General features: G+C 69.2%; 51 protein-coding genes and 1 pseudogene (1 of these 52 running past the window's edge). 27 read left to right on the top strand and 25 right to left on the bottom strand.

All coding sequences use genetic code 11. From position 1 onward, the window contains the following. Both VFA06_RS21130 and VFA06_RS21125 read right to left on the bottom strand, forming a co-directional pair. Positions 1-144: the 5' portion of a cyclopropane-fatty-acyl-phospholipid synthase family protein gene (locus tag VFA06_RS21130; protein ID WP_324842394.1), read on the bottom strand. Its footprint begins 1,149 nt before the window's first position; only the first 144 of its 1,293 coding nucleotides appear in the window; its start codon is at positions 142-144; the stop codon falls past the left edge of the window. A gap of 160 nt (positions 145-304) precedes the next feature. Then, entirely contained in the window at positions 305-1,735 is a 1,431-nt protein-coding gene (locus VFA06_RS21125; protein ID WP_349260279.1) for an NAD(P)/FAD-dependent oxidoreductase, read from the bottom strand. A 407-nt stretch (positions 1,736-2,142) separates the two neighbouring features. Here VFA06_RS21125 and VFA06_RS21120 point away from each other — a divergent pair, with 407 nt between their 5' ends. The 3 genes from VFA06_RS21120 to VFA06_RS21110 all read left to right on the top strand — a co-directional run bounded on the left by VFA06_RS21120 (position 2,143) and on the right by VFA06_RS21110 (position 5,166). Continuing rightward, positions 2,143-3,327, top strand: coding sequence for a winged helix-turn-helix domain-containing protein (locus tag VFA06_RS21120; RefSeq protein ID WP_324842392.1), 1,185 nt, complete (start codon positions 2,143-2,145; stop codon positions 3,325-3,327). A gap of 179 nt (positions 3,328-3,506) precedes the next feature. Further along, the gene (locus VFA06_RS21115; RefSeq protein ID WP_324842391.1) at positions 3,507-4,484 is read left to right on the top strand and encodes an acyl-CoA desaturase; all 978 of its coding nucleotides are present in this window, start codon (positions 3,507-3,509) and stop codon (positions 4,482-4,484) included. Continuing rightward, the gene (locus tag VFA06_RS21110; protein WP_414639940.1) at positions 4,435-5,166 is read left to right on the top strand and encodes a TetR family transcriptional regulator; all 732 of its coding nucleotides are present in this window, start codon (positions 4,435-4,437) and stop codon (positions 5,164-5,166) included. The genes VFA06_RS21115 and VFA06_RS21110 overlap by 50 nt, the downstream gene beginning before the upstream one ends. A 43-nt stretch (positions 5,167-5,209) precedes the next feature. Here the strand turns inward: VFA06_RS21110 and VFA06_RS21105 are convergent, their stop codons facing one another. Continuing rightward, the gene (locus tag VFA06_RS21105; protein WP_324842389.1) at positions 5,210-6,040 is read right to left on the bottom strand and encodes a methyltransferase domain-containing protein; all 831 of its coding nucleotides are present in this window, start codon (positions 6,038-6,040) and stop codon (positions 5,210-5,212) included. A gap of 151 nt (positions 6,041-6,191) precedes the next feature. Here VFA06_RS21105 and VFA06_RS21100 point away from each other — a divergent pair, with 151 nt between their 5' ends. Together VFA06_RS21100 and VFA06_RS21095 are read left to right on the top strand one after the other, a co-directional pair. Further along, on the top strand, positions 6,192-6,704 hold the full coding sequence (locus VFA06_RS21100) for a MarR family winged helix-turn-helix transcriptional regulator (RefSeq protein WP_324842388.1): 513 nt from the start codon (positions 6,192-6,194) through the stop codon (positions 6,702-6,704). A gap of 227 nt (positions 6,705-6,931) precedes the next feature. After that, entirely contained in the window at positions 6,932-8,116 is a 1,185-nt protein-coding gene (locus tag VFA06_RS21095) for an endo-1,4-beta-xylanase (RefSeq protein WP_324842387.1), read from the top strand. 171 nt (positions 8,117-8,287) lie between these two features. Here VFA06_RS21095 and VFA06_RS21090 read toward each other — a convergent pair whose 3' ends face one another. From VFA06_RS21090 to VFA06_RS21080, 3 genes are all read right to left on the bottom strand, one after another. Beyond that, positions 8,288-10,027 (bottom strand): sensor domain-containing diguanylate cyclase, encoded by a 1,740-nt coding sequence (locus VFA06_RS21090; RefSeq protein ID WP_324842386.1) that lies wholly within the window; start codon positions 10,025-10,027, stop codon positions 8,288-8,290. 316 nt (positions 10,028-10,343) lie between these two features. Further along, positions 10,344-10,865 (bottom strand): PH domain-containing protein, encoded by a 522-nt coding sequence (locus VFA06_RS21085; protein ID WP_324842385.1) that lies wholly within the window; start codon positions 10,863-10,865, stop codon positions 10,344-10,346. Positions 10,866-10,977: 112 nt separating this feature from the next. Further along, positions 10,978-11,916, bottom strand: a complete 939-nt coding sequence (locus tag VFA06_RS21080; protein WP_324842384.1) for a biotin--[acetyl-CoA-carboxylase] ligase — start codon at positions 11,914-11,916, stop codon at positions 10,978-10,980. 154 nt (positions 11,917-12,070) lie between these two features. On the opposite strand from VFA06_RS21080, the gene VFA06_RS21075 reads away from it, so the two are divergent. The 6 genes and pseudogenes from VFA06_RS21075 (at position 12,071) to VFA06_RS21055 (ending at position 16,944) form a co-directional block, all read left to right on the top strand. Beyond that, positions 12,071-13,648 (top strand): acyl-CoA carboxylase subunit beta, encoded by a 1,578-nt coding sequence (locus VFA06_RS21075; RefSeq protein WP_324842383.1) that lies wholly within the window; start codon positions 12,071-12,073, stop codon positions 13,646-13,648. Further along, entirely contained in the window at positions 13,645-13,920 is a 276-nt protein-coding gene (locus VFA06_RS21070; protein WP_324842382.1) for an acyl-CoA carboxylase subunit epsilon, read from the top strand. Before VFA06_RS21075 ends, VFA06_RS21070 begins: the two co-directional genes overlap by 4 nt. 104 nt (positions 13,921-14,024) lie before the next feature. Further along, positions 14,025-14,450: pseudogene (locus tag VFA06_RS26160) on the top strand (Maf family protein); the annotation flags it as partial. Between the two features lie 192 nt (positions 14,451-14,642). Further along, positions 14,643-14,807 carry a Maf family protein gene (locus VFA06_RS26155; protein WP_414639941.1) on the top strand — a complete coding sequence of 55 codons (165 nt, stop codon included), beginning with the start codon at positions 14,643-14,645 and terminating at the stop codon, positions 14,805-14,807. Positions 14,808-14,872: 65 nt separating this feature from the next. Further along, positions 14,873-15,712, top strand: coding sequence for a polysaccharide deacetylase family protein (locus VFA06_RS21060; protein WP_324842380.1), 840 nt, complete (start codon positions 14,873-14,875; stop codon positions 15,710-15,712). A gap of 221 nt (positions 15,713-15,933) precedes the next feature. Continuing rightward, positions 15,934-16,944 (top strand): YncE family protein, encoded by a 1,011-nt coding sequence (locus VFA06_RS21055; protein ID WP_324842379.1) that lies wholly within the window; start codon positions 15,934-15,936, stop codon positions 16,942-16,944. A 7-nt stretch (positions 16,945-16,951) separates the two neighbouring features. Here VFA06_RS21055 and VFA06_RS21050 read toward each other — a convergent pair whose 3' ends face one another. Continuing rightward, entirely contained in the window at positions 16,952-18,526 is a 1,575-nt protein-coding gene (locus VFA06_RS21050; RefSeq protein WP_324842378.1) for a hypothetical protein, read from the bottom strand. Positions 18,527-18,604: 78 nt separating this feature from the next. Then, entirely contained in the window at positions 18,605-19,279 is a 675-nt protein-coding gene (locus VFA06_RS21045) for a rhomboid family intramembrane serine protease (protein ID WP_324842377.1), read from the bottom strand. Positions 19,280-19,553: 274 nt separating this feature from the next. Between VFA06_RS21045 and VFA06_RS21040 the strand changes: the two genes are divergently transcribed. Next, a complete protein-coding gene (locus VFA06_RS21040) occupies positions 19,554-21,320 on the top strand; it encodes an acetyl/propionyl/methylcrotonyl-CoA carboxylase subunit alpha (protein ID WP_349260276.1) in 1,767 nt (588 codons plus the stop codon). A 139-nt stretch (positions 21,321-21,459) separates the two neighbouring features. On the opposite strand, the gene VFA06_RS21035 is transcribed toward VFA06_RS21040, so the two are convergent. Beyond that, a complete protein-coding gene (locus tag VFA06_RS21035; RefSeq protein ID WP_324842375.1) occupies positions 21,460-22,869 on the bottom strand; it encodes an NAD(P)H-quinone dehydrogenase in 1,410 nt (469 codons plus the stop codon). Positions 22,870-23,198: 329 nt separating this feature from the next. Here VFA06_RS21035 and VFA06_RS21030 point away from each other — a divergent pair, with 329 nt between their 5' ends. The 3 genes from VFA06_RS21030 to VFA06_RS21020 are packed head-to-tail and all read left to right on the top strand — an operon-like array spanning position 23,199 to position 27,085. Next, positions 23,199-24,548, top strand: coding sequence for an MFS transporter (locus VFA06_RS21030; protein WP_324842374.1), 1,350 nt, complete (start codon positions 23,199-23,201; stop codon positions 24,546-24,548). After that, complete coding sequence (locus VFA06_RS21025; RefSeq protein ID WP_324842373.1) at positions 24,545-25,369, top strand: purine-nucleoside phosphorylase; 825 nt, start codon at positions 24,545-24,547, stop codon at positions 25,367-25,369. Before VFA06_RS21030 ends, VFA06_RS21025 begins: the two co-directional genes overlap by 4 nt. Positions 25,370-25,423: 54 nt before the next feature. Then, positions 25,424-27,085 carry a phospho-sugar mutase gene (locus tag VFA06_RS21020; RefSeq protein WP_324842372.1) on the top strand — a complete coding sequence of 554 codons (1,662 nt, stop codon included), beginning with the start codon at positions 25,424-25,426 and terminating at the stop codon, positions 27,083-27,085. 32 nt (positions 27,086-27,117) lie between these two features. Here VFA06_RS21020 and VFA06_RS21015 read toward each other — a convergent pair whose 3' ends face one another. Further along, a complete protein-coding gene (locus VFA06_RS21015) occupies positions 27,118-27,927 on the bottom strand; it encodes a PH domain-containing protein (RefSeq protein WP_324842371.1) in 810 nt (269 codons plus the stop codon). A gap of 336 nt (positions 27,928-28,263) precedes the next feature. Here VFA06_RS21015 and deoC point away from each other — a divergent pair, with 336 nt between their 5' ends. The 3 genes from deoC to VFA06_RS21000 all read left to right on the top strand — a co-directional run bounded on the left by deoC (position 28,264) and on the right by VFA06_RS21000 (position 31,952). Then, complete coding sequence (gene deoC / locus VFA06_RS21010; protein ID WP_349260275.1) at positions 28,264-29,208, top strand: deoxyribose-phosphate aldolase; 945 nt, start codon at positions 28,264-28,266, stop codon at positions 29,206-29,208. An 85-nt stretch (positions 29,209-29,293) separates the two neighbouring features. Further along, positions 29,294-30,730, top strand: a complete 1,437-nt coding sequence (locus tag VFA06_RS21005) for an aldehyde dehydrogenase family protein (protein WP_349260274.1) — start codon at positions 29,294-29,296, stop codon at positions 30,728-30,730. A 367-nt stretch (positions 30,731-31,097) separates the two neighbouring features. After that, positions 31,098-31,952: an aldehyde dehydrogenase family protein gene (locus VFA06_RS21000; RefSeq protein ID WP_349260273.1), complete on the top strand. Its 855-nt coding sequence runs from the start codon at positions 31,098-31,100 to the stop codon at positions 31,950-31,952. Between the two features lie 288 nt (positions 31,953-32,240). Here VFA06_RS21000 and VFA06_RS20995 read toward each other — a convergent pair whose 3' ends face one another. From VFA06_RS20995 to VFA06_RS20985, 3 genes are all read right to left on the bottom strand, one after another. After that, positions 32,241-33,161, bottom strand: coding sequence for a hypothetical protein (locus tag VFA06_RS20995; RefSeq protein ID WP_324842367.1), 921 nt, complete (start codon positions 33,159-33,161; stop codon positions 32,241-32,243). A gap of 154 nt (positions 33,162-33,315) precedes the next feature. Then, the gene (locus VFA06_RS20990) at positions 33,316-34,431 is read right to left on the bottom strand and encodes a hypothetical protein (protein WP_324842366.1); all 1,116 of its coding nucleotides are present in this window, start codon (positions 34,429-34,431) and stop codon (positions 33,316-33,318) included. A 208-nt stretch (positions 34,432-34,639) separates the two neighbouring features. After that, complete coding sequence (locus tag VFA06_RS20985) at positions 34,640-35,278, bottom strand: SigE family RNA polymerase sigma factor (protein ID WP_324842365.1); 639 nt, start codon at positions 35,276-35,278, stop codon at positions 34,640-34,642. Positions 35,279-35,535: 257 nt separating this feature from the next. Between VFA06_RS20985 and VFA06_RS20980 the strand changes: the two genes are divergently transcribed. The 3 genes from VFA06_RS20980 to VFA06_RS20970 are packed head-to-tail and all read left to right on the top strand — an operon-like array spanning position 35,536 to position 38,445. After that, entirely contained in the window at positions 35,536-36,222 is a 687-nt protein-coding gene (locus tag VFA06_RS20980; RefSeq protein ID WP_324842364.1) for a response regulator transcription factor, read from the top strand. 7 nt (positions 36,223-36,229) lie between these two features. Continuing rightward, positions 36,230-37,822, top strand: coding sequence for a HAMP domain-containing sensor histidine kinase (locus VFA06_RS20975; protein ID WP_324842363.1), 1,593 nt, complete (start codon positions 36,230-36,232; stop codon positions 37,820-37,822). Continuing rightward, positions 37,819-38,445: a hypothetical protein gene (locus tag VFA06_RS20970; protein WP_324842362.1), complete on the top strand. Its 627-nt coding sequence runs from the start codon at positions 37,819-37,821 to the stop codon at positions 38,443-38,445. The genes VFA06_RS20975 and VFA06_RS20970 overlap by 4 nt, the downstream gene beginning before the upstream one ends. Before the next feature lie 149 nt (positions 38,446-38,594). Here VFA06_RS20970 and VFA06_RS20965 read toward each other — a convergent pair whose 3' ends face one another. The 7 genes from VFA06_RS20965 to VFA06_RS20935 form a co-directional block, all read right to left on the bottom strand. After that, positions 38,595-39,701: an adenosine deaminase gene (locus VFA06_RS20965; protein ID WP_324842361.1), complete on the bottom strand. Its 1,107-nt coding sequence runs from the start codon at positions 39,699-39,701 to the stop codon at positions 38,595-38,597. 10 nt (positions 39,702-39,711) lie between these two features. Beyond that, complete coding sequence (locus tag VFA06_RS20960) at positions 39,712-41,022, bottom strand: thymidine phosphorylase (protein WP_324842360.1); 1,311 nt, start codon at positions 41,020-41,022, stop codon at positions 39,712-39,714. Continuing rightward, a complete protein-coding gene (locus tag VFA06_RS20955; RefSeq protein WP_324842359.1) occupies positions 41,019-41,435 on the bottom strand; it encodes a cytidine deaminase in 417 nt (138 codons plus the stop codon). Before VFA06_RS20955 ends, VFA06_RS20960 begins: the two co-directional genes overlap by 4 nt. Positions 41,436-41,462: 27 nt before the next feature. Further along, positions 41,463-42,761, bottom strand: a complete 1,299-nt coding sequence (locus VFA06_RS20950; RefSeq protein WP_324842358.1) for an ABC transporter permease — start codon at positions 42,759-42,761, stop codon at positions 41,463-41,465. Next, a complete protein-coding gene (locus tag VFA06_RS20945) occupies positions 42,758-44,008 on the bottom strand; it encodes an ABC transporter permease (protein WP_324842357.1) in 1,251 nt (416 codons plus the stop codon). The genes VFA06_RS20950 and VFA06_RS20945 overlap by 4 nt, the downstream gene beginning before the upstream one ends. Further along, positions 44,005-45,693, bottom strand: a complete 1,689-nt coding sequence (locus tag VFA06_RS20940; protein ID WP_324842356.1) for an ABC transporter ATP-binding protein — start codon at positions 45,691-45,693, stop codon at positions 44,005-44,007. Before VFA06_RS20940 ends, VFA06_RS20945 begins: the two co-directional genes overlap by 4 nt. 176 nt (positions 45,694-45,869) lie before the next feature. Beyond that, positions 45,870-46,814: a BMP family ABC transporter substrate-binding protein gene (locus VFA06_RS20935; protein ID WP_324842355.1), complete on the bottom strand. Its 945-nt coding sequence runs from the start codon at positions 46,812-46,814 to the stop codon at positions 45,870-45,872. Positions 46,815-46,821: 7 nt separating this feature from the next. On the opposite strand from VFA06_RS20935, the gene VFA06_RS20930 reads away from it, so the two are divergent. Next, positions 46,822-46,974 carry a hypothetical protein gene (locus tag VFA06_RS20930; RefSeq protein WP_324842354.1) on the top strand — a complete coding sequence of 51 codons (153 nt, stop codon included), beginning with the start codon at positions 46,822-46,824 and terminating at the stop codon, positions 46,972-46,974. A gap of 280 nt (positions 46,975-47,254) precedes the next feature. On the opposite strand, the gene VFA06_RS20925 is transcribed toward VFA06_RS20930, so the two are convergent. Together VFA06_RS20925 and VFA06_RS20920 are read right to left on the bottom strand one after the other, a co-directional pair. Next, on the bottom strand, positions 47,255-48,568 hold the full coding sequence (locus VFA06_RS20925; RefSeq protein ID WP_324842353.1) for an amidohydrolase: 1,314 nt from the start codon (positions 48,566-48,568) through the stop codon (positions 47,255-47,257). Positions 48,569-48,765: 197 nt separating this feature from the next. Continuing rightward, positions 48,766-50,373 carry an acyl-CoA mutase large subunit family protein gene (locus VFA06_RS20920; protein WP_324842352.1) on the bottom strand — a complete coding sequence of 536 codons (1,608 nt, stop codon included), beginning with the start codon at positions 50,371-50,373 and terminating at the stop codon, positions 48,766-48,768. A gap of 285 nt (positions 50,374-50,658) precedes the next feature. On the opposite strand from VFA06_RS20920, the gene sdhC reads away from it, so the two are divergent. The 4 genes from sdhC to VFA06_RS20900 are packed head-to-tail and all read left to right on the top strand — an operon-like array spanning position 50,659 to position 54,224. Then, the gene (gene sdhC / locus VFA06_RS20915; protein ID WP_414639939.1) at positions 50,659-51,141 is read left to right on the top strand and encodes a succinate dehydrogenase, cytochrome b556 subunit; all 483 of its coding nucleotides are present in this window, start codon (positions 50,659-50,661) and stop codon (positions 51,139-51,141) included. Between the two features lie 11 nt (positions 51,142-51,152). Further along, positions 51,153-51,644, top strand: coding sequence for a succinate dehydrogenase hydrophobic membrane anchor subunit (locus tag VFA06_RS20910; protein WP_324842351.1), 492 nt, complete (start codon positions 51,153-51,155; stop codon positions 51,642-51,644). A gap of 19 nt (positions 51,645-51,663) precedes the next feature. Next, the gene (gene sdhA / locus VFA06_RS20905) at positions 51,664-53,424 is read left to right on the top strand and encodes a succinate dehydrogenase flavoprotein subunit (protein WP_349260272.1); all 1,761 of its coding nucleotides are present in this window, start codon (positions 51,664-51,666) and stop codon (positions 53,422-53,424) included. Continuing rightward, complete coding sequence (locus VFA06_RS20900; RefSeq protein WP_324842349.1) at positions 53,424-54,224, top strand: succinate dehydrogenase iron-sulfur subunit; 801 nt, start codon at positions 53,424-53,426, stop codon at positions 54,222-54,224. Before sdhA ends, VFA06_RS20900 begins: the two co-directional genes overlap by 1 nt. A 24-nt stretch (positions 54,225-54,248) precedes the next feature. Here the strand turns inward: VFA06_RS20900 and VFA06_RS20895 are convergent, their stop codons facing one another. Next, positions 54,249-54,548, bottom strand: coding sequence for an SCO4848 family membrane protein (locus tag VFA06_RS20895; protein WP_324842348.1), 300 nt, complete (start codon positions 54,546-54,548; stop codon positions 54,249-54,251). 162 nt (positions 54,549-54,710) lie between these two features. On the opposite strand from VFA06_RS20895, the gene VFA06_RS20890 reads away from it, so the two are divergent. Continuing rightward, positions 54,711-55,643, top strand: a complete 933-nt coding sequence (locus VFA06_RS20890) for a DMT family transporter (protein WP_324842347.1) — start codon at positions 54,711-54,713, stop codon at positions 55,641-55,643. Here VFA06_RS20890 and VFA06_RS20885 read toward each other — a convergent pair. Beyond that, entirely contained in the window at positions 55,627-56,763 is a 1,137-nt protein-coding gene (locus VFA06_RS20885; protein WP_324842346.1) for a PQQ-binding-like beta-propeller repeat protein, read from the bottom strand. The genes VFA06_RS20890 and VFA06_RS20885 overlap by 17 nt on opposite strands. A 117-nt stretch (positions 56,764-56,880) precedes the next feature. After that, positions 56,881-57,671: thaumatin family protein (locus VFA06_RS20880; RefSeq protein WP_324842345.1), on the bottom strand; the 791-nt coding region annotated here is incomplete at its 5' end.

The raw sequence follows: 57,671 nt of genomic DNA, 5'->3' as shown, positions 1-57,671 counted from the left end.
GACGCGCACGGGCAGGTGTGCCACGGCCTGGGCGAAGAACTTGCGTGCCAGCCTGGCCTTCACGCCGGTGGGCGGCACCTGGGCGAGGTCAGGCCAGCGCTGCGGGTCGACCGCGAACGCAGGCCCGGATTCCACAACAGTCACGTGACCATTCTGCGGCGCGAAGCGTTCAGTTGCAGCAAAATGCGCCCGAACATCCGGGTGTTGTTTAGCTGCCGAACACGACGCGGCCGGCGCGTGCGTTGGAACGCACGCGCCGGCCGCGTAGGCGTGGCTGTCAGATGCTCAGCCGCTATGCGTGAGCTCAGACTCCTGCGGTTTCGACCTGCTCGTCGTGCGCCTTGCCGTTCACGCTCTCGATCGCGGCGGGCTCAGCCTGCTTCGGCAACGCTGCCGGGACGGCGACCACGGCGAACTCCTCGCGCGGGTTCTCGAAGGAGGTCAGCGAGACGGCCTCGCGGCGGAAGAACCCGGCGAGCACCCAGTCCATGCACACCCGCACCTTGCGGTTGAAGGTGGGCACCCGGCTGACGTGGTACGCGCGGTGCATGAGCCAGGCGGGCCAGCCGCGCAGCTTCATGCCGTACACGTTCGCGACGCCCTTGCCGATGCCGAGGCCGGCTACCGAACCGACGTGCTTGTGTACGTAGTCCTGGACGGCCTTACCGCGCAGCGCCGAGACGATGTTGTCCGCGAGGCGCTTGGCCTGACGCACCGCGTGCTGCGCCGACGGGGAGCACCAGTTGCCCGGGCCCTTGGACAGGTCGGGCACCTGGGCGCAGTCACCGGCGGCCCAGACGTGGTCGTAACCGACGACGCGCAGGCTCGCCTGCGTGTCGACGTGGCCCTTGGGGCCGAGCGGGACGCCGAGCTGCTCGACGACCGGGTTCGGCTTGACTCCCGCGGTCCACACGATCGTGGAGGCGTCCATCTCGGTGCCGTCGGAGAGCACCACGTGGTTGTCCACGCAGGAGTTGAGGAAGGTCTTCATCTTGACCTGGATGCCGCGCTTGCGCAGTTCCTCGGCGGTCCACACGCCCAGCTCGGGACCGACCTCGGGCAGGATCCGGTCCGCGGCCTCGACCAGCAGCCAGCGCATGTCCTCGGGCTCGACGTTGGCGTACCACTTGGACACGTCGCGGGCCATGTCCTCCATCTCGGCGATCGCCTCGACGCCGGCGAAGCCGCCGCCGACGAAGACGAAGGTCAGGGCCTTGCGCCGGAGCGCCGGGTCCTTGATGGAGTCGGCCAGGTCGATCTGCCCGATCACGTGGTTGCGCAGGCTGACGGCCTCTTCGACCTGCTTGAAGCCGATGCCGTGCTCGGCCAGGCCGGGGATCGGCAGAGTGCGCGGTACCGAGCCGACCGCGACGACCAGCTCGTCGAAGGACAGCTCGTAGGCCTCGCCGGTGTTCGGGGCGATGGTGGCCGACTTGCGGGTGTGGTCGACCGAGACCACGCGACCGGTGATGACTTCGGCGTTGGGGCCCTTGAGCACCCGGCGCAGCGGAGCGACCAGGTTGCGCGGCGCGATCGAGCCGGCGGCCGCTTCGGGCAGGAAGGGCTGGTAGGTCATGTAGGGGCGGGGGTCGACCACGGTCACGGTCGCCTCGCCGCGCTTGAGGTGCTTAAGGATTCGCTGGGCCGTAAACATCCCCACGTATCCCCCGCCGATGACCAGGATTCGCGGCGGGATGTTGGAGGCTGTGGCGGCAGGAGTCAGCGCAGTAGTCATGGTGGGCTCGCTCACGGTTCCTTCGACGCGTCCTACTTGGCTCGTCCATCGCTCGCCATCGAGCGGAGGGTGGCATTAGCTGCGATCCTCGACGCATTGCCACGGCGATGGGGCTTCGGTCGCGGACGTGAGAAGCGTGTCTCAAGCTCCCCACGCGAAAATCTGTACCTCTTTACGTTTCGATTATATGACGCGAGGCACAGTGCTCGACACCGGGGGGCGTTTGCGCGATGTACCTGGCCGAACGTCAACAAACACACAGTGTCAAGCAGGTGTCGGGTGCGCGAGTCGGGCGCCGATCGAGGCCCGATTGAAAGCGGCGAGTCATTACACCTTGTGATCGCCTGATCACGATTCCGGTTAATGACGAACTCTGTTTTGTCGGAGCTGCCCGCTAGGGTCGCGGCATGGGAACGATGCTTACCGCCGACGAGGCTCGCCGCGCCGCACTGCGGGCACAGGGTCTGCTCGGCGCGATCGACCGGCGCGCTGGAGTACCCGGCGTGCTGCGGCTGCTCGGCGCGGTACAGCTCGACACGATCTCGGTGCTGGCGCGCTCACAGGAGCTGGTTCCCTTCGCCAGGCTCGGGCCGATCGGGCGCGAGGCGATCCACACCGCGTACTGGTCGCACGAGCCTGGGCAGGCGCGCACCTTCGAGTATTGGTCGCACGCGGCCTGCGTGCTGCCGGTGGAGGAGTGGCCGATGATGGCGCTGCGCCGCAGGCACTACCGGGACCGGGGCAGCGTATGGGGAAATGAGGTGATTTCCGAGGCCACGATGGCGGAGATCACCGGCCGGCTGGCCGCGGAGGGGCCGTTGACCACGACCGAGCTCGGCGGCGCGCGCAAGACCCCGGGCTGGTGGGACTGGTCGGAGGTGAAGGTCGCGGTGGAGCGGTTGCTGGCCACCGGCGAGGTGGTGTGCGTTGAGCGGCGCGGCTGGCGGCGCGTCTACGACCTGCCGGAGCGGGCCATACCGGCGCACCTGCTGCACGACGACCTTGACGACCACGCCTGCGTGGTGCGCATGATCGCGCTGGCTGGGCGGGCCATGGGAGTGGCCACACAGATCGACCTGCTCGACTACTACCGCCTCAAGCCGCAGCAGGACTTCGTCGCGCTGGCCGAGGAGGCGGGCCTGGTGCCGGTCGAGGTGGAGGGCTGGGGGCGCGACGCCTGGGCGGACCCGGCCGCGCTGGCCGCGCTGGAGTCCGGGGCGGCCGGGCGGCACCGCACCACGCTGCTCTCGCCGTTCGACTCGCTGATCTGGGAGCGGCGGCGCACCGAGCGGATCTTCGGCTTTTCGCATCGGCTGGAGGCCTACGTGCCCAAGCCGAAGCGGGTGCACGGCTACTACGCGATGCCGCTGCTGCACGGCGGGAAGCTGATCGGGCGAGCGGACCCGGCACGCGAAGGCGGAACGCTGATCGGGCGTCAGGTCTCGCTGGCTTCCGCGAAGGCCGCCGTGCCGATGGCGAAGGCGCTGCATGAGGCGGCGCAGTGGGTCGGTTGCGATGCGGTGCGCGCCGAGGTGGTCACGCCTCCTGAGCTGGCCCCGGTCCTGCACGCGGCGATCGCGGCGGAGGGGTGACGCCGGGGGCGCTGCCGACCGTCCCGCGAGGATCCGACGCCGCTCGCGCCGCGGCCGACACCTGATACCCCGTCAGTCACCCGCACTTGCCGGAAGACCTACGCGACCGTAACTTACGGAAGCGTAGGGGTCTTAACCGGCCCGCGAAACGTTGTGCCTGAAAGGGATCAGATACGCCGATGACTGCAACCACCACGGCCCGTGTCACCAGCCCCGCCCCAGTCTCCGCCGGTGTCGCCGAGGAAGGGGGGAGCGCCGGCACGATCAGCGGGCTGCGCCAGTCCACCAAGGAACGGGTGGCCATCGCCCTGTTCATCGGCATCCCGTTCCTGGCCGTGCTCGCCGCCATCCCGTTCGCCTGGGGCTGGGGCCTGGGTTGGCACGACGTGGTCATCGCGGCCGTCATGTACGCGATCTCCGGTCACGGCGTGACCGTCGGCTTCCACCGGTACTTCACGCACAGCTCGTTCAAGGCCGTCAGGGCGCTGCGGGTGGTGCTCGCGGTGGCCGGCTCGCTGGCCGTCGAGGGCCCGGTGATCCGCTGGGTGGCCGACCACCGCCGGCACCACCGCTTCTCCGACAAGGACGGCGACCCGCACTCGCCGTGGCGCTACGGCTCCACGATCCCGGCCCTGATGAAGGGTCTGGCGTTCGCGCACATCGGGTGGATGTTCGACGTAGAGCAGACCGACCAGAAGCAGTACGCCCCCGACCTGCTCAAGGATCGGGCGATCGTGAAGGTGTCCCGGGCGTTCCCGTGGCTCGTGGTCGCCTCGGTGCTCGCTCCCCCGCTGGCCGGCGGCCTGTGGTCGTGGTCGTGGCAGGGCGCGGTGACCGCGCTTTTCTGGGGCACCTTGGTGCGCATCGGCCTGCTGCACCACGTGACCTGGTCGATCAACTCGATCTGCCACGCGGTCGGCGAGCGGCCGTTCAAGTCCCGGGACAAGTCCGGCAACGTCTGGTGGCTGGCCGTGCTCTCGATGGGCGAGTCCTGGCACAACCTGCACCACGCCGACCCGACCGCGGCCCGGCACGGCGTGCTGCGCGGCCAGGTGGATTCCAGCGCCCGGATCATCTGGCTGTTCGAGAAGTTCGGCTGGGCGCGCGATGTCCGCTGGCCGAGCGCGGCCCGGGTGGCGGCACGTCGTACGGCATGATGACCGTGTGACGAGTCAAGGCCACGCTGCGCACCAGGCACAGGGGGCTCATCAAGGGCAGGGTGCGCACCGGGTCCGGATGAGCGGCAAGGAGCGGCGCGAGCAGCTGCTCGAGATCGGGCGGGCGCTGTTCGCCGAGCGCGGCTTCGACGCCACCAGCGTGGAGGAGATTGCGGCGAAGGCCGGGGTCTCCAAGCCGGTGGTCTACGAGCACTTCGGCGGCAAGGAGGGGCTCTACGCGGTCGTGGTCGACCGCGAGATGCGCACCCTGCTGGACATGGTGACCTCCGCGCTGACCGCCGGGCATCCGCGTGAGCTGCTCGAGCAGGCGGCCTTCGCGCTGCTGAACTACGTGGAGTCGCACAGCGACGGGTTCCGCATCCTGGTGCGCGACTCGCCGGTGGCCGCCTCGACGGGCAACTTCGCCTCGCTCATCAGCGACATCGCCACGCGCGTGGAGCACATCCTGGGCGTGGAGTTCTCCAACCGCGGCTACGACCCTGCCTTCGGCGCGATGTATTCGCAGATGCTGGTCGGGATGGTGGCGCTCACCGGCCAGTGGTGGCTGGACGAGCGCCACCCGACCAAGGACGAGGTGGTCGCGCATCTGGTGAACCTGTCCTGGAACGGGCTGTCCGGACTGGAGCACCATCCGCGCCTGTTGACGCGTCGGCGGGGCTGACCGCGAAGGCGCTGCGGCTGGCGCCGCGGCCGCGAACGGTGCGTTACGCCGGGACGTGGGCGATAGCGAACAGCCTGCGATACGGCAGCACCTGCACGGTACGACCACCGAGCATTTCGGGCGGGTAGGCGGTATGGAGCGCGTCCGCGTACGCCTCGGTGAATGCGTGAGCGGCCTCTGTACCCGGTCCACCGAGTTCGATAAGCACGGGGCGCAGCGCGGTGGAGGAGACGAAGTCGAGCACGCCGTTCACGCCCGGCAGCACGTAGTAGTACGTGGTCTCCCACACCTCGGCTTCCGCGCCGGCCTCGGTCAGGGCACGCAGATACTCGGCAGGCTCGTGAGAGGTAGGGCGGAACTGCTCACCGGTGATCTGGTTCGCCCAGCGGCTGTCGCGCTGGAGGTCGGCGAGCAGTGTGTGCGAGGGCGCGCCGAAGTTGCCGGGCACGCCCATGGCGAACCAGCCGCCGGGCGCGACGTGGCCGAGGAGCGTGGGCAGCAGGTCGAGGTGGCCGGGGACCCACTGGAGCGTGGCGTTGGTGATCAGGACGTCGACCTGCTCGGCGGGCTGCCACTCCCGCAAGTCTCCGCGTTCGAAGCTAAGGCGCCCGGAGGCGGTGAGCTCCTGTTCGGCGCCAGCCGTCGCCGCCTCGATCATCTCCGCGGAGCTGTCGACGCCGACGACAGCCGCTTGCGGCCAGCGCCGGCACAGCAGCGCGGTGACGTTGCCCGGTCCACAGCCCAGGTCGGCCACGCGGCGCGGCTGCTCGGCGGGCACCCGGCCGAGCAGGTCCTGGAAGGGCCTGCCGCGCTGGTCGGCGTAGCGCAGGTAGCGTGCGGGGTCCCAGGTGGTCGACTGGCTGCGGGTCGGCATGACGCCCCTCCGGTTATCTCGACATCAAGATACTCTGGAATCCTGACAGCGCATATATCTCGATGTCAAGATGCTTGGTGTCAAGTGTCTTGATAGACTGATCGCGAACCGGCGGGCGGCGGGGCCAGTGGGCAGAGGGTGGAGGCACAGCATGACGGAAGCGGCACGGGACGAGGTCGATCGACTGGTCGCTGCCTGGCGCCGGGAGCGCCCCGACCTGGACGTCCAGCCGCTTGAAGTGCTCAGCCGGATCACCAGGCTCGCCCGGCATCTGGACCGGGCCCGGCGCACCGCCTTCGCCGAGCACGGGCTCGAACCGTGGGAGTTCGACGTGCTCTCCGCGCTGCGCCGGGCCGGCGCCCCGTATCAGCTCTCCCCCGGCCAGTTGCTCACGCAGACCCTCGTCACCTCCGGCACCATGACGAACCGCATCGACCGGCTCGCGGCACGGGAGCTGGTCGTGCGCGGCCCCGATCCCGCGGACCGGCGCGGCGTGCTGGTGCGGCTGACGGCGGCGGGGCGGGAGATGGCGGACTCGGCGCTGGCCGGGCTGCTCAAGAACGAGCGGGAGCTGCTCGCCGCCTTGCCGGGCGACCGACTCGACGAGCTCGCCGACCTCCTGCGGACGCTGACGCTGCCGTTCGACGCCGCTCAAGGCGACTAGCGGACCTGGCGCCTTATCATTCAGAAATCGAAAGTTTCGATACGTTCTCTGGGCTGAGGCTCTCAGCCTTACCTGCGCCGTGCCCGCAACTCGGTGCGATGTCGAAGCGTTTCGACCGTTGACACGGAAATCCGGCACGCATACTTTTGCCTAGCCCTTACGTCCGCCACTCCGAAACTTTCGGATCGGGCGAAGCGGCTCTTTGGCCTTAAGAGGAGGCAATCGCAATGAGACGACGGAGTTTCCTCGCGATGGGTGCGGCCGGGGCGCTCGCGGTGCCCGGTCTTGCCACCCCCGCCGCCAGCGCCGCCACCGGGTCCGCCCGGCCCGGCGGCGCTTCGGACGGCTCATCCGACAACGAAGGATCACAGTCGCTTCGCGACCTGGCCGCGCGGATAGGTCTGCGCTTCGGCACCGCGGTCATCCCGTTCGACCTCGACACCCCGGACTATGCGGCCGTGCTGGCCGAGCAGTTCTCCGTGGTCACTCCGGGCAACGAGATGAAGTGGCAGGTGGTCGAACCGCAGCAGGGGGTCTACGACTGGTCGGGCGCGGACCGGCTGGTCAAATTCGCGGAACAACACGGCCAACTGGTGCGCGGGCACACCCTGCTGTGGCACAACCAGCTGCCCGACTGGCTGACCACCGGCGTGGCGAACGGCACGATCAGCAAGACCGAGCTGGCCTCGCTGCTCAAGCAGCACATCTTCACCGAGGTCACCCGCTACCGCGGCCGGATCTGGCAGTGGGACGTGGCCAACGAGTTCTTCACCGACTCGAACCCGTCCAAGCTTGACCCCACCAACTGGTGGATCGTGAACCTCGGGCCCGACATCATCCCGCAGGCCTTCCGCTGGGCCCATGAGGCCGACCCGCACGCGCTGCTGTTCTACAACGACTACAACATCGCGGGCGAGGACGGGACGAACGCCAAGAGCGACGCGGCGTACGCCTGGCTGAAGCAGATGCTGGCGCAGGGCGTGCCGATCCACGGCGTCGGCGACCAGGGCCACCTGGACACGCAGTACGGCTTCCCGACGAAGATGGCCGACAACCTCAAGCGCTTCGCCGGCCTGGGTTTGAAGGTGGCGATCACGGAGGCCGATGTGCGCACCTTCGTCGACAGCCCGGACACGCAGGTTCCGACCGACCACCTGGCCACCTTCGCGCACCCGTATGAGTACTCGCAGATGCTCAAGGCCGCGCTCTCCGTCCCCGAGTGCATCTCGTTCACCGTCTGGGGCTTCGGCGACAAGGACTCCTGGGTCCCCGGCTTCTTCACGGGCGAGGGCTTCGCCAACATCTACGACGTCAACCTCCAGCCGAAGCCGGCGTACTTCGACCTGCAGCAGGACCTCAAGCTGGCGGCATACGGCGCGCCGCGGCGCGTCCCGACGCGCATGAACCACTAGCACTACCCGCACCGCTAGCACGACGCGATAGCCGTATATCCGTACAGACGGATGGCCATCGCAGTCGCGTAACACTCCGGGTCCCGGTTCGCAGAAGTAGGTCGGTGTACTTCCGCGGACCGGGACCCGGGCCGTTCTTCCTTGGCGCTGCCTTAGGGCAGCGCCGTCTTGTTACCGCAGCAACGCGGCGGCCAGCAGCGCACGCAGTAGCGGTACTGCCGGAGCGGGCTGCTTGGAGATCGAGTCAAGCAGCACGGCGACCATCCACTGCGAGCGATCGGGCGCGGGCGAGCCGATGGTCACGGCCCCGGTGTATCCGGCGGCCGCGAGCTTGGCCGCGCCTGGCGGCGGCTCCGGGGCGTAGCCGTAACCGTTGCCCGGCTCGCTGTCGAAGGCGCCGTCGGTCAGCTCCAGGAATTCGCCTCCGCTGAGCAGCAGATCCTCGATGCCCATGAAGTGCTCCGGGCCGACTGGCTGCTGCGCTGCGGAGACGAGGCTCTCGTCTCCCAATCCCGGCTCGGCCGGCGTCCGGTACACCGAGTAGCGCACGACGGAGAGCGGTTCGACGGGCCCTGGCTTGCTGTAGATGTACCAGGACGCTGCGTCGAGCCCGCGCGCTACGACGTCTGCGACCACTTCGACGCGATCGACGATCGGTACCGCAGAGGTCGTACGACGCGCCTCTTCGTCCAACGCAGAGAACGCTTCGGTAAGCAGCGACTCGATCGCGATACCGCTGCGGCCGCGATACACGCGTCGGTCCGGTACCGGAGCACCCGGCGTGGGCGGGATGGCGCGCGGGGACGGCAGGGCGAAGACCGCAGCGTCCGGCGGCTGTCCGCGTCCTGCGACCACCGGGTGCAGGGAGCGGGAACGCTTCGCGCGGTACTGCGCCGCGTCCGCCAGACGGAAGAGACGGTCGCGCGTGATGACGTCGCCGATTCGGTCGCCGGTGGATGCCACGCCGCACGCAACGCCTTCACCGCCGCGCACGGTCAGCGCCAGAGTGCATAGCTCCTCCGCGACGCGTACCGCATCGTCGGCGCCATAACCCTCGATCAGCACGCAGAACTCGTCACCGCCGAGCCGCGCCGCGAGCGAGCCAGGCAGTAGCGCCGCCGCGGCGGACATGACGCCGGCGAGCTGCACGAGCAGGGCGTCGCCGTGGTCGTGGCCGTGGCCGTCGTTCATCCGCTTGAGGCCGTTGACGTCGCACACGATCAGGGAGACCACGGTGCCGTCGCTGGCGTGCCGGTCGATCGCCGCGTCGAGCCGCGCGTCGAACGAGCGCCGGTTGGCCAGGCCGGTGAGCTGGTCGGTGTAGGCGAGGCGTTCGATCTGGCGCACGTGGTCCGCCTTGGCCAGACCGGCGGCGATCTGCGCGGTCAGCGCCGCGGCGAAGTCGACGTCCTCGCGGTCGTAGATCGGTTGGTCGATGGTGCGGGCGGCGAACAGCTCGCCCCACGCGCGGCCGTTGTAGACGATCGGGGCGATCAGCGCGCAGTGCCGGCCGCGGCGGCGCAGCATCGAGACGCGCTTGGGGTCGCCGTACTCGTCGTCGGCGACCTGGATCCACGGACCGAGGTCGTCCTCGCTCAGCAGGATCTCGGGGAAGTCGGAGACCGGATAGGACTCGTCCTTCGGAAATGCGGACTCGCCGGTGGCGAGCTTGCCGTGGTTGGCCAGCACCCGCAGCCGGCCGGTCTGCCGTTCCCACATGGAGATGGAGGCGACCGCCGCGCGCAGATCGCGCTGGGCTTCGCGGGCGGCGATGCGGATGACGTCCTCGACCGAGTGCGCCGCGGCCATCGACTTCGCGAAACCGGTCAGGGCGCGCAACCGCGCGGCGGCATGGGCTTCCGAACCCGGCCGCGGCCTGGTGACGTCGTGCGCTCCGGTGACCTGACTCACCTACTCGCAATAGTGAGGGGATGGGGTTGGCGGGGTGGCCGATCGGGACGGAATCGTCCCGGTCGGTCCCGGTAGGCGTCTATTGAGCCGCCGGCCGCATCCGGAGGCGTACGGACTGCAACGATACCGCTCTAAGGTGATTTGGAGCGACCAAGGAGCCCGGCCCGGACCGCCGCACGCGATCGGGCCGTTCCCGGATTCGTCCGGCGGCGAGCGTCGCGAATCACCGGCGCGCCGCGCGCTTGCTCCGCGCCGCCGAGCGTGGGCCGTCTCGGACTAAGACGCGGGAAGGGGGCGCGCCGGTGCGGCGGATGCGTCAGCTCTGGTTCTGCCGGGCCTGGGGCGCCGGGTCGCCGGAGATGAGCGTGGCCATCTCCCGCTGGGTCTCCTCCACGTGCGGGATGTCGTCGAGCTCGACCTGACCGTGCTCGCCGGCCGACTCGACCACGAGCGTGCCGCAGCCGAGCATCCGGTCCAGCAGCGAGTCGTGCCGGAAGGAGACGTCGTTGATCTTCTCCAGCGGGATGTCCCGGCCGACCCGGTGGATCCAGCCGAGGCGGATGATCAGCCGGCGGTTGGTGATCACGTAGTTGCTGTTCAGCCAGACGACCCACGGGCGCAGGGCGAACCAGACGATGATCCCCAGCGCGACGACGCCGATGGCGATCCAGCTGGCCTGTGCCCCGGTGCCGTGCTTGGGCGCGATGGCCACGAGGAAGCCGCCGATGCCGAAGGTGAGGATGAGCGTGATCACCGGCAGCACGAGAGCTTTCCAGTGCGGGCGCAGCTGCAGGTCGATCCGCTCTCCCTCGGCGAGCAGCCGCTGTGGGTACCCCATGACCGTCCTTGTCCCCTCTTAGTTTGCGGCCGTCCGGATCGGCGCCGATCCCACCGCGCTTGTGTATGGGCGAATCCTGGCATGCGATCGGGACGGTGCGCTATTACTGCGCTTATCGCAAGTGCACAACATCTCCGGCGCCAATTGGCGTCGAAGCGCCAGTCGTGTCGCGGACGAGGAGCCTGCCGTCTTGGTCGAGGTCGATCGCCTGGCCGGAAATCACGCTGCCACCTGGCAATTCGGCACGCACCTCGCGGCCAAGCGTCGCGCAATCGGCCCGGTAGGCGGCTGTCAGACCACAGCGTTCGGCGTCTCCCCCGGATGCGGCCCAGTCGGTGTACCAGGACCCGAAGCTACGAAGTAACGCGCGCAGGATCGTGTCGCGGTCGGTGACCTTAGCGCCAGCGAGCAGGAGCGAGGTTGCGTGCGGTGCAGGCAGTTCGTCAGCGCGCAGTGTGACGTTGATGCCGATGCCGATGACCACGCACGGCTGCGCTGCGGTACCGCCCTGTTCGGCGAGGATGCCGCCGAGCTTTCGCCCGACGCCGTAACCGGAATCCGTGGCAGTGCTGTCTGATCCGGCGCTGTCTGATTCGGCGGTGTTTGATCCGGCGGTGTTTGATGAGCTGTCAGCCGGCTCGGCGAGGATGAGGTCGTTGGGCCACTTGAGCCGCACGTCGAGTTCCGCGGCCCGGGAGATCGCCGAGCGCGCGGCGACTCCGGCGAGCAGCGGCAGCCAACCCCAGTGCGCCGGGGGCACCTCGGGCCGCAGCAGGATGGACAGGAACAGGCCGGAGCGCGGCGGCGCGACCCAGGACCGGCCAAGGCGCCCCTTGCCAGCGGTCTGCGACTCCGCGATGACGACGGAGCCGTGCGGAGCGCCGTCCGCTGCGGCGGCGAGCAGCGCTGTGTTTGTGGAATCGACCTCCGGAAGCACGCGCAGCGCCGCGATGCTGTGCCCGCCGAACGCGATGCCGGGCACCATCAGGGCGCGTTGCAGGCTGCGCTCGTTCAACGGCGGACGATTGAGATCGCTGTAGACGGAGGCCATGGTCGCAGCCTAGAGCGCGGCATATACATTGTCGCTTCGAGCGTGCCGGAACGTGTTCGGTGCGTGCGCGAAGCGCTCATATAGATTGTCTCCAGCCCCCGGAGCGACCTGCTCGACCGGGAGGTACCGACCGTTCAGGGAGTGACGAGCGACGATGGCCGAAGAGATCGACATCCACACGACCGCGGGCAAGCTCGCCCTACTGCGTAGGCATCTCGACGAGGCGGTGAACGCCGGCTCCGAGAGTGCCGTGGAGAAGCAGCACGCCAAGGGCAAGCTGACCGCGCGTGAGCGCATCGAGCTGCTGCTCGACGAGGGCTCGTTTCAGGAGCTGGACGAGCTGGCCAGGCACCGGTCGACCAACTTCGGCATCGAGAAGAAGCGGCCGTACAGCGACGGCGTGGTCACCGGCTACGGCACCGTGGGCGGTCGCGCCGTGTGCGTGTTCTCTCAGGACTTCACCGTATTCGGCGGCTCGCTCGGCGAGGTGAACGGCGAGAAGATCGCCAAGGTGATGGACCTGGCGATGAAGATCGGCTGCCCGCTGGTCGGCTTCAACGACGGCGGCGGCGCGCGCATCCAGGAGGGTGTGGTCTCCCTCGGCGCCTTCGGCGAGATCTTCCGGCGCAACGTGCACGCCTCGGGCGTCGTCCCGCAGATCTCGCTGATCGTCGGCCCGGCGGCCGGCGGGGCGGTCTACTCCCCCGCGCTGACCGACTTTGTCGTGATGGTCGACAAGACCTCGAACATGTACATCACAGGCCCGGACGTGATCAAGACGGTGACCGGCGAGGACGTCGGCCACGAGGAGCTCGGTGGGGCGCACGCGCACAACACCAAGTCCGGGGTCGCGCACTACCAGGCCGCGGACGAGAAGGACGCGATCGAGTACGTCAAGGGTCTGCTCTCCTTCCTGCCCCAGAACAACCTGGAGGACCCGCCGGTCTTCGACGTGGACAACGACCTGTCTGAGAGCGAGCTCGACCTGGAGCTGAACACGCTGATCCCGGACTCGGCGAACCAGCCGTACGACATGCACCGGGTCATCGAGCACGTACTCGACGAGGGCGACTTCCTCGAGGTGCACCCTCTGTTCGCGCAGAACATCGTGGTCGGCTTCGGACGGGTCGAAGGCCACTCTGTCGGCATCGTGGCCAACCAGCCGATCATGAAGGCCGGCTGCCTCGACATCGACGCCTCGGAGAAGGCGGCCCGGTTCATCCGCACCTGTGACGCGTTCAACATCCCGATCCTGACCTTCGTGGACGTACCCGGCTTCGTGCCCGGTACCGACCAGGAGTGGGACGGCATCATCCGGCGCGGGGCGAAGCTGCTGTATGCGTACGCCGAGGCCACCGTGCCCATGATCACGGTCATCACGCGCAAGGCATACGGCGGTGCGTACGACGCGATGGGTTCCAAGCACCTCGGCGCGGATATCAACGTCGCGTGGCCGACAGCAGAGATCGCGGTGATGGGTGCGCCCGGCGCCGTAGACGTGCTTTACAAGCGCGACCTCGCGGCGGCCGAGGACCGGGCGACGATGCGCGCCGGTCTGATCACGGACTACGAAGACACGCTGATGAACCCGTACATCGCGGCGGAGCGCGGCTACGTGGACACCGTGATCGAGCCTTCGCAGACCCGCGCGTTCGTGACGCGGGCGCTGCGGACGCTGCGGACCAAGCGCGCGCAACTGCCGCCCAAGAAGCACGGAAACATCCCGCTGTGACGACGATCGGGGCCATGGTGACGAACGCGACTTCGGAAGCGAACGGCACGGAGAGCACGCAGGACGCGGCGCTGCTTAAGGTCGTGCGCGGCCAGCCGAGTCCGGAGGAGCTCGCGGCGCTGGTCGCGGTGATCGCGGGTCAGGCGGCCGGGGCGGTCGGCGAGCCGGCCGCGCCGCCGAAGCTCTCCGGCTGGACGGAGCGCTCGCGGAACATGCGCTGGCCCGGCAGGCCGTCCCCCGGCGGCTGGCGGGCCTCCGCACTCCCGCGCTGATTGCGCTGGCGCGTCGGGCGTTGAATCGTTGACGCGCCAGCCATGAGGACCTCGGCACGGCACGGCATCCGACCATCTGATCATCCGGCGACCGGAAAGCAGCGATCTTGAGACTCGTACTGGCCTCCCAGTCGCCCGCGCGACTGACCCTGTTACGCAACGCGGGCTTCGCGCCGGAGGCGATCGTCAGCGGCGTAGACGAGGACGCCTTCGACGCCACGAGCCCGGTCGAGTTGGCGCTGGTCCTGGCGCGGGCCAAGGCGCGCGCCGTGGCCAGGCGAGTGGAGCCGGGCGCGCTGGTGATCGGCTGTGACTCGGTGCTCGACCTGGACGGCAACGCGCTCGGGAAGCCGACCGATGCCGAGGACGCCATCAGGCGGTGGAAGACGATGCGGGGGCGGGAGGGCATTCTCGTCACGGGACACTGCCTGATCGACACCCGACCCACGGATGCTGACGCGGTCACTGACGCGGAGGCCACGCCTGAACAGGCTGCTTTGTCCACCGAGGATGCCAGTGCGGTCGAGAGCGACGGCGCAGGCGATGCCGGGGCCGGGGCTGACGGCAGTGGCGGCACCGGCAGCAGCAGCGGCGGTAGCGGTACGGGCGACCGAGGTGGTGACTGGCGCGAGGTCACCCGCGCTGGCGCGACACTGGTCCAGTTCGCCGACATCTCGGACGCCGAGATCGAGGCTTATGTCTCCACCGGCGAGCCGCTGAACGTGGCCGGAGCGTTCACGCTGGACGGGATCGGCGGATCGTTCGTCGAGTCGATCGGCGGCGATCCGTCGAACGTGATCGGTCTTTCGCTGCCGCTGCTGCGGCAGATGCTCGCCGAGTTCGGCATCTCGGTCGCCGATCTGTGGCCAGATCCCCTGAAGGGTTGATCGCTTCACTCTGTTAGCCGAAAGGGGCGATTACCTGCTGACTCCGCCTCACATAGGGTCGGTGCGTGAGTGTCCCGGAGGACGAGCCGTGGCGCATCCTGTCCTTGTCACGCAGGGACGCCTTGCGCGCAGCCTGGACGGCCTGTGCGGTCGCGGCTGCGACGGAAGGTTGCTCGTCGGCGGGCGGAGGGGGTCACGCAGCCAGCACCGGGCGGCCGGGGCCTTCCGCAACCTCCACGGCGTCGGGCACGGGTCCATCGGTCACCGTCTCCGCATCCGGGAGCGCGGTACCGCGTGCCGCCGTCGCTAACGGCGTCGCCCTTACGTTTCATGGCGACGGCACGCCGTCACTCGCTACCGCATTGCTCTCTGAGGCAGAGCGGGCCGGCGCGCGTGTCACGGTCCTAGCTGTCGGTCGGTGGCTTGGCACGTATCCACAGATGGCACGCCGAGTGCTTGACGGCGGCCATGAACTCGGCAATCACACCGAGCATCACATCAACATCGACGCGCTCAGCGCGGACGCCGCCTACGCAGAGATCGAGGACTGTGCGGCGCGGCTGCAGCAGTTGACCGGCTCGCGCGGCCGCTGGTTCCGCCCGTCGCAAGCCCAGCACGCGACGGCTACGGTCCGCGCGGCGGCAGTACGCGCCGGTTATCAGACGGTGCTCTCGTACGACCTCGACTCGCTCGACTACACCGATCCCGGCGCGGACGCGGTCGTGCACAACGTGCTGTCAGCGGTGCACGCCGGTGACGTGGTCTCCATGCACCTGGGCCACGCCGGGACCGTCACCGCGCTACCGGCGATCCTGGACGGCCTGCGCACGCGCGGCTTGCAGGCCGTCACGGCTTCCGAGCTCTTCCCGCAGCCCCTCTCGATCCCGGAGGTAGCACACCGGTGAACAGTCTCAGCCGACGCCAGGCTTTGTTGGGCGGCGCGGCCGTCGTGGCGGCAGGTGTGGTGGTCGGCGGCTGTGCGCTGTTCGGTTCGGGGACGAACGGCTCGGCGGCCAGCTCACACACGACGCAAGGCGCGGCGGCGGTCGGCACGCCGCGTCGGACCGGAAGCGGTGCCTCGCTGTCTCCGTCCCCGACGATTCAGCTTCGGTCGGGTCTCGCGGGCATGCCTGAATACAATCCCGAGGACCTTTACGCCGCCGATCGACCGAATCAGCTGTCCGACGCGGTGAAGGGCATGCCGTCGTACGTGTACGTACCGAACAGCAACTCGGACACGGTCTCAGTCATCGACCCGGCGACGTACAAGGTTGTGCGCACGGTACCGGTAGGGCATCAGCCTCAGCACGTCGTACCGAGCTGGGATCTGCAAACGCTGTGGGTGAACAACGACCTCGGTAACTCGCTCACGCCGATCAACCCGCGCACCGGTGCGTTCGGCAAGCCGGTGCCGGTGAATGACCCGTACAACCTCTACTTCACCCCGGATGGCAAGTCGGCCATGGTGATGGCGGAGGCGAACCGACAGATCGTGTTCCGTGACCCGCACACGATGGCGATCCAGGACATACTGCCGGTGCCGTGCGCAGGCGTGAACCACGCGGACTTCTCGCCGGATGGCACGTACTTCATCGCGTCATGCGAGTTCTCCGGCCAACTGCTCAAGGTGGACACGGCGGCGCACAAGCTGCTCGGGGTCGTCACGCTGAAGTCGGGCGCGATGCCGCAGGACGTGAAGATAGCTCCCGACGGCTCGGTCTGGTACGTCGCGGACATGGCGACGAATGGGCTGTGGACGCTCGACGGCGACAACTTCAAGGTGACCGGTTTCATCCACACCGGGCTCGGCGCGCATGGCTTGTATGTGAGCCGGGATTCCAAGTCGCTTTACGTGTCGAACCGTGGCGAGGGCTCGATCTCTGTGCTCGACTTCGCGACGCGCTCGGTGAAGGCGCTGTGGCGCATTCCGGGTAAGGCGAGCCCGGATATGGGCGGCGTGTCAGCGGACGGCACGGTGTTGTGGCTGACGGGGCGGTACAACGCGGAGGTGTACGCGATCTCGACGATCGACGGGCATCTCATCGCGCGTATCCCGGTGGGCAGCGGACCGCACGGTCTGTGCGTGTATCCGCAGCCCGGCCGGTACTCGCTCGGGCACACCGGGATCTTCCGGTAACGGCCGGTTAGCGAGCAGCGGCCGGTTCGTGATCGTCGCCCGGTACCGGTTCGGCTTCCGACTCGCTCGGCTCCGCTGAGGACTCCGACTCCGTTTCCGATTCCGGTTCCTCAGCCGACGCGGAGGCTTCGACCTCGGCTGGTTCCTCGGGCTCAGCCGGCTCCTCGGCCGCGGCTGGTTCCTCGGGCTCAGCCGGCTTCTCGGCTGCGGCTGGTTCTTCCGGTTCGGCCGATTCTTCCGGTTCGGCCGATTCTTCCGGCTCGGCGGGCTCTTCCGGCTCGGCGGGCTCCTGAGCCTCAACGGACTGCTGCGCCTTGACGGGCTCCTCCGGCTGATCCGCTGCGTCGGACTTGCCGTCTACGTCCTCGGTTGCGGGCTCGCTTTCGGCTTCCGGCTCGCTCTTCGCCCCGCCTGGTTCCGCGACCGCCACCGGTTCCGCTTCCGGTTCGGACTTCGACTCCAGTTCTTCGGCGAGCTCCGATTCCTCGACGACGGCCTCCCCAGCTTCGGCGACCTCGGCAGCCTCCACAACGTCCACGGCTTCGCCCGGCTGCGGCTCCCAGATCTCGGCTGACTCAGCCGGCTCGACCGGCTCGGTCGCCTGCATCGCGAACACCGGCGCCGCAGGCATCCCCTCGCGCTCTGCACGGATCGCCGCGCGTCGGTAGTAGCGCGCGCGGTACCGCGCCTTGTGGCGGCGCCTACCGATGATGTACAGCGCGATCAACCCAAGTGAGACGACGAGCGTCAGGCCAATCGTCCCCGCCGCTACCGCCTTCGAGTCCGTTACGAGCGAGGTGGTCGTCCGGTCAGGCTGCGCGTTGATCTCACCCGAGCCCTGGTGCACGGTCGTCGAGCCCGGCAGCGTGTAAGACCACAGGATCGTCGAGTACGTCCACGTCAGGGTCTCCGTCGAACCCGACCGATCGTCCGCGACCAGACCCGCGTTGACGAGCGCGTACTCGGCGTTCGCGAAGCCCTGCCCCGGGCCGACCTCGATGTGCACGCATGGGAACCGGTAGCCGGAACTGGCCACCATCGACAGGTTCGTCGAGGTCGCGTCTACGGGCCGAGTCACCTTGAGCTGCGCGAGATTCGCCGAGTCGATCTGCGGCGGCAGCATCGCCGTCGGGCCGAGCGTGTTGATCGGCAGCGCGCCGGTGTGGCCGGGGTCCTGCGACGTGCCGTTGATGCCCGGAAGGTCCAGGTCACCGCGCGGGCCCGGGACCGGCTGGCCGTTCGCGAGACAGCTCGCGCTCGCGGTGTTCGCGGGCGCGCTTGAGGCCGCCGGCTGTGGCGAGAACGTGGAGACGTAGCTGAACTGGGGCTGATCCGAGTGCTTCGGCGCGCTCGACTTCTTCACGCCCACCGGGACGATGGTCGAGCCGCCGGAGGTCGGGAACTGTGTGGTCGGCGGCGGTACCGGGAAGCTGAAACTCGGAAACGGATGCGACGGCCGGATAAGGAGGTCCGCCGAGCCGGACGCTGCCGAGGCCGCCGCCGGGAAGGCCAGCAGGGCGCAGGCGGCGACGGCGGCACCGCCCACCGCCAGCGCCGCCTTTGCGGGGGCGGTGCGGAACACGCGTGAGGGGTTTTTCGGGGGTATCGGCACGACTGGCGCCACTCCGGGTCGGGACTGAATCGGGACTAGGTAGGTGGGTCAGGCGGGTTCCGGCTCGTCGTCGAGTCGTCTACCGCGCCGCCACATCAGCACTGCGGCGAGAATCCCGGCAAGCAGGCCGCACAGATGCCCTTGCCAGGAGATGTGCATTGCAGTGACGGTCGCGGACGGGTACAGCAGAACGAGTGTCCACTGGTAGTAGACGAACACGGCGACACCCACCGCGATCTGCCAGACCCCCTGCCACAGCGAGCGGGCGAACAGGCCGCGCACCGCGACATAGCCGAGCAGTCCGAAGATCAGACCGCTCGCTCCGACAGTATCGCTGTTCGACGGCGAGACCAGCCACGTGCCGAGTCCGCCGACCACGATGATCATCGCGGCGGCGTACACGAACCGTTTGATGCCGCCAAGCGCGGCTAGGAAGGTCAGCAGCGCCAGTGGCGGCGTGTTGCTCTCGATGTGATCGAGGCCGAGGTGCAGGAACGGCGCGGTGATGATGTGCGGCAACGAGGGGATGCTGCGCGCGACGATGCCGTACTGAGCGTCAAGGCGGTATCCGTCGGCGGCGTTGAACGCCTGCACCACCCAGATCAGGGCGACGACGAAGACGGTGACCTCGGCCGCGACCCGCATTTCGGCCAGCATCGAGGCGCCCTGCGCCTTGAGCCGGTCCGTCCTGCTCGTCTCGAGCGAGCCGCCGGATATGGACACTCGCCGCCACCCTCCCCTAACGCGCCGATCGCGTCGTCTGCTTCGGTCTTCTCTTTCCGCACCGGGACGTCATTCGGCTTCGTACCTTACGTCCCCTGTGAGAAGAACCATAGCGCCCACCTCATTACAAGGAGACGCGTAATGCAGCAGGATTGGTTGTGGGCCGCATACAACAAGTGGCGGCACCTTCAGTAGTGATCCCTCCGGGCGGCGGCTTCTCACGCCTGCCTACACTCAAGGGGTCTTCTCGGAATTTGGGATGAGGGAGCCTGACGTGCGCAAGGTGCTGATCGCGAATCGTGGGGAGATCGCGGTACGGGTGGCGCGGGCGTGTCGGGATGTAGGCATCGGTTCGGTAGCGGTGTACGCGGCGCCGGATCGCGATGCGGTACACGTGCGGGTGGCGGATGAGGCGTTCGCGTTGGGGGGTGAGACCGCAGCGGAGTCGTATTTGTCGGTAGAAAAGGTGTTGGCGGCGGCGCGCGCCTCGGGGGCGGATGCGGTACACCCGGGGTACGGGTTTCTCTCCGAGAACGCGGCGTTCGCGCAGGCAGTGATCGACGCGGGGCTGGTGTGGATCGGTCCGCCGCCCGCGGCGATCGAGGCGTTGGGGGACAAGGTCTCGGCGCGGCACATCGCCGCACGGGTGGGGGCGCCGCTGGTGGCCGGCAGCAGCGAGCCGGTGTCCGGGGCCGACGAGGTGGTGGCGTTCGCGCGCGAGCACGGGCTGCCGGTGGCGATCAAGGCGGCATTCGGTGGCGGCGGGCGGGGGTTGAAGGTGGCCCGCACGCTTGAGGAGATCCCGGAGCTGTACGACTCCGCGGTACGCGAGGCGGTCGCGGCATTCGGGCGCGGTGAGTGTTTCGTGGAGCGGTACCTAGAGCGCCCGCGGCACGTGGAGACCCAGTGCCTGGCCGACACCCATGGCAACGTGGTGGTGGTCTCCACGCGGGACTGCTCGCTGCAGCGGCGGCACCAGAAGCTGGTGGAGGAGGCCCCGGCCCCGTTCCTGTCGGACGAGCAAGTCGAGCAGCTGTACTCGGCGTCGAAGGCGATCCTCAAAGAGGCCGGGTACGTGGGGGCGGGCACCTGCGAGTTCCTGGTGGGCCAGGACGGCACGATCTCGTTCCTGGAGGTCAACACCCGCCTGCAGGTCGAGCACCCGGTCAGTGAGCAGGTCACCGGGCTGGATCTGGTGGTCGAGCAGCTGCGCATCGCCGCCGGCGAGCCGCTGGGGTACGACGACCCGCAGGTGAGCGGGCACAGCATCGAGTTTCGGATCAATGGGGAGGATCCGGGCCGCTCCTTCCTGCCCGCCCCCGGCACGATCACCACGTGGCGCACCCCGCAGGGCCCGGGGGTGCGGGTGGACGCCGGGGTCGAGACCGGCAGCGTGGTGGGGCAGGCGTTCGACTCGCTGCTGGCCAAGCTGATCGTCACCGGCCGCGACCGCGCGCACGCCCTGGCCCGCGCCCGCCGCGCGCTGGCGGAGTTCGAGGTCGCGGGGCTGGCCACGGTGCTGCCCTTCCACCGCGCGGTGCTCGATGATCCGGCGTTCGCGCCAGCCGACCCCGCGCAGCCGTTCAGCGTGCACACCCGCTGGATCGAGACCGAGGCGCAGCTGGAGCTGCCCGCCTACGACGGGCCGATCGGCGAGGCGCCGGAGACGCAAGAGCGCCAGAGCGTGACGGTGGAGGTCGGCGGGCGGCGCCTGGAGGTGGTGCTGCCCGCTACGCTCGCCCCCGCACCAGGCGCGGGCGCCGGCGCCGTGCGGCGTGCAGCCCCGAAGCGCGCCGGCGGCGGCCGGGCGGCGGTCGCGGTGACCGGGGACGCGCTGACCTCCCCGATGCAGGGCACCATCGTCAAGGTCGCCGTGACCGAGGGCCAGCAGGTCGCCGCCGGGGACCTGGTCGTGGTGCTCGAGGCGATGAAGATGGAGCAGCCGCTGCTGGCACACAAGGCCGGCACCGTGGTCTCGCTGACCGCGCAGATCGGCACCGGCGTCACCGCCGGAGCGGTCCTGTGCGAGATCAAAGACTAAACCCACACAAAACAACCCGGCTCGGGCAGAACCGCACGTGAAATCCAGCCCGGAACCGGAATACCGATAGCGGCGCGGGCCGGGGCGAATTCCTATCGCCCCGGCCCGAAACTTTCACACGCCAAATCGCCGGTAACGGCTATTCCTCTTCCCTGTGCAGCCGGCGCGCCGCTTCCGCAATCGAACCGGACAGCGACGGATACACGGTGAACACCGAGGCGACCTGATCCACGGTCAGGTGCAGATCCACCGCCAGCGAAACCGGGTGAATCAGCTCGCTGGCGCGCGGAGAAACGATGACGCCGCCGAGGATGGTCCCGGAACCGGGGCGCGCGTAAAGCTTCACGAAGCCGTCGTGGAAGCCGAGCATCTTCGCCCGCGGGTTGGTGTCCAGCGGCAGCTTGACCACGTCGAACTTCGGATCGTCGCTCTCCGCATTGAACGTGGTGCGTCCGACCGTGGCGATCTCCGGCGCGGTGAAGATGTTCGAGGAGACCCGCTTGAGGTTGATCGGCCACACCGCCTCGCCGAGCGCGTGGTACACGGCGATGCGGCCCTGCATCGCGGCGACCGACGCGAGCGGGAGAACGCCTGTGCAGTCGCCGGCTGCGTAGACACCGGCCGCAGTGGTACGCGAGACACGGTCCACCAGGATGTGGCCGGAGGGCGTTCGCTCCACGCCGGCCGCGTCGAGGCCCAGGTCCTCGGTGTTAGGCAGCGAACCGACCGCCATAAGGCAGTGGGTGCCCTGTACCGTGCGGCCGTCTTCGAGCGTGACCGTGACGCGGTCACCTTCGCGTACCGCAGAGGCCGCGCGGGACCGGCTCAGTACCCTCATGCCGCGCCGCTGGAAGACCTCCTCGAGCACGCGCGCCGCGTCCTCGTCCTCGCCGGGCAGCACCCGGTCACGCGAGGAGACCAGCGTGACCTGTGAGCCCAGCGCCTGATAGGCGCCCGCGAACTCGGCCCCGGTCACGCCCGAGCCGACCACGATCAGGTCCTCGGGCAGTTCGTCGAGGTCGTAGAGCTGAGTCCACGTCAGGATCCGCTCACCGTCAGGCCGACCGGAGGGCAGTTCGCGAGGGCGCGCGCCGGTCGCGATGATGACCGCATCGGCGGCGACCTTCTCCACGATGCCCTTGCCGGCGCCATCGCCGGGCGTCACCACTTCGACCGTGGCGCCGCCGTCGGCCAACCGTCCGGCGCCGTGCACGACGGTCACGCCGGCCTTCGCCAGGCCCTCGGCGATGTCCTCGGACTGCTTCGCGGCTAGCGCCTTGACTCGCGCGTTGACCCGGGCCAGATCCACGCCCGTGACGCAGCGCGCCGCGTCGTCGCCGATCCGGACGCCGAGCTCCGGGGCGTCCTCGAAGGTGGTCATCACGTCGGCCGTCGCGATGAGGGTCTTGGACGGGACGCAGTCGGTGAGCACCGCCGCGCCTCCGATGCCGTCGCGGTCGACGATGGTCACCTCCGCGCCGAGCCGCGCGGCCACCAGCGCCGCCTCGTAACCGCCGGGTCCACCACCGATGATCGCAATTCGTGTCACAGGTTCAGTCTAATTGCCCCAGGTACCAGCGCTGTTGCCGTGTCCACAGGCTGCCTGGCCAGAGCCGTGAGCGGTCCGGATCCCCGAGAAATCCGATCGTGATCAGGCGAACCTGCGACCTACGGTGCGAACCGTGACGGACCCGACGCAGCCAGTGCCCTCGAGGACCTCACCCGACGGAATAACGCAGTCCACTTCGGCGCCAGAGGAAATACGTTGGCGCCCTGTCGGATGGCTTGGGTACCTTCAGAAGCAGTGTCTTACAAGGGCGCCGCAGTGTCTTAAGAGGCGCAGTCTTACAAGGGCGCGCGTCCGGGGAGCGGATAACCATGTCAACGTCAACGCCGAGTCGCTTTGGCGTGCTCCGCTACCGCAACTTCCGGTACTTACTCATCGACCGGTTCGTCGCGCCGTCGGCCTTCGCGTTCTCCGCGGTCGGCGTGTCCTTCGCCGTTCTCGCCAACACCGGATCAACCGCGGACCTCTCCTACGTGCTCGCCGCGCAGATCGCGCCGAACCTGGTGTTCGGGCCGCTCGGCGGAGTGATCGCCGACCGGATACCGCCGCAGTACGTCATCGCGTTCGCGAACCTGCTGGTCGCGCTGTGCGAGGGCACGCTCGGACTACTGGTGCTCACGCACTCGGCTCACCTTTGGCAGATGATCGCACTGGAAGCGGGCACCGGTACCGCGATCGCGATCTTCTACCCGGCCTCGCAGGGCTTGCTGCCCAAGTTGGTGCCGGAGTCCGAGCTCCAGCAGGCCAACGCCATCAGCCGACTGGTCATGAACGCGGCCATGATGGGCGGCGCCGCGATCGCCGGCTTCCTCGTCGCGGCCTCCGGTCCGGGCTGGGCCCTGGTCATCGACGCGATCGGCATGGCCGCGTCGGTCGCGCCGAACCTGCTGATCCGGGTCCGCGCCATCGAGCGCGCTCACAACCCGGGCATCTTCAGCGAGTTGCGCGAGGGCTGGGACGAGTTCCGGTCGCACACCTGGCTGTGGGGAATCGTCCTGCAGTACTCCGCGGTGCTGATGTGCTGGTACGGCTCGTTCAGCGTGCTCGGCCCCGCGGTGGCCAAGGCGCACTTGGGTGGCCCGGCCGCCTGGGGCACCATCATGGCCTTCGAATCGGTCGGCCTGATCGTCGGTGGATTCATCGCGCTGCGGTACACACCGCGGCGGCCGATGCTGTTCGTCGCGATGATCGGTGCGACGATCGCGCTGCCCTCGCTCGCCCTGGCGATGCTGTGGCCGGTGTGGCTGATCTGCGCGACCAGTTTCGGTGTGGGCATCGCGCTCGAGACGATGATGGTGCAGTGGTTCGTGGTGATGGCGCGTTACATCCCCGCGGACAAGCTGGCCCGGGTCTCGGCCTATGACGCGCTCGGCTCGGTCATGTCCATGCCGATCGGGGCGCTGCTGGCCGGTCCGATCGCAGCGGCGATTGGCGTGTCCAACACGCAGTACGCCGCGGCCGGCGTAATCGTCGCGGTGAGCCTGCTGACGCTGCTCTCGCGTGACATCCGTACACGGCGTAGCACCGACACACCGGTATCGGACGCACAAGTCGCCGAGCCGGCAGAGGTCGCCGTCGCCGTGAACATGGCCGACGTGCCCGCCGCGTCAACGACCGGACAGAGCGAGCTATCCGCAGCCGCTATATCGTCTGATGCGTGACGACACAGGCGATTGCAGAGTCGAACGCGGACCCGTACCAGGGCGCACAGGACGCCGCGAAGGCGCTGATCTCGAGGATCGGCGGCACGCCCGACGTGGCGCTGGTCCTCGGTTCAGGCTGGGTCCCGGCGGCTGACGCGCTCGGCGAGCCCGAGCACGAGTTCCCGGTCACCGAGCTGCCCGGGTTCACCATGGCCGAGGCCATCGGCCATGCCGGACGGATCCGGTCGGTCCGGCTGGCTTCCACGGGCAAGCTGGCGCTGGTTTTCCTCGGCCGCACGCACTTCTACGAGGGCCACGGCGTCGCGCGCGTCGTGCACGGGGTGCGTACGGCCGTGGCCGCCGGATGCTCGACGGTGGTCCTCACCAACGGCTGCGGCGGGGTGAATCCGGAGTACTCGGTGGGTCAGCCGGTGCTGATCAGCGATCACATCAACATGACCGCGACCTCGCCGATCGTCGGTGCCAACTTCGTCGACCTGACGGACCTCTACTCGTCGCGGTTGCGCGCGCTGTGCAAGGACGTCGATCCATCTCTCGCTGAGGGCGTGTACGTCCAGCTGACCGGCCCGCACTACGAGACACCTGCGGAGATCCGCATGGTGCGTACGCTCGGTGCTGATCTGGTGGGCATGTCGACGGCGCTTGAGGCGATCGCAGTGCGTGAGGCCGGGGCGGAGCTGTTGGGCATCTCGTTGGTGACCAACATGGCGGCGGGTATGACGGGGCAGCCGCTTAGCGCTCAGGAAGTCATCGAGACCGGTAACGCGTCGGCTGCGCGTATGGGCGTGCTGCTGCGCGACGTGCTCGGTCGCCTTTAGCTCCTAGAGCGCCCATAGCGACAAGCAAGACGGAAAGGCTCGAAAGGAGTCGCCGTGGAACGCCTGCTCTCACTCGCCCGCGCCTGGCTGGACGAGGATCCCGACCCGGAGACCCGCGAGGAGTTGCGCGCGCTGATCGAGGAGTGCGCCGACGCCGATGAGGGCGCCTGCGACACCTGCACCCAGCTCGCGGACCGCTTCTCCGGCACGCTCCAGTTCGGTACCGCCGGGCTGCGCGGCGAGCTGGGGGCCGGGCCGAATCGGATGAACCGCGTGGTGGTCAGCCGCGCTGCAGCGGGCCTCGCGCGCTATCTGCTGGACAACGGGCACGTGGAAGAGGCCGTCGTCATCGGCTATGACGCGCGGAAGAACTCTGATGTGTTCGCGCGCGACACGGCCGAGGTGCTTAGCGGTGTCGGGTTGCGACCGCTGGTGCTGCCGAGACCGCTGCCGACGCCGGTGCTCGCGTTCGCGATCCGGTACTTGGGCGCGTGTGCTGGCGTCATGGTGACCGCGAGTCACAATCCGCCGCGCGACAACGGGTACAAGGTCTACCTCGGCGACGGTTCGCAGATCACTCCCCCGGCCGATGAGCAGATCGCGGCGGCCATCGCGGCGGTCGGGCCGCTGGCCACGGTTCCGCGCGGCACGGAGTGGGAGACGCTGGACGACTCGATCGTCGATGCGTATCTCGATCGTGCGGTGCGTGTCCTGAGCCCGGTGGGCCCACGGGATCTGCGGGTTGTGTCGACCGCGCTGCACGGCGTCGGCGGTGCGGCACTCGCGGCTGCTTTCGAGCGCGCCGGGTTCGGTACGCCGATCGCCGTGCCTGAGCAGCAGGATCCGGATCCGACGTTCCACACGGTGGCCTTCCCGAATCCGGAAGAGCCTGGCGCGATCGACCTCGCGCTGGCGCTGGCACGGAAGTCCGGCGCCGATTTGGTGATCGCAAATGACCCGGATGCGGACCGTTGCGCTGTGGCGATTCCGCTCGGCACAGCTGACAGCGCGTCGGGTGCGGACGGCTGGCGGATGTTGCGCGGCGACGAGGTCGGGGCGCTGCTTGGCGCGTACCTCGCCGAACGCGGTGGCGCGCGCACATTCGCCACGACGATCGTTTCCTCCTCGCTGCTCGGAAAGATCGCGCAGCGGCACGGCATCGACTACCGCGAGACGCTCACCGGGTTCAAGTGGCTGACGAAGGTCGAGGACCTCTCGTACGCTTATGAGGAAGCACTCGGATACTGCGTCGATCCGGACGGCGTGCGCGACAAGGACGGCATCAGCGCGGCGCTGCTCATCGCCGAACTGGCGGCGACGCTGAAGGCGGACGGCCGCAGCTTCGAGAGCGAACTCGAGCGGCTGGCCACCGAGTACGGCCGGCATGCCACGGACCAGCTCTCGATCCGGGTCGACGAGTTGGACCAGATCGCGCGCATGATGGCCGCGCTGCGCTCTGCCCCGCCGAAGGAGCTGGCCGGCCTGGCGGTGACGCTGCTCGACGACCTGTCGCTCGGCTCGCCCGGCCTGCCGCCGACCGACGGACTGCGGCTTTCGCTCGACGGTGGCGCGCGCGTGGTAGTGCGTCCTTCAGGTACCGAACCGAAGCTCAAGTGCTACATCGAAGTCGTAACGCACGGTTCGGCGGCTGACGCGGCCGCACTGCTAGACGCGCTCAAGGGTGCACTGGCGGAACGGCTCAAGGCGACGGACTGAGGGCACTCAGGCGGCCGGAGTCCGTCCGCTTGTCAGCGGATGCTCAGCGCGACGATGAGGAACACGACGCTTGCGCTGAGCAGTGCGAACGACAGGACGGACCAGCGCACCGTGCCCGAGTCGGCCGGGGCGGTCTCGACGGCGGGTGCGGCCTTCGGCGCGGCTGCGGCGTCGCTCGAAGACTCGGCACTCGTCGACACATCTACGCTCGACGACGACGCGGTAGCGGACTGCGCCTCTGCCGCAGCGGCGGCCTGCTCAGCCTCCTTGGCCTTGAACCGCGCCTGGACCGCGTACGCCTCGCGCCGCGCGTTCATCTCCTCGATCGCCTGGTCGGCGAAGGAGAGCCGCTCGACCGGGTCATAGGAGCGGCGGCTGCGTGACTGCAGCATTTCAGCCGGGACTCCGCGCTTGGCCAAGCGCTGCGCCTGCGACAAATCCCTGAGACGGTGCCGCTCGGATCGGCGGCGCTCCCGCAGCGAGACCGGGATGGCCCAGACCGTGAAACGGCGGCTTTCCGTGTGCGCGATGAAGGAAAGCCGTGCGCTGAGATCGGTCACCGCGTCCCAGGGCAGCTCAATCGTGCGAAACGGATTGCGCACGACAAGCCGGTCATTCCACGCGAACGCCGCAGGATAGACGCCGTAGAGCCCCGCCAGGACGGCCACCAGCGTGAGGACGGCCGCGGCGACCAGGTCCTGCGTTCCGGACTCGATCAGCAGATCGATCGCACCGAATCCGCAGAACAGCACGACCAACGCACCGCCGATGAGCGCCGCGGGGCCGCGGTACGCGGTCGGTTTTTCTGCGGTCGAACGGGATTCGGTGGCGAGCGGAGTCATGACCCTGGATTCTGCCTCACGGGCTGGGTGCGGTCCATGTAGGGTGGCCGGATTCAAAGCATGTCACGGCGTCATAACGGGGTGATTCCGATCGAGGGGTGATGCCCGGTCGGCCGCCGGCACGCGGATCGCACAAGTTATCCACAACCTGGACGACGGGTCCGGCGGCGCTCGCCGCCGCCGTTTACGCTGGATCGTGTGACCAGCACGACCGAAGCGGCGCAACGGCCGCACACCGATCCGGCCCGCGAACCGGGCCTGAGACCAGACGACGGACCGAGCCGTGACATAGCCGCGGCCCGGGACACCGGCGTGGACCAGGCGGAGACGCACCACGTGCCCGACCGGCTCGATCTGCGCGCGGCCACCGGCAACGAGGCGGCACTGCGCGGCTTCCTGCACGGGCTGCCCGGGGTGGACAAGGTCGGCGCGGAGGCGCGGGTCGCCCGGCTCGGCACCCGGTCGATCAAGACCTCCGCCAAGGGCTTCGCACTCGACCTGGCGATCCGGATGATCGACCTGACCACGCTGGAGGGGGCGGACACTCCCGGGAAGGTGCGCTCGCTGGCGGCGAAGGCGCGCAGGCCTGATCCGTCGGATCCGACCTGTCCTTCGGTCGCCGCGGTGTGCGTGTACCCGGATCTGGTCGAGGTGGCCAAGCACGAGCTGCGCGGCACCGCTATCAAGGTCGCCTCGGTCGCCACCGCCTTCCCCTCCGGCCGCAGTTCCCTCGAGGTCAAGCTCGCCGATACCCGGATGGCCGTGGCGGCGGGCGCGGACGAGATCGACATGGTGATCGATCGCGGCGCCTTCCTCGCCGGGCACTACGGCGCGGTCTTCGAGCAGATCGCGGCGGTGAAGGGAGCCTGCGGCGACGCGCATCTGAAGGTCATCCTGGAGACCGGCGAGCTGGTCACCTATGACAACGTGCGGCGGGCTTCGTGGCTGGCGATGCTGGCCGGGGCGGATTTCATCAAGACCTCCACCGGCAAGGTCTCCCCCGCGGCGACGCTGCCGGTGTCGCTGGTCATGCTGGAGGCGGTGCGTGACTTCCGGGCGGCAAGCGGCCGGATGGTCGGGTTCAAGCCGGCCGGCGGCATCCGCACCGCGAAGGACGCGATCAAGCATCTGGTCGTGGTCAACGAGACCTGCGGCCCGGACTGGCTCGACCCGCAGTGGTTCAGGTTCGGCGCGTCCTCGCTGCTCAACGATCTGCTGATGCAGCGTCAGAAGCAGGCCGCCGGCTATTACTCCGGGCCCAACTACGTGACGGTGGACTGACCCGATGGCACAGCGGAAATCCTCACGGCTGCCCGAGAACACCGCGGCAGCGGATACGCCGAGCACGGCTCCGACCGCCTCGTCGGTGGCGAACCTGTTCGAGTACGCCCCAGCGCCCGAGTCGCGCGCCATCGTCAAGATCAACCCGAGCTACGACCTGTTCATCGGCGGCGAGTTCGTCCCGGCCACCGGCGGCGCGCTCAAGTCGGTGAATCCGGCGACCGAGGAGGTGCTCGCGGAGTTCGGTGTCGCGTCGGAGGCCGACGTGGACCGCGCGGTGGCCGCCGCGCGCACGGCTTACGACCGGATCTGGTCGCAGATGCCCGGCTCGGAGCGGGCCAAGTACCTGTTCCGCATCGCCCGGATCATCCAGGAGCGCTCGCGCGAACTCGCCGTGCTGGAGTCGATCGACAACGGCAAGCCGATCCGCGAGACCAGGGACGTGGACCTGCCGCTGGTCGCCGCGCACTTCTTCCACTACGCGGGCTGGGCCGACAAGCTCTCCTACGCCGGCTACGGACCCGATCCCAAGCCGCTGGGCGTCGCGGCGCAGGTCATCCCGTGGAACTTCCCGCTGCTGATGCTGGCCTGGAAGATCGCCCCGGCGCTGGCCTGCGGGAACACCGTGGTGCTCAAGCCCGCCGAGACCACGCCGCTGACCGCGCTGGCCTTCGCGGAGATCTGCCGGCAGGCGGACCTGGCGCCCGGCGTGGTCAACATCGTGACCGGCGCGGGAGAGACCGGGGCCGCGCTGGTCGGGCACCCGGACGTGGACAAGGTCGCGTTCACCGGCTCGACCGAGGTCGGCCGCGGCATCGCGCGCGCCGTCGCGGGCAGCCGGAAGAAAGTGACCCTGGAGCTGGGCGGCAAGGCGGCGAACATCGTGTTCGACGACGCGCCGATCGACCAGGCCGTCGAGGGCGTGATCGACTCGATCTTCTTCAACCAGGGGCAGGTCTGCTGCGCGGGTTCGCGGCTGCTGGTGCAGGAGTCGATCGAACCGGAACTGATGGACGCGCTGCGCCGCCGGATGGAGACGCTGCGGGTCGGCGATCCGCTGGACAAGAACACCGACGTCGGCGCGATCAACTCGGCGGCGCAGCTGGCGAAGATCACCGAGCTGACCGAGGCGGGCGAGGCGGAGGGCGCCGAGCGCTGGTCCCCGGCGTGCGAGCTGCCGTCCACCGGCTACTGGTTCGCGCCGACCGTGTTCACGAACGTCTCGGCCACGCACCGGATCGCCCGCGAGGAGATCTTCGGACCGGTGCTGTCGGTGCTGACTTTCCGCACTCCCGAGGAGGCGGTGGCGAAGGCGAACAACACACCGTACGGGCTGTCCGCGGGGATCTGGACTGAGAAGGGTTCGCGGATGCTGGCGATCGCGAAGAAACTGCGCGCCGGGGTGGTGTGGGCGAACACGTTCAACAAGTTCGACCCCTCCTCGCCGTTCGGCGGCTATCGCGAGTCGGGTTACGGCCGCGAGGGCGGCGCACACGGTCTGGAGGCGTACCTCGATGTCTGACAAGACCGGTGCCGACGGCACGGCGAAGACGACCGCGGCAAAGAAGACGCCTCCGAAAAGGGTGACTGCCAAGAAGACAGCCACGAAGAAGACGGCCGCTAAGAAGACCGCAGCGGCACAAGGCTCGCCGAGGGAGACCAGCGTCGCAGCCGCAGTGCCTGCCGTGAGCGGTGCGGCCGCAGGCAAGGGCACTGCCAAGCGTGCCGCCTCAGCATCCACCGAAGCGAGCGCGCCGAAAGCCGCCCCGCCGACTTCGGCTGACTCTGGTGCGCCCGAGGGCTCCAATACGGCCGCTAGCGTTCCCGCCGAATCGGGCGCGGCCGCCGTCGAGACGCCGACCGCCGAGCGGTACAGCACGCGAACCCGGCTGGCCGTGCGCAAGACCTACAAGCTCTACATCGGCGGGGCCTTCCCGCGCTCGGAGAGCGGACGGAGCTACGAGGTGACCTCTGCGCAAGGCGCGTTCCTGGCGAATGCCGCCCTGGCCTCCCGCAAGGATGCCCGCGACGCGGTGAGGGCGGCTCGGTCGGCGTTCAGCGGGTGGTCCGGCGCGACCGCGTACAACCGTGGCCAGATCCTCTACCGGATCGCCGAAATGCTCGAAGGGCGACGCGAACAGTTCGCCGACGAGGTAGCCGCCGCCGAGGGCGTCACCCGTGCTTCGGCGCTCGCGCAAACCGACGCCGCGATTGACCGCTGGGTCTGGTACGCGGGCTGGTCCGACAAGATCAGCCAGGTGCGCGGGACCGTGAACCCGGTGGCCGGACCGTACTGGAACGTCTCCTCCCCCGAGCCGACCGGCGTCGTGGCGGTGTTCGCACCGGAGCGACCGTCGTTGTTCGGGTTGGTCTCGGTACTCGCTCCGGTGATCGTCTCCGGAAACACGGCGGTCGTCGTCGCGCCCGGTGCGACGGCGCTGCCCGCGATCACCCTCGCGGAGGTGCTGGCGACCTCGGACCTGCCCGGCGGCGTGATCAACATCCTGACCGGACGGATCGCCGAGCTCGGCATGCCGCTCGCAAGCCACCTCGACGTGGACGCGCTGGACCTGTCCGGCGTGACGGACCCCGAGCTGGCGACCGAGTTGGAGCGGGCTGGCGCGCAAAACCTCAAGCGGCTGCGTCGGCCGGAACCCGAGCCGGACTGGACGGCCGATCCCGGGCTCGACCGGATCGTGTCCTTCATGGAGACCAAGACGGTCTGGCACCCGGTCGGAGTCTGACCGGCAGAGGGCAGGCCAGCGCGTGCGGGCGCAGCGCGTGCTGGCCCGGAATCCGACACGCACGAATCCGGCGCCGATCGGCAGGCTCTCGTGAAGCCGCCGACCGGCGCCGGACGTGTGTAGTGGACCAGAGGGCCACTCGCTATTGGCATGCGATCCGCGAAGTACACACGCACGCGATCCGCGAAGTGGTTAAGCACGCAATCCGCGAGGTGGCCAGGCACGCGATCCGCGAAGTGGTCTGGCCTGCGATCCGCAAGATGTGCACGCGCGCGAGCTGAGGACCGGTCAGTTGTGCGGTCCGCCAAGCAGCGTTCCGAGCAACGGCAGGTCGGAGACCGGGAGGCCGTCGGCGAAGGTGTCGCTTACCGGCTGAGTCGAGACGGGGATGCCGCCGAGGCTGGTGTCGACCACATTCGACAGCGGGTCGACGCCGGTGCCGGCAAGCGGGTAGAGCTTGAGCCGGCCGAGCCGCGACCAGTTGGGAGCCGGGGCCGCAGCGGGCACGGGCGCCAGCTCGGGAGCAAGGGCAGCCTCGGGCGCGAGCGCTGCGTTGGGGGCGGGGGCCGCATCGGGAGCGGGCGCTGCGTCAGGAGCGGGCGCCGCGTCAGGAGCGGGCGCTGCGTTCGGGGCGAGGGCAGCTTCCGGCGCGGAGACAGCAGCCGGAGCGGGGGCCGCGTCGGGCACGGATGCCGAGGCGGGAGCGAGTGCGGCTTCCGGCGCAGAGGCAGAGACCGGCGCGAGTGCTGCACTGGGAGCCGGGGCCGCATCGGGAGCGGGCGCTGTGTTCGGCGCGGGCGCTGCGTTCGGTGCGGGCGCTGCGTTCGGCGCGGGCGCCGCATCCGGTGCGGCAGCGGTCATCGGCGCGTCCTGCCACTGCGCCTGAGCTTGCGTTGGCTGCTGCCCCTGCACCTGAGCTTGCGTCTGCTGCTGGGCCTGCGCCTGCTGCCGCCCCTGCACTCGCACCTGCTGCGCCTGCTGCTGCGTCGCGGCTGAGGTCACTGGAATCGCGTCCGCGCTGGTCGTCGTGGAGCCGAGCGCCGCGGTGTCGGCGACGTCTCCCGAGACCGGTGACGCGGCCTCGGCCGCCGTTGTCGCGGCCGACGCCATCGGAGCCGCCGCCGCGACCGCCAAGCCCGCGCCGAGCGAGGTGAGCGCCAGGCGGCGCGCGCTGCCCGGGATTCGCCCGGCTGTCCTTGACTGACGCATCTTGAAACGTCCCTCACAGAGGTCAGAGATCCGCGCAAAACGGACTGGTACCCGAGGCAACTCGGATACCAGTCCGAAGTCACGCCGCCTCACCCTCCTGGCGGACAATAGGCCTTAAGTAGGGTTTTGCCCTAATAAGTCCTTGATCAAATCGCTACTCGGAGCGCCAGTCGCCGATTTGGAACGGTCCCTGGCGCGGCTCCGACTCGTCGGCGTGGGACGACGGGATCTGCTGGCCCTGACCTTGCCCCTGTGCCTGGCCGAGTCCCTGGCCGTGGGCCGGGTTCTGCGCCGCGGGCTGCGGAGTGGAGCCACCGACTCCGCTCGGAGACCAGGGGCTTTGCGCGGCCGCGTAATCCTGCATCGTCGGCGGGACCGGCGGCTGCGGCTGCGGCTGGTGCGAACCAGTGCCACTGGGGCTAGGCGGCTGTCCGAACGGCTGAGACTGCTGATGCTGCTCGTAGCCCCCGGACTGGCCCTGGCCCTGCGGCTGGCCGCCCTGAACCGGCGGAAGCAGCTGCGTGCGGTCCTGGCCGAACGGCTGCGGTGCTCCGGCCGCGCCAGCGCTCGGGCCCTGCCCGTGTCCTTGAGCTTGCTGACCGAACGCGGTCGGCCCCGACTGGCCGGGCTGCTGGCCGAAGCCGGCCTGTCCGGGCTGCTGGCCCGGCTGGCTGCCGGCGCCCTGCTGCGGGGTCCAGCCGAAGCCGCCGGGGGGCGGTCCGGGCTGCGCGTACTGCTGGCCGCCCTGGCCCGCACCGGTTCCCGCTCCCGGGCCGCCGGTCCAGCCGCCGCCGAACCGGCCGGGCTGACCGGACGGGCGCGCCGTCTGCGGGTTGAGGATCTGCCACGTCATCCACACGAACAGGGCCGCGACCGCGACGACGACGCCCTCGCCGATCGCCATCACGAAGGTGAGGAACTTGCCCTCGCCGCCGATGCCGTCCGCCCCGAACTGGGCCAGCGCGGTCACCAATCCGAACAGCAGCGCGACGCCCATCTCCACCAGCGCGGCGAGCGTGATCAGCCGCGCCTTGGCCAGCGCCGGGGTGACGTGGTTGGCCAAGTAGACCGCGAAGGCCGCGGCCGCCGCGACGACCACGTCGAGGAACGCGCCGACCTGGTCGTGCGCACGATTGGCGAAGGGCTCGGAGAACCCGTTCGAGGACGGGGGCGCGAGCAGATTGATCACTGCGACAAGGAGGGTGAGCCCCGCGAACACGACGGCGGCCAACGCCGCCGGCTCGCGTAGCTTTTTCAACGTCTCAGGCATGGCAGTGCAACGCTCCCGTGTCAGTCCGCTTGTCTTTCCGGCTGTCTTTCGGCGCAAGACTTCCACATTACCGAGCGTGATTGAAGTGGCGGATGTCGCCTCGTCCCGTCAGGCGCGATCGGCGCATGACATCAGGCCACGAACGGGCACCCCCGTGACCGGCCCGCAGCGGCCGCAACCCCGGCCGTACCCCCTTGTTTCTCTGCGGCTACGCGGCCTGCGACTCGACGAGCCATTCGCTGTTCTGCGACACGTACCCGGCCAGCGGGCGCAGCGCCGGGTCGTCGCGCAACTTACGCAGCGCGCGCCACAACGCCGACTTGACCGTGCCGACCGACACGCCCATCCGCTCGGCGATCTCAGTGTCCGTGTACGAGCCGTAGTACCGCAGCGACAGGGCCTCGCGGTCCCGCGCCGAAAGCCGCATCAGCGCCCGCGCCACCGCGACGCGCATCTCCACCTGCGACATCGACTCGCCGTCGTAGCCGTGCTCGGGCAGTTCGTCGGTGGGGTACTCCTCCACCCGGCGCTTGCGCCACTGCGAGATCTGGTGGTTCGTCATGGTGCGGCGCAGGTACGAGCCGACGACCGCCTTGTCCTCGATCCGGTGCCAGGCCTGATACGTCTTGAGCAGGCCCTCCTGCAGCAGGTCCTCGGCCTCGGTGCGGTCACCCGCGACCTGGTGCGCGGTACGCAGCAGCGAGGAGCGGCGTTCCGCGACGTACGCCGCGAAATCCGCAGGCGCGTCAGAGGTAGTGGCACCCGTGTGCTTGGAACCGGATGCGGACGAACCCGCGTCGAATCTCCTAGCGGGGGCCGGAAGTGTTGCCAGAGTCTGGAAGCTCATGGTGATTAGCCTGGCCCCCGCATTTCATCGTCGCGTACGCCTCGCGTCACAGAATTGCCACAGGCCTTCGTGACCCCTCCCACGCAGCCACTTCCAGCGGGAATCGACGAAATCTGACTACGCAGGGTTACCCGGTCACACGGGAGCGTCACAATTCGAACAGATATTCACCACGGCCGATGCGCGATTGTGTGAAGGACTGCTAAAGCCGCCGGTGGTATCGACCATGGACGTGTGAGTTAGGTAAGAATGGGTAGGTGCCGAGCCTTCTCCTCGTCGAAGACGATCCGTCCATCCGGATGGCCATCGAGATCGCGCTGACCCGTCAAGGGCACCAGGTCGCGACCGCGGCCACCGGCGAGGAGGCGCTGGAGATGTGGCAGAGCCAGCGGCCGGAGCTGGTGGTCCTCGACGTGATGCTGCCCGGTATCGACGGCTTCGAGATCTGCCGCCGCATCCGCCGCACCGACCAGGTTCCGATCATCCTGCTCACTGCGCGCAGCGATGACATCGATGTCGTGGTCGGGCTTGAGTCCGGCGCTGACGACTACGTGGTCAAGCCGGTGCAGCCGCGTGTGCTGGACGCGCGCATTCGCGCCGTGCTGCGGCGGCACGGCAACGGCGTCCCGGACGCCGGGGACACGGCCGTGTTCGGCGACCTGGTGGTCGATCGCGCGGCGATGACGGTGACCCGGGCCGGCGAGCCCATCTCGCTCACGCCGACGGAGCTCAAGCTGCTGGTCGAGCTATCCCGCCGCCCCGGCCAGGCCCTCTCCAGGCAGCAGTTGCTGCGCCTGGTCTGGGATCACGACTATCTCGGCGACTCGCGCCTCGTGGACGCCTGCGTGCAGCGGCTTCGCGCGAAGGTCGAGGTCGTGCCCTCCGAGCCGCAGCTGATACGAACCGTACGCGGCATCGGCTACCGCCTGGATCCGCCGAGGTGACCGCGCGGTGAGCCGAAAAACGCCGGGTCCGCCGCGCGGCGGACCCGCACCTTATCCGACCCCTCCGAACGCGGCGGAGGTCATCGGGCGCGAGCAGCGCCGCCGCCGGTCCGGGGCGCATCGGCGCAGGCTGCGGCTCTCCGGAATCCGCCCGCGGCTGTTCATGGGCTTCGTCGCGGTCGCCGCCATCACCGCGGCGATCATCACCGGCGCGTCGTACTTCCTCATCCGGGACGCGCTCGTCTCCCGAGTGGCCACCAACGCGCACTCGCAACTGCTCGCCGACGTGGACGCCAACGGCGCGCAGCTTCAGCAGTCCAACTCCGCGCAGACCGACACCACGATCGCGGACTTCATGGCGAAGAACGGCGGCGGGGTGATCCTGCTGATCACCACGCGCGGCCCGGTCGCCAGCGACTCGCAGTTCACCAACCAGGACATCACCAAGGCGTTCCAGACCGCGGCACGCGACCAGGTCGTGCAGGAGCGCAAGATCATAGACGGCACGCCGTACGTGGTGACGGGCACGCGGATCAAGCCGAACGGTCCCGAGGTCTACCTGTTCACCTCGCTGGAGTCGGAGCAGGCGATCCTCACCGAGCTGATGACGATCGGCCTGGTCTCCGGCGGTCTCGCGCTGCTCGGCGCGGGCGGCGTCGCGTTGCTGGCCACCCGCAACGTGCTGGTGCCCATCCGCCGGCTCGGGCACGCGGCGCGGATGCTCGGCCAGGGCGACCTGGACGTCCGCCTTGAGGTCAAGGGCACGGACGAGATCGCGGACGTCTCGCGCACCTTCAACGAGACCGCCGAGGCGCTGGCCCGTTCGATCGCCGAACTGCGCGCCATGGACGCCGCCTCCCGCCGTTTCGTCGCGGACGTCTCGCACGAGCTGCGCACCCCGCTGACCGCGATGACCGCGGTGACCGAGGTGCTGGAGGACGTCGAGGACGCCGATCCGACCACCGTCTCCGCCGCGCACCTGATCGCCAACGAGACCAAGCGGCTGGCCCGGCTGGTCGAGGACCTGATGGAGATCTCCCGGTTCGACGCGGGCACCGCGGCGATGCGGATCGAGGACATCAACCTGCCGGAGCTGATCGAGGCGACCCTGGCGACCCGCGGCTGGACGAGCAAGGTGACGGTCGACGCGCCACCGCTGCTGGCGACCCGGATCGACGCGCGGCGCATGGACGTGGTCATCGCGAACCTCGTCGGCAACGCGCTCAAGCACGGCGGCGAGCCGGTGGCGCTGAGCCTGTTCGACGACGGGCAGTACGTGATCGTTCAAGTCGCCGACTCCGGTCCCGGCATTCCAGCCGACGCGCTGCCGCACATCTTCGACCGGTTCTACAAGGCGGACAAGGCGCGCGGCCGCTCCGAAGGCAGCGGCCTGGGCCTGTCGATCGCCTTCGAGAACGCCCGCATGCACGGCGGACAGCTGTCGGCACGCAACCGCAGCGAAGGCGGAGCCGTCTTCACGCTCAGGTTCCCGAAAGAGCAACAGGTTGGCGTGCTCGCGGAATCGGACGGGGCCGGCGATCGCAGTCCTGGCCGGTCGGGATCGGGACCCTATGGCCGAACGCAGGGGGTGAGTGTGTGACCAGCGAGCAGGCGGGCGGCGCGGCGAGCGAAATCCGGCGGGACGAGACCCGGCGGCGAGCGATGCGGCGCAGAGCATTGAAGCTCGGCGGGCTGCTGGCCGCACTCGTGCTGCCCGTGGCCTCGGGTTGCGGCATCCAGCCCACTGGGATCACCAGCCTCGGCCCGGCTCCCGAAGTGTCGGGCGCCGCCGCGCAGCGGGCGCTGGCGCAGCAGGTCGGCTCCTCGCAGTACGTGCTGTTCTTCTACCAGGACGGTCGGCTGACCCCGACGTACCGTAACAGCGACAGCACGACCAACGAGGAGACCGTGCTCGGCGCGATGCTCCAGGGGCCGACCAAGGAGGAGGAGGCGCAAGGCCTGTCCACTGCGCTGCCGGCCGGCTTGATAGCGGTACCCCGCGCGAGCGGCCAGGCCGACGCGTACATGGTCACCCAACCGCTCAACACCAAGGCGAAGGCACAGTTCTTGTGCACGATGCAGTACTGGGACCAGTCGATCTCGGTGGGCATTCAGGTCAAGGGCGCGGAGAAGCCGACCTGGAACGCATGCGCCGACATGGTCGACTACTACGTCCCGATGCCCGGGGACGGTGCCGCGGTCGGGACGATGCCGGCGGGCTGACGAGCTAAGGCTCGGGTCGGCTAGAGCTAGGGCCACGGCTAGAGCTCGGGCTGCGGCTAGGCGCGCGGAGCGAGCCCGGTACCGAACAGGGGCCTGCGTCCGGTGACGTGACGCAGACCCCTGCCCGTGGCGCTTAGGCGCTTACGCGCTCAGTCGTCCTCGTCGCCGCGCAGATCCGCGTAGCCGTTGATGATCTGGTCCGCGATGGCGTCGCGCACGTCGTGCGCGAGGAACGCGGCGTCGATCGCGTTGAGCGCGACCAGCTCCAGGTCGGAGAGGTCCCAGCCGAAGTTCTCCGCGAGCAGCCCGAACTCGCGGCTCATCGACGTGCCGCTCATCAGCCGGTTGTCGCAGCTGACGGTCACGTTGAAGTCGAGCTCGTACAGCTTCTGGACCGGGTGCTGCGCGATCGTCTCGGCGATGCCGGTCTGCAGGTTGGAGGACGGGCACACCTCCAGCGCGATCCGCTTGTCCCGCACGTACGCGGCGATCCGGCCGAGCTTGGCGTCGTCCTCGGTGAACTCGATGTCCTCGATGACCCGCACGCCGTGGCCGAGCCGGTCCGCGCCGTTGAGCAGCGCCGCGGCGATGGAGGAGGGGCCGTCGGCCTCGCCGGCGTGGATGGTGAAGCGGAAGAACTGCTCACGCAGGTACTTGAACGCGTCGGCGTGCAGGTCCGGGCCGAAGCCGAGCTCGGGCCCCGCGATGTCGAAGCCGGCCACCCCGGAGTCGCGGTGCCGCACCGCCAGCTCGGCGATCTTCAGGCTGTGGCCGGGCTCGGTGTTCTGCCGCATCGCGGTCACCAGGGTGCCGACCTTGATGAAGTGGCCCGCGGCGGCGGCGCGCTCCTCGCCCTCGCGGCAGCCGGCGTTGACCGCCTCGACCACCTCGTCGAGGCTCAGCCCGTTGCGCAGGTGCTGCTCGGGGGCGTAGCGGGTCTCGGCGTAGACCACGCCGTCGGCGGCCAGGTCCTCGACGGTCTCGGCGGCGACCCGGCGCAGCGCGTCCGCGGTCTGCATGACCGCGATCGTGTGGTCGAAGGTCTCCAGGTAGCGCGGCAGCGAGCCGGAGTCGGCGGCGTCGCGGAACCAGGTACCGAGCTTGGCGGCGTCACGGCTCGGCAGGTCGGTGTAGCCACAGGCGTCGGCCAGTTCGATGACGGTCTGCGGCCGGAGGCCGCCGTCGAGGTGGTCGTGCAGGGCCACCTTGGGCGCCTGTCTGATCTCGTCCGCGGTGAGCGATGTCGTTTCAGTCACCCGCAGTACCCTACGCGCTTACTCGCTCAAGGATGAGCGGACGCGGGGCGAAGTCCGCACCGCGGCCCCCAAAGTCATCGACACCGGCGTCGTCGGCGCCGATGCTGAACGCGCCGGACAGATCGTCGAGCGCGGCCTCGAACCGCTCCGGCGTGTCGGTGTGCAGGGTCAGCAGCGGCGCGCCGGCGGTCACCGTGTCGCCGGGCTTCGCGTGCAGCTCGATGCCCGCTCCGGCCTGCACCGGATCCTCCTTGCGGGTGCGACCAGCGCCGAGCCGCCAGGCCGCGACGCCGACCGCGAGCGCGTCGAGCCTGGTCAGCGTTCCGGAGGCGGGCGCGGCCAGCACGTGCCGCTCCTTGGCCCACGGCAGCTCGGCCTCGGGATCGCCGCCCTGTGCGCGGATCATCCGCCGCCAGGCGTCCATCGCGGAGCCGTCGGCGAGCTTGTCGGCCGGGTCTACTCCGTCGATCCCGGCGGCGGCGAGCATCTCGCGGGCCAGCGCCAGGGTCAGCTCGACCACGTCGGCCGGCCCTCCCCCGGCCAGCACCTCGACGGATTCGCGCACCTCCAGGGCGTTTCCGGCGGTCAGCCCGAGCGGAACCTGCATGTCGGTGAGCAGCGCCACGGTCTTCACGCCGTGGTCGGTGCCGAGCGCGACCATCGTCTCGGCCAGCTGGCGGGCCTGCTGACGGTCCTTCATGAACGCGCCCGAGCCGACCTTGACGTCGAGCACCAGCGCGCCGGTGCCCTCCGCGATCTTCTTGGACATGATCGAGGAGGCGATCAGCGGGATCGACTCGACCGTCCCGGTCACATCGCGCAGCGCGTACAGCTTGCGGTCCGCCGGGGCCAGCTCGTCACTCGCCGCGCAGACCACGGCGCCGACCTCGCGCAGCACGTTCAGCATCTCCTCGGTGGAGAGCCTGGCCCGCCAGCCGGGGATCGATTCGAGCTTGTCCAGCGTGCCGCCGGTGTGGCCGAGCCCGCGCCCGGACAGCTGCGGGACCGCCGCGCCGCACGCGGCCACCAGCGGGGCCAGCGGCAGGGTGATCTTGTCACCGACGCCGCCGGTCGAGTGCTTGTCCGCGGTCGGCCGGTCCAGCGCGGAGAAGTCCATCCGGATCCCGGTGCCGATCATCGCGTCGGTCCACCGGTTGATCTCGCCCCGGTCCATGCCGTTGAGCAGGATCGCCATCGCCAGCGCGGACATCTGCTCGTCGGCGACGGTCCCGTCGGTGTAGGCCCGGATCACCCAGTCGATCTGCTGGTCCGTCAGCCGCGCGCCGTCGCGCTTGGCCCGGATGACGTCGATGACGTTCATGGCGCTCTCCGTGGTGAATCGGGCGCGGTGAGATGTTCGGGACCGAAGGCCTGGGGCAGCACGTCGGACATCGGCAGCACACCCTCGGGCGTGTCCACCAGCAAGTCCGGCCCGCCGTGCTCGTAGAGCAGCTGGCGGCAACGGCCGCATGGCATCAGCGTCCTGCCTTCACCGTCCACGCAGGCGAAGGCGACGAGACGTCCGCCGCCGGTCAGGTGCAGCGCGGAGACCAGGCCGCACTCGGCGCACAGGGTCAGGCCGTACGAGGCGTTCTCGACGTTGCAGCCGCTGATGATCCGGCCGTCGTCCACCAGCGCCGCCGCGCCGACCGGGTAGTGCGAGTACGGTGCGTACGCCTTGGTCATCGCGGCACGGGCCTGTTCGCGCAGGGCCTGCCAGTCGATGCCGGTCATGCGGTGCACAGCCTGGTCATGGACGGGTCACCCCTTGATGTACGGCTGGTTCTCGGCGGCCGGGGCGCGCACGATGCCGCCGAGCGACGCCACCACGAACACGGTCGCCAGGTACGGGGCCATGGAGAGGAACTGGCCGGGGATCGGCGTGCCGAGCGGCGCCAGCGCGTTGTTTAGGCCACCGGCGAAGCCGAACAGCAGCGCGGCTCCGAGCGCGCCGACCGGCGACCAGCGCCCGACGATGAGCGCGGCCAGCGCGATGAAGCCCTTGCCCGCGGACATGTTCGTGGTGAACGACCCGACCTGACCGATCGTCAGCCAGACCCCGCCGAGCCCGGAGATCAGCCCCGCCATGATCACGTTGCGGTACCGGGTGCCGAGCACCTTGATGCCGACCGTGTCCGCGGCCTTCGGGTGCTCGCCGACCGCGCGGGTGCGCAGGCCCCACCGGGTGCGGAACAGCGCCACCTGCACGACGGCGAGGATCACGAAGGTCAGGTAGAACAGGACGTTCTGGTCGAACAGCACGTCGCCGACCACCGGGATGGAGGCCAGGCCCGGGATGCGGATCGCCTGGAAGACGGGCGGCTGGTTGAACTCCGCGGCCTTTGGCGAGAGCAGCTTGTCGTAGAGGAACGTGGTCAGCCCGAGCGCGAACAGGTTCAGCACGACGCCGAGCACGACCTGCTCGATGTGGTACCGGTTCGCCAGCACCGCCAGCAGCGAGCCGAGCAGCGCCCCGGAGAGCGCGCCCACGATCAGGCCGATCCACACCGAGCCGGACATGGTCGCGGCCATCGCCGAGGAGAAGGCGCCGAACAGGAACTGGCCCTCGATCGCGACGTTCACCACGCCAGAGCGCTCGCAGATGATGCCGCACATGGCGCCGAGGATCAGCGGTACCGAGACGATCAGCGTGTTGTTGAGCACGCCGGGCAGGCTGACTCCGCCGAGCGCGCTGGTTCCGGCCGAGGCCCAGACCAGGAACGCGATGATGAACGAGGCGACGTAACCGACCGTCAGCCAGCGCCGGCCGGTCAGGCCGATCGGGACGAAGGCGCGCACCAGGCCGCACACGATGCACAGCGCGCTGAACACGATCGCGACCGGGGCGGCCGGGAAGTGCTGCATGCCCAGCGCCCCGGGGGCGTTCGGGTTCAGCGCCATGCCCACGGCGGCTTCGGCGCTGTGCTGGGTGCGCGTGCCGAGCCCGAAGGCCCAGAGCGCGTACGCGCCGACGGCGACCTGCGCCAGGCCGGGGATCAGCCGGGCGCGGTCCACGCCGGGCGCGGCCGGGACGGCGACTTGGGCGGTGGTGGCGGTCACGCCTGGCCTCCCGTAGCGACGGACGCGCGGCGGGCGCGCAGCCGGAAGATCTCCTGCACGAGTCGCGGAGCCGCGACGAAGATCACGATTACCGCCTTCACGACGTTCACGATGTCCACCGGCAGTCCCGCGCTCGCCTGCATCACCGAGGCGCCCGCGTTGAACGCGCCGAACAGCAGCGCGGCCGCGACGATGCCCCACGGCCGGTTGCGGCCGAGCAGGGCCACGGTGATCGCGTCGAAGCCGAGGCCGGCGTCGATGTTGGGGCTGAGCGAGTTGTTGTTCGGGTTCGTGGTGCCCAGCGTCTGGGTAACCCCGACCAGGCCGAACAGCAGGCCGGACAGCGCCATGGCGAGGATCTGGGTGCGCGCGACGTTGATGCCCGCGATCCGCGCGGCGCGCGGGTTGATGCCGAGCGCGCGCACCTCGAAGCCGAGCTTGGAGCGGCCGAGCAGCCAGGCCGTGGCCAGCGTGGCGGCCAGCGCGATCACCAGGCCGACGTCGGTGCCGACCGAGTCGCCGAACAGGTGCGGCAGCCGCGCGTTCGGGTCGGCCGGCTTGGAGACGGCCTGCCCGGCCTTGGTCGGGTCGTGGAAGCCGTGGGCGTTGAGCAGATAGCCGAGCAGGTAGAACGCCACGTAGTTGAGCATGATCGTGACGATGACCTCGTGCGCGCCGCGCCAGGACTTGAGCCAGCCGACCAGCGCTCCGTAGAGCATCCCGCCGAGCGCGCCGGCCAGCACGGCCACTACCACGTGCAGCCCGATTGGCAGGTGCCAGGCAAAGCTGGCGTAGGCGGCGAAGATCGCGCCGATGATCAGCTGGCCCTGGCCGCCGATGTTGAAAAGGCCGGCCCGGAAGGCCAGCGAGACCGCAAGGCCGCCGAAGATCAGCGGGGTGGCCAGCAGCAGCGTGTTGGTGATCGGGCCGAAGAACTGCGCCGGGGTGCCGCTGACGGTGGCCGGGTCGAAGATCGCGCCCTTGAACAGCGCGGAGTACCCGGAGGAGATGTCGTGCCAGGCGCCGGAGAAGAAGTCGCCGGGCGAGGCGAAGAAGTAGCCGGCCTTGTCCAGGGTGGTCGTGTCCGAGACGACCATCAGGACCGCCCCCGCGACCAGCGCGAGCGCGACCGCGAGGAAGGTCACCAGCAGCGTGTTCTCCGCGGTGAACACGTTGCGGGCGGCTTGCCCGAGTCCGCCGAACGGCTCGGGGGTGGGTGTCTCCTGCTCGGTGGTCTCGGTGGTCACGAGCCCGTCCCCTCCCGCTGCGCGTCCGGAGCGTCGGCCGACGGCGCGTCTGCCGACGAGGCACTGTCCGATGACGCACTGTCCGTTGACGCACTGTCCGATGAAGCGTCGTCAGATCGCGCCAGGTCCGGCGCGGCCGCGGCCGGCGTGCCGTCGCCGGCCGCCGTCGCGCCGTCCGTGATGCCGGCCATCAGCAGGCCGATCTCCTCCCGCGAGGTGTCCGGCGACACCACGCCGACGATCTTGCCCCGGTACATCACCGCGACCTTGTCGGCCAGCGCCAGTACCTCGTCCAGCTCGGTGGACACGATGACTACCGGCCGGCCCAGGTCCCGCTCGGCCACGATCCGCTTGTGGATGAACTCCTGCGCGCCGACGTCCACGCCGCGGGTCGGCTGCGAGGCGACCAGCAGACTCAGCGGCCGGGACAGCTCGCGCGCGACGACCACCTTCTGCTGGTTTCCGCCGGACAGGTTGCCGGCCGGGAGGAAGGGGTCGGTCGGCCGGATGTCGAACTCCTCGATCCGGGCCTTCGCGTTCTTCTCGATCTCATCCAGGTCCAGCGAGAAGGCGCCGGCGAAGGGCTTGGACTTGTACAGGTCCAGCACCAGGTTCTCGGCGACGGTGAAGCCCGCGACCAGCCCGTCGTGCAGCCGGTCCTCGGGAATGAAGCCGACCCCGGCGTTCAGGGTCTGCCGCGGCCCGGCCCCCACCAGCTCCGTGCCGTCCAGGGTGATCGAACCGGCGTGCACCGGGATCAGCCCGAGGATCGCCTGGGCCAGCTCGGACTGGCCGTTGCCGTCCACGCCGGCGACGCCGAGGATCTCCCCGCCGCGCACCGAGAACGAGATGTCGTCGACCGCGGGGTTGCCGTGCTGGTCCAGCACGGTCAGGCCGCTGACGTCGAAGGCCGCCGCCCCCGGCGCGGCCGGCTGCTTGTCCACCACCAGCTGCACCGCGCGGCCGACCATCATCGAGGCCAGTTCCTGCTCGGTCATCTGCGGGGTCGCGGTGCCGACCACCCGGCCGCGGCGGATCACGGTGATCCGGTCGGCGATCGCCCGGACCTCCTTGAGCTTGTGCGTGATGAAGACGATGGACTTGCCCGCCTCGCGCAGCGTGTTCATCACCGTGAACAGCTCTTCGATCTCCTGCGGGGTGAGCACCGCGGTCGGCTCGTCAAGGATCAGCACCTGGGCCTCGCGTACCAGCGCCTTGACGATCTCGACCCGCTGCTGCACGCCGACCGGGAGGTTCTCGATCCGGGCGTCCGGGTTGACCGGCAGGCCGTAGCGCTCGGAGACCTCGCGAACCTCTTTGCGGGCCTTGCGCCGGTCCAGCCAGCCCAGCGGCCCGCCGAAGCCCTTCGACACCGTTTCGTCGCCGAGCACCACGTTCTCCGCGACGGTGAACACCGGCACCAGCATGAAGTGCTGGTGCACCATGCCGATCCCGGCGGCGATCGCGTCGCGCGGCCCGTGGAACTCCTTCGCCTCGCCGTCCACCAGGATCTCGCCCTCGTCCGGGTGGTAGAGCCCGTAGAGCACGTTCATCAGGGTGGACTTGCCCGCGCCGTTCTCGCCGAGCAGGCAGTGGATCTCGCCCGGCTCGACGACCAGATCGATCCGGTCGTTGGCGACCAGCGATCCGAAGCGCTTGGTGATCCCGCGCAGTTCCAGGCGCACCCTCGGACCCTTCCGTACGTAGCAGTATGCAAACGATAAGTCCCGCGCGGCCTGCGCCGTACCCCGGCCGCACAGCAGCGGTGGCGCCTCGTGCGAAGAGCCGTTCCACTGCGCAAGCCGGGGCGCGTCCAGCCGTCGTTCCCGCCGGCCGGACGCGCCCCGCGCTCGCAGTCCGGTCAGCTGGTGGGCTGGTTCTTGGACTTGATGGTGATCGCGCCGCTGATGATGTCCTGCTTGACCGTGTTCAGCTCGGCGGTCAGCGCGGCCGGGATCTTGCCCTCGAAGTTGTGGTACGGCGCGAGGCCGGTGCCGCCGTTGGCGAGGGTGCCGACGTAGGCGGTCTCGCTGAAGTTGCCGCCGGCGGCGTCCTCGACGGCCTTGGTCACCGCGTCGGCGATGCCCTTGAGCACCGAGGTGATCAGTACGCTGGCATACTGCGGCGCGGCGGTGTAGCCGTCGGTGTCGACCCAGATGGCGTTGAGCCCGCCGTTGGACTGCTGCGCCTCGGCCAGCGCGCCGAGGCCGGTGCCGCCGGCGACCGGGAAGACGATGTCCGCGCCCTGGCTCATGAAGCCAGCCGCCAGCTGCTTACCGGCGTTCTGGTCGGTGAAGGACTGGGCGAAGGAGCCCTGCTGCGTGGTCTCGTTCCAGCCGAGCACCTGCACGTGGGTGCCGTGCTTGCTGTTGTAGTACTGCACGCCCTCCCAGAAGCCGTCCATGTAGACGGTGACCGGGGCGATGTTCAGGCCGCCGAAGGTGGCCACCTTGCCGGACTTGCTGTAGCCCGCCGCGAGGTAACCGCCGAGGAAGGCGCCCTGCGCGGTGTTGAACTCCAGGCCCTTGACGTTCGGGCTCACCGAGCTGGAGTCCACGATGGTGTAGTTCTGGCTGGGGTGCGCCTTGGCGGAGGCGGTGGTCGCGTCGGCCATCAGGCCGCCGACGGTGACCACGAGCTTGCAGCCCTTGCCGACCAGGGACTGGATGTTGGTCGTGTACTGGTTCTCGGTGGCGGACTGCACGTAGGAGACGGACGCCTTGCCGTCGGACTGCGCCTTCTGCATGCCCGCCCAGGCGGCGCTGTTGAACGAATGGTCGTCGATACCACCGGTGTCGGTCACCATGCACGCGGTGAAGCTGCTCGCGCCGGAACCGCCGCTCGCGCTCGCCCCGGCACTCGAACCCGAATTCGTGCTCACCGGCTTTGACCCACAAGCGGCGGCGGCCAGGCCGACCACCGCGAGCGCCGCCACCAACCTGCTTTGCTTCACCGAAACCTCCTGAGAGAAGAACTGCGGCGCCGTGTGGCCGATCAAGCGAGAATAATTCGCGGCGACCGGCCTTCCCGACGAGTTCTTTCCCGCTGCGCGGAACGCAACGGCTCCGGTTGGAACCCGAGATGAAACCGTGATACGGCGGTCGCAGCCACGCCGCCAGCATCGCCCAACGCCAGTGGTGTAGCACTCCCGGTGACTGTAAACGGGCGAACCTTGCGGCCGTCAGGGTCTTCCGGCCTACGCCAGTTCAGGGGCCGGCGCCGGCGCCGGCGAACCGGGGATGCGGCTCAGACCGCGGCCCGGTCGGCGGCGAGTGCGGCCTCGGCGAAGAAGCGCACGCCGACCGCGATGGCCGCCTCGTCCGCGTGGAAGGTCGGCTGGTGCAGGTCCCGGGGAGTCGGGTCGCCCGGGGTGCGCACGCCGAGCCGGGCCATCGCGCCGGGCACGTGCTGCAGGTACCAGGAGAAGTCCTCGCCGCCCATGGACTGCTCGACCGGCACGATGCCGTCGCTGCCCGCGCCGCCCGGAGCCGCCATCACCCGGTGCGCGGCCTCGCGCATCAGCTCGACCACGTGCTCGTCGTTGACCACCGGGGGCACGCCGCGCACGTATTCCAGCTCGGTCTTCGCGCCGTAGGTCGCGGCGATCGCGTCGACCAGTTCCAGGATCACGTCCGGGGCCTGGCTCCAGGCCCGCTGGTCCATCGCCCGCAGCGTGCCGCGCACCTCGCCGAACTGCGGGATCGCGTTCGGCGCGTTGCCGGCGGCGATCGCGCCCCACACCAGCGAGACCCCGGCGCGCGGGTCCATCCGCCGGGAGAGGGCCGCGGGCAGCTCGGTCACCAGCGCGGCCAGCGCGTAGACCAGGTCCACGGTCAGGTGCGGGCGGGCGGTGTGGCCGCCGGGTCCGGACAGCCGCAGGGTGAGCGTGTCGCAGGCGGCGGTCAGCGCGCCGGAGCGCAGGCCGATCCGGCCGGCGTCCACCTTCGGGTCGCAGTGCACGCCGATGATCGAGCCGACCCCGTCGAGCGCCCCGGCCTCGACCATGTCGACGGCGCCGCCGGGCAGCAGTTCCTCGGCGGGCTGGAAGATCAGCCGCACCGGGCGGGGCAGCCGGCCCGCCCTGGCCTCCTCGGCCAGGAACAGCCCCGCGCCGAGCACCGTCGTGGTGTGCACGTCGTGGCCGCAGGCGTGCGAAACGCCCTCGATCACCGAGCGAAAGGGAAGCTCGCTCGCCTCCTGGATGGGCAGCGCGTCGATGTCGGCGCGCAGGGCGAACCGGCTGCGGCCGCGCGGGCCCACGGGGGCGGAGGGCACCGGCGAGCCGTTTACCGTCCCCGCTTCACCGGACGCCGGGTCGATGTCGCAGATGACGCCGCTGCCCAGCGGCAGGATCTTCGGCGCGAGGCCGGCGGCCTCCAGCGCCTCGACGATCTTCCCGGTGGTGCGCACCTCGCGGCGGCCGAGCTCCGGGTGCGCGTGCATGTCGCGCCGAAACCGGATCAGATCGGGCTCCCGCCGGGCCAGGAACGCGGAGAGCCGCGACGACGCGACGTCATCGGCGGCTCGGTCCTGGATTTCCAGCGGAAGACTTAAGTTCATTCCCCTACGGTAGTCCGTCTAATCCTGGGAATCCCAGTAGTTCCGCCATATGGGAACTTGAAGTTGACCAAGATGACACTTAAGGGCTATGGCTCGCGGCACGTGCGGGCTAGGCCCAAGGGATGCAGTCGAATGGACGAGCGACCGGCACGGCGGAACGTTTACCGAACCGATGGACAAGCCCTTACGCCAGCGGGTTAGAACGCGTCCCGCGGCACGTACGTGCCCCAGACCTTCCGCAGCGCGTGTGAGACCTCGCCGACAGTGGCCCGCACGCGCAGGGCCTCGCGCATCGGATAGAGCACGTTGTCGTTGCCTGCTGCTGCGCGCTTGACCTCGTCGAGCGCGCGGTCGACGTCCGCCTGCGAGCGGTCCGCGCGCAGCTTGGCCAGGCGTTCGGCCTGCTGCATTTCGATGGTCGGGTCGACGCGCAGCGGCTCGTAGGGCTCCTCCGCGTCCAGGGTGAAGCGGTTGACGCCGACCACGACCCGCTGGCCGCCGTCGATCTCCTGGGCGATCTGGTAGGCGGAGCGCTCGATCTCGGCCTTCTGGAAACCCTGCTCGATCGCCGCGACCGCGCCGCCGAGCGACTCGACCCGCTCCATCAGCGTGCTGATCTCAGCCTCGAGGTCATCGGTCAGCTTCTCGACCACGTACGAGCCCGCGAACGGGTCCACGGTCTTGGTCACGTCCGTCTCGTACGCGATCACCTGCTGGGTGCGCAGCGCGAGCCGCGCGGCCTTCTCGGTGGGCAGCGCGATCGCCTCGTCGAAGGAGTTCGTGTGCAGCGACTGGGTGCCGCCGAGGACCGCGCCGAGGGCCTGGAGCGCGACCCGGATCATGTTGACCTCGGGCTGCTGGGCCGTCAGCTGCACGCCGGCGGTCTGCGTGTGGAAGCGCAGCATCTGCGACTTGGGGTCCTTGGCGCCGAACTCGTCGCGCATGACCCGCGCCCAGATCCGGCGGGCGGCGCGGAACTTGGCGATCTCCTCGAGCAGCGTGGTGCGCGCGACGAAGAAGAACGAGAGCCGCGGGGCGAACTTGTCCACGTCGAGCCCGGACTCGACCGCGGCGCGCACGTACGCGATGCCGTCGGCGAGGGTGAAGGCGATCTCCTGCGCGGGTGTCGCCCCGGCCTCGGCCATGTGGTAGCCGGAGATCGAGATGGTGTTCCACTTCGGGATCTCGCGGTTGCAGTAGGCGAACACGTCCGAGACGAGCCGCAGCGAGGGCGCGGGCGGGAAGATGTACGTCCCGCGGGCGATGTACTCCTTGAGGATGTCGTTCTGGATCGTGCCGGTCAGCGCGGCGGGCGCGACCCCCTGCTCCTCGCCGACCAGTTGGTAGAGCAGCAGCAGGATCGAGGCGGGGGCGTTGATGGTCATCGAGGTGGAGACCTTGTCCAGCGGGATACCGCCGAACAGCGTGCGCATGTCCTCGATCGAGTCGATCGCGACGCCCACCTTGCCGACCTCGCCGTGCGCGATCGGCTCGTCCGAGTCGTAGCCCATCTGGGTCGGCAGGTCGAAGGCCACGGACAGACCGGTGGACCCGGCCGCGATCAGCTGCTGGTAGCGCTTGTTCGACTCGGTGGCGGTGCCGAAGCCCGCGTACTGGCGCATCGTCCAGGGCCGACCGGTGTACATGGTCGGATAAACGCCGCGGGTGAAGGGGTAGCCGCCGGGCTCGCCCAGCCGTTCGGCCGGGTCCCAGTCGGCCAGGTCGGCCGGCCGGTACACCGGTCGGATCGGCAGGCCGGACTCGCTGGTCGCGGCCTGCTCGGACTGGGATCGCTCGGACGGCATGTGAATACCTCGCGCAGTCGGAAGTCGTGGGGTCGGCACCCGTTCGGGTTGCTGCCTCTGCACCGAGTATTGCGGATCGCTCAGCACCCGCACACCCCTGTTGTCGCGCGAATCACACCCCGGTCCCGTCCACGCCTGAGGTGGAATGTCCGTATTGTCGGATGCGAGATCGCTCACAGTGGCCCCTCTCGCGGCGATTTCACGGGTAGTCGCCTGCTTAACCTGTGGTGAGACAGGCAGGACCACTCCGCCTGAGCGACAACCGGAAAGGGCCGGGCAACGCCCATGGCTATAACCACGCCTAAGGTCGGCACCAGCGACGCCCAAGGCAGCGCGCCTGGGCGTGGCGCTCCCGTCTCCGGCGGCTCTGCGAGCGCCGGCCGTAAGAACAGGCGCGGCACGCTGTACCGCGGCCGTGAGGGAATGTGGAGCTGGGTGGCGCACCGGATCACCGGCGTGCTGATCTTCTTCTTCCTGTTCGCGCACGTGCTCGACACCGCGCTGGTCCGGGTCTCGAAGTCGTCGTACAACACGGTGATCGACAGCTACAAGAACCCGGTCACCAACTTCCTCGAGTACGGCCTGACCGCGGCGATCGTCTTCCACGCCTTCAACGGGCTGCGCATCATCGCGGTCGACTTCTGGGCGAAGGGACCGCGCTACCAGCGGCGGATGCTCTGGATCGTGGTCGGCGTCTGGATCGCCCTGATGGCCGGAATGCTCTATCCGATCACCGCCCACTCGTGGCACACCATCTTCGGGAAGTAGGCCCACGCACCATGTCCGCTTCCAACCCGTCCACTTCCGCCCCGTCCGCTTCCGCCGCCGCCTCCCCCGCGATCGAGGCGCCGCGCTCGCCGCGCACCACTCCTGGATCCCCCCGCCTGCGCAGCCGGCGCACCCCACGTGCCACACGCACCAACTTCGAGCTCTACAGCTGGCTGTTCATGCGGTTCTCCGGCCTGCTGCTGACATTCCTGGTGCTCGGCCACCTCTTCATCATGCTGGTGCTCGACGGCGGCGTGGAGAAGATCGACTTCGCCTTCGTGGCCGGCCGCTGGGCCTCGCCGTTCTGGCAGGTCTGGGATCTGCTCACGCTCTGGCTGGCCACCCTGCACGGCGTCAACGGCCTGCGCACGGTCATCAACGACTACGCCGAGCGCGACGGCACCCGGCTCGCCCTCAAGACGCTGCTGTACACCGCGGCGCTGCTGATGATCTTCCTCGGCAGCCTGGTCATCTTCACCTTCACCCCGAACATCAAGGCCTAAGGGCGCGCACACGATGGCGATCAACACACACACTTACGACACGGTCATCGTCGGCGCGGGTGGCGCAGGCATGCGTGCGGCCCTCGAAGCCGGTACTCGGTCGCGGACCGCGGTACTCACCAAGCTGTACCCGACCCGGTCACACACCGGCGCGGCGCAGGGCGGCATGTGCGCGGCCCTGGCCAACGTCGAGGACGACAACTGGGAGTGGCACACCTTCGACACGGTCAAGGGCGGCGACTACCTGACCGACCAGGACGCCGCCGAGATCATGTGCCGTGAGGCCATCGACGCGGTGCTCGACCTTGAGAAGATGGGCCTGCCCTTCTCGCGCACTCCGGAGGGCCGGATCGACCAGCGCCGTTTCGGCGGTCACACGCGTAACCACGGCGAGGCTGCGGTACGCCGCTCCTGCTACGCGGCCGACCGGACTGGCCACATGATCCTCCAGACGCTTTATCAGAACTGCGTCAAGGAGGGCATCGAGTTCTTCAACGAGTTCTACGTCCTCGACCTGCTGCTCACCGACCCGGACGAGGACGGCGTGCGCCGTACGGCCGGTGTCGTCGCGTACGAACTGGCGACCGGCGAGATCCACGTCTTCCGCGCCAAGGCCGTCATCTTCGCCACCGGCGGCTTCGGCAAGGTCTTCAAGACCACCTCGAACGCGCACACGCTCACCGGCGACGGCATGGGCATCATCTGGCGCAAGGGCCTGCCGCTTGAGGACATGGAGTTCTACCAGTTCCACCCGACCGGACTGGCCGGCCTCGGCATCCTGCTGACCGAAGGTGCCCGCGGCGAAGGCGGCATCCTGCGCAACGCGGACGGCGAGCGCTTCATGGAGCGTTACGCGCCGACCATCAAGGACCTGGCGCCGCGTGACATCGTCGCCCGCTCGATGGTCCTGGAGGTGCGCGAGGGTCGCGGCGCGGGTCCGAACAAGGATTACGTCTACCTCGACCTGACGCACCTTCCGGCCGAGCAGATTGAGGAGAAGCTGCCGGACATCACCGAGTTCGCACGCACGTACCTGGGCGTCGAGCCGACCACGGAACTGGTCCCGGTGTACCCGACCGCGCACTATGCGATGGGCGGCGTGCCGACGAACGTCGAGGCCGAGGTGCTCAGCGACAACAACACCGTCGTGCCGGGCCTGTACGCGGCGGGCGAAGTCGCATGCGTGTCCGTCCACGGCGCGAACCGCCTCGGCACCAACAGCCTGCTGGACATCAACGTGTTCGGCCGCCGCGCGGGCATCGCCGCGGCCAAGTTCGCCGAGACGGCCGAACTGCCGGAACTCCCGGAGAACCCGGCCGCCTACGTCGTCACGCTCATCGACAACCTGCGCAACTCGACCGGCACCGAGAAGGTCGCGCAGATCCGCAAGGAACTGCAAGACACGATGGACAACAACGCGGGCGTGTACCGCAACGACACGACGCTCAAGCAGGCCTACGAGGACGTCAAGGCACTCCAGGCCCGGTACAAGAACGTTGCGATCCAGGACAAGGGCAAGCGGTTCAACACCGACCTGCTCGAGGCGGTCGAACTCGGCTTCCTGCTCGACCTGGCCGAGGTCCTGGTCGTAGGCGCGCGCAACCGCAAGGAGTCGCGCGGGGGCCATGCCCGCGAGGACTACCAGAAGCGCGACGACGAGAACTTCATGCAGCACACGATGGCTTACCGGGAGGCCCGGGCGGACGGCTCGTACGAGATCCGCCTGGACTGGAAGCCCGTCGCCGTCACCCGGTACCAGCCGATGGAGCGTAAGTACTGATGGCCACCGCAACCCTCGATCAGCACCAGTCGGCCGGGAACGCCGAGCAGCAGTCCTCTGCCGCGGCGCCACAGTTCCTCACGATCACCGTGCAGGTCCGCCGCTACAACCCGGACACCGACGAGTCACGCTGGGACGAGTTCGAGGTACAGGCGCTGCCGACGTGGCGCATCCTCGATGCGCTACACGCGATCAAGTGGGAGCAGGACGGCTCGCTGACCTTCCGCCGCTCCTGCGCGCACGGGGTCTGCGGCTCGGACGCGATGCGCATCAACGGCCGCAACCGCCTCGCCTGCAAGTCGCTCGTCAAGGATCTGATGACGATCGACAAGAAGACCGGCCGCGCCAAGCCGATCACGGTCGAGCCGATCCAGGGCCTGCCGGTGATCAAGGACCTGGTCGTGGACATGGAGCCGTTCCTGCAGGCCTACCGCGACGTCAAGCCGTTCCTGATCGCGCACGGCAACTCGCCGACTCGCGAGCGGCTTCAGTCGCAGCAGGACCGGGAGCGCTTCGACGACACCACCAAGTGCATCCTGTGCGCGGCTTGCACGACGTCCTGCCCGGTGTTCTGGACGGACGGCCAATACTTCGGCCCGGCGGCGATCGTCAACGCGCACCGCTTCATCTTCGACTCGCGCGACGACGGGGCCGAGGAGCGCCTGGAGATCCTGAACGACCGCGAGGGCGTCTGGCGCTGCCGCACCACCTTCAACTGCACGGAGGCCTGCCCGCGCGGCATCCAGATCACCCAAGCCATCGCCGAGGTGAAGCGGGCGTTGATCACGCGACGGGTCTAGGGCGAGAAGGCCTGAACTGAGCGATTACTCCACTGAAGCCGGAGTCTTAGCGGCCGGGGCGACAGCAGTCGTCTCGGCCGCCGTCGCGTTGCCGCCCTTGGCCGCCGCACGTAGTCCCCGCCAGCCGAGCCAGCCGATGGCGGAACCGAACGCGATCGAGATGACTGCCAACGCCACGTGCACACCGAAGAACGCGGTCGGCGCGTGAGTCGGGCTCCAGGACCGCGAGTCCGCCGAGATGTTCTTGATCAAGGTCACCCAGATGAACCACGACCACGCAGCGAACGCGATCAAGAGCCAGGAAGCACGCCGAGAGAGTTGCATGTCAACCAGGCTACCTGCCCCGAATTGATCGAGATCGTCCCCCCTGCGCGTCCTGGGGTACCGGTCAGGCGGCTGGGGAATCATGGCTGTGCGAGAGCGGCTTGCGTGGTGGGGCGAGTATCGCGGCATGGCTGACTGCGGCGAGGAGGGGGACGGGTTGCCATGACCAGCCGCGGCCGGGGAACGCTGGCCCTGATCCTGCTGGCCGCCTCATTCGCGCTGATGACCGTATTGGCGCGCTACCTCAATACCAGCTTCACCATCGCGCAGCAGGTCTATCTGCGAGGGGCGGCGGCCCTTCTCGTCGCCGGTCTCGTGTTCAACTCGCGCATTCGCTGGCGAGTCGTGGCACGCGTCAGACCGCGAGAGTGGGGTGTCATCGCTATACGGGCACTGCTGCTGTACCCAATCGGCACGGAGCTTTTCTCCAAGGCCGCGACCCTGACACTCATCGGCGACGTCTCGTTTATCGCGGCACTTCCACTCGTCTCGATCTTGGCGCTGGCCCTTCGACAGACTCCGCTCACGCGTCGCCGGATCGGGAGTGTCGCCGGCTGCGTCGTCGGAGTCGCCGCTGTATCGCTGCACGATCCGGGCCGAGGGATACACCTGCCGGTCTGGGATCGCGGCGATCTCCTCGCGCTGTTGGGACTGCTTGGCATCGCGGTGAGCTATCTCGGCCGGTCACAGCACGACGGCGCCCTGAACAACGCTGAGATCACCGTCCTTCTCCTGGGCGCCGGCGTGCTGTGGGTGGCCCTCGGTTCCTTTGTGTCCGGCCAAGGCATGCCGCACCTCGCTCACGCGCCGGTGTGGGGTGCGGTCATGCTCGCCGGGGTCCTGAACGCGCTCAACGTCTTCTTGATCAATTACGGCTTCGAGCAGGTCGAGCCCGTTCGCGCTGGGAACCTGCTCACGTTAGAGGCGGTATGGGGCCTCGCCTTCGGACTCGCGTTCTACCGCCAGTGGCCGACTGTGCTCGAGCTTCTTGGAGGCGCTGCCATCGTCGGGTGCGCGCTCATCCTGAACTCGGCACGCGACCAAGCTTCGATACCTGATGCGCCGAGCCCGCAGCCGCCTAGTCGAAAGCGGTGACGGTGGAGCCGGTGGGGACGACGAGCAGGCCGTCGCCGACGTTGATGTCCGACGGGGGCGCGAAGTACTCGCCGCCACCGCCAGGGGTGCCGGGGAGGGGCAGCGTGACGACGATCTTGCCGGTCGACGTGCTGACTCCGTACAGCTTGTTGTCAGCGCTGCCCAGGTAGACGACGTTGCCCGCGATGACCGGGCCGGCAACGATCTGGCTGGGGAGGGTCGTGGTGAAGCGCAGCGCGAAGTTCGACAGGGCCTCGGACGACAGTTGCGTGCCGTCGGCGAAGAACGCGTTGCCGTGCGAGAACGCGGGCGTTCCGGTGAAGGTGCCGACGGCGGTGCCGGTGGTCTTCTTGAGAATGTGGTCGCCGGTGTCGGAGAAGAACAACGACGAGGTGAGGTACGAGGTGCCCCCGCCGCCACCGGTGCAGCCGTCGTTGTCGTTCCACAGCACGGCGCCGGTGAGCGAGATGTGGGTCTGCGAGCAGCCGCCGTTGGCGTAGACCCCGCTGCCGTCCACCGCGAGGGATCCGCCGTCACCGTCCACGCTGGCCTGCCAGTTCACGGCGCCGGTCGACTCGGAGAGGGCGACGACGTGACCGGATCCGTAGACGTAGACGACGCCGCCGGTCGCGACCGGCTCGCCGGAGAAGTACACCGTGGCGGTCGACCAGAGCTGGGCGCCGGTCGCGGGATCGAACGCCGTGACCGTGCCGTCGAAGTTGTTGGTGAACAGCTCGCCGCCGTCATAGGCGAGGGCGAAGAAGTAGTACGTGCCGCTGAGCGCAACCGGTCCCCAGACCACCTTGCCGGTTGCCGCGTCCAGTGCGTAGAGCTGGCCGCCGGAATTGCCGCCGGGGTTCGCCGTCGTCACGAAGACCTTGCCGGCCGCGATGATCGGGTACGACACCGACCCGTCCAGGGTGACCGACCACTTCTGGTGGGGCGTCGCCGAGAGCGTGGTGCACGACTTGCCGGTCCGGCTGGCGTCGACGTGATGCGCGACCGCCGGGCAGGTGGCGGTGGTCGCGGACTCGGTGGCGCTCGCCGGCACCGCCACCATGGCTAGGGCTGACGCGCACGTCAGGGTCGTGATGGACGCGAACAATGATCGTCCCCGCATGAAGCCTCCCCGGGAATGTGCCAGCCCCGCGCTGGCAGCGATATTCTATCGAAGGGCTCTGACAAAAGCCTTCGGATAAATCCGGGTTCTGCGCGTCGGATGCGATCAACGGGCACGCTAGGGGCTCAGACCGAAGGTGATGCGGTAGTCGCACTCACCCGAGCAGGTGAAGGTGCTGGTGGCGTCGTCGTCGACGTAGGAGTACGCGAACGGCTCGGCCTGCTTGAAGAGCGTCGCGTAGTCGACCGGCCACTTGGTCGGGTCGCAGGCTGAGCGCGGCGCCCATTGGCCGCGGCAGCAGTACTGGTCGGTGCCGAACACGCCGCAGGGTGATTCGCAGCCGACCACAGCGCCGCCCGCGTGGACCTGGAGCGCCGACGGGCAGGCCACCGGTCTCGTGCAGCCGGCCGCCGAACAGCCGGTCGGGCTGATCGGGTCCTTCGTCGCGCCCTTGACGATGTTGATGTACATCGGCAGGTTCGAGCCGTCGACCATGCTGACGTCGTAGAAGTCGAGGTTGCGCCAGGAGTTGAGGTTGAACTCGGCGAGTGTGGCCGGGATGGCTCCGTATTGCGCGCACTGGAAGCGCTCCGCGCAGTCGCCGGTCTGGCAGTGGCCGCTGCCCGCGGCGTTGAACTGGCAGCCGGTGCGTCCCCAGAAACGTCCGTTCCACTTGTCCGGGACCGTGATCGTCAGGCTTTGTCCGGCCGGGAGCATCCAGCCGGTCGTGGCGAGCGCGGGCTGCGGAGTCTGCTCGCCCGCGCCGACCCAGATCGTCTGCTGCACGTTGTTGACGAAGGTGACGGCGCGGAAGCCCGCGGGAGCACTCGCTGCTTTCGCGGAAGGCGGGCCGGCTTGGGGTGACGCGGGGCGTGTGGCGTCAGCACCGGCAGTCGCGCTCGTGCTCG

This window comes from Actinocrinis sp. (genome assembly GCF_035653575.1).
GTDB lineage: Bacteria > Actinomycetota > Actinomycetes > Streptomycetales > Catenulisporaceae > Actinocrinis.
The sequence above is the reverse complement of the archived record's forward strand: the minus strand, read 5'-3'. Positions and strand labels throughout refer to the sequence as shown.

What these genes read in the sequence shown, in the direction of transcription:
- VFA06_RS21125 (WP_349260279.1), bottom strand. Translation starts at nt 1,735, where the DNA reads ATGACTACTGCGCTGACTCCTGCCGCCACAGCCTCCAACATCCCGCCG.
- VFA06_RS21120 (WP_324842392.1), top strand. Translation starts at nt 2,143, where the DNA reads ATGGGAACGATGCTTACCGCCGACGAGGCTCGCCGCGCCGCACTGCGG.
- VFA06_RS21115 (WP_324842391.1), top strand. Translation starts at nt 3,507, where the DNA reads ATGACTGCAACCACCACGGCCCGTGTCACCAGCCCCGCCCCAGTCTCC.
- VFA06_RS21110 (WP_414639940.1), top strand. Translation starts at nt 4,435, where the DNA reads ATGTCCGCTGGCCGAGCGCGGCCCGGGTGGCGGCACGTCGTACGGCAT.
- VFA06_RS21105 (WP_324842389.1), bottom strand. Translation starts at nt 6,040, where the DNA reads ATGCCGACCCGCAGCCAGTCGACCACCTGGGACCCCGCACGCTACCTG.
- VFA06_RS21100 (WP_324842388.1), top strand. Translation starts at nt 6,192, where the DNA reads ATGACGGAAGCGGCACGGGACGAGGTCGATCGACTGGTCGCTGCCTGG.
- VFA06_RS21095 (WP_324842387.1), top strand. Translation starts at nt 6,932, where the DNA reads ATGAGACGACGGAGTTTCCTCGCGATGGGTGCGGCCGGGGCGCTCGCG.
- VFA06_RS21085 (WP_324842385.1), bottom strand. Translation starts at nt 10,865, where the DNA reads ATGGGGTACCCACAGCGGCTGCTCGCCGAGGGAGAGCGGATCGACCTG.
- VFA06_RS21080 (WP_324842384.1), bottom strand. Translation starts at nt 11,916, where the DNA reads ATGGCCTCCGTCTACAGCGATCTCAATCGTCCGCCGTTGAACGAGCGC.
- VFA06_RS21075 (WP_324842383.1), top strand. Translation starts at nt 12,071, where the DNA reads ATGGCCGAAGAGATCGACATCCACACGACCGCGGGCAAGCTCGCCCTA.
- VFA06_RS21055 (WP_324842379.1), top strand. Translation starts at nt 15,934, where the DNA reads ATGCCTGAATACAATCCCGAGGACCTTTACGCCGCCGATCGACCGAAT.
- VFA06_RS21030 (WP_324842374.1), top strand. Translation starts at nt 23,199, where the DNA reads ATGTCAACGTCAACGCCGAGTCGCTTTGGCGTGCTCCGCTACCGCAAC.
- VFA06_RS21015 (WP_324842371.1), bottom strand. Translation starts at nt 27,927, where the DNA reads ATGACTCCGCTCGCCACCGAATCCCGTTCGACCGCAGAAAAACCGACC.
- VFA06_RS20995 (WP_324842367.1), bottom strand. Translation starts at nt 33,161, where the DNA reads ATGCGTCAGTCAAGGACAGCCGGGCGAATCCCGGGCAGCGCGCGCCGC.
- VFA06_RS20990 (WP_324842366.1), bottom strand. Translation starts at nt 34,431, where the DNA reads ATGCCTGAGACGTTGAAAAAGCTACGCGAGCCGGCGGCGTTGGCCGCC.
- VFA06_RS20985 (WP_324842365.1), bottom strand. Translation starts at nt 35,278, where the DNA reads ATGAGCTTCCAGACTCTGGCAACACTTCCGGCCCCCGCTAGGAGATTC.
- VFA06_RS20960 (WP_324842360.1), bottom strand. Translation starts at nt 41,022, where the DNA reads ATGAACGTCATCGACGTCATCCGGGCCAAGCGCGACGGCGCGCGGCTG.
- VFA06_RS20955 (WP_324842359.1), bottom strand. Translation starts at nt 41,435, where the DNA reads ATGACCGGCATCGACTGGCAGGCCCTGCGCGAACAGGCCCGTGCCGCG.
- VFA06_RS20935 (WP_324842355.1), bottom strand. Translation starts at nt 46,814, where the DNA reads ATGGTGACCGACACCGGTGGTATCGACGACCATTCGTTCAACAGCGCC.
- VFA06_RS20925 (WP_324842353.1), bottom strand. Translation starts at nt 48,568, where the DNA reads ATGAACTTAAGTCTTCCGCTGGAAATCCAGGACCGAGCCGCCGATGAC.
- VFA06_RS20920 (WP_324842352.1), bottom strand. Translation starts at nt 50,373, where the DNA reads ATGCCGTCCGAGCGATCCCAGTCCGAGCAGGCCGCGACCAGCGAGTCC.
- sdhC (WP_414639939.1), top strand. Translation starts at nt 50,659, where the DNA reads ATGGCTATAACCACGCCTAAGGTCGGCACCAGCGACGCCCAAGGCAGC.
- VFA06_RS20910 (WP_324842351.1), top strand. Translation starts at nt 51,153, where the DNA reads ATGTCCGCTTCCAACCCGTCCACTTCCGCCCCGTCCGCTTCCGCCGCC.
- VFA06_RS20900 (WP_324842349.1), top strand. Translation starts at nt 53,424, where the DNA reads ATGGCCACCGCAACCCTCGATCAGCACCAGTCGGCCGGGAACGCCGAG.
- VFA06_RS20895 (WP_324842348.1), bottom strand. Translation starts at nt 54,548, where the DNA reads ATGCAACTCTCTCGGCGTGCTTCCTGGCTCTTGATCGCGTTCGCTGCG.
- VFA06_RS20890 (WP_324842347.1), top strand. Translation starts at nt 54,711, where the DNA reads ATGACCAGCCGCGGCCGGGGAACGCTGGCCCTGATCCTGCTGGCCGCC.
- VFA06_RS20885 (WP_324842346.1), bottom strand. Translation starts at nt 56,763, where the DNA reads ATGCGGGGACGATCATTGTTCGCGTCCATCACGACCCTGACGTGCGCG.